This is a genomic window from Pseudoalteromonas shioyasakiensis, assembly GCF_001550135.1.
Taxonomy (GTDB): Bacteria; Pseudomonadota; Gammaproteobacteria; order Enterobacterales; family Alteromonadaceae; genus Pseudoalteromonas; species Pseudoalteromonas shioyasakiensis.
Window position 1 is genome coordinate 115,344 of sequence record NZ_LRUE01000013.1, and the last position, 57,671, is coordinate 173,014.

General features: G+C 42.0%; 49 protein-coding genes and 5 tRNA genes (2 of these 54 cut by a window edge). 36 read left to right on the plus strand and 18 right to left on the minus strand.

All coding sequences use genetic code 11. From position 1 onward, the window contains the following. Positions 1–2,402: the 5' portion of a hybrid sensor histidine kinase/response regulator gene (locus PASHI_RS05820; RefSeq protein ID WP_055020975.1), read on the minus strand. Its footprint begins 253 nt before the window's first position; only the first 2,402 of its 2,655 coding nucleotides appear in the window; the start codon lies at positions 2,400–2,402; its stop codon lies off the left edge, out of view. A 251-nt stretch (positions 2,403–2,653) separates the two neighbouring features. Between PASHI_RS05820 and prfC the strand changes: the two genes are divergently transcribed. The 4 genes from prfC to PASHI_RS05840 all read left to right on the plus strand — a co-directional run bounded on the left by prfC (position 2,654) and on the right by PASHI_RS05840 (position 7,926). Beyond that, positions 2,654–4,237 (plus strand): peptide chain release factor 3, encoded by a 1,584-nt coding sequence (gene prfC / locus PASHI_RS05825; RefSeq protein ID WP_054551232.1) that lies wholly within the window; start codon positions 2,654–2,656, stop codon positions 4,235–4,237. A gap of 61 nt (positions 4,238–4,298) precedes the next feature. Next, positions 4,299–6,041 carry an arginine--tRNA ligase gene (gene argS / locus PASHI_RS05830; RefSeq protein WP_062564888.1) on the plus strand — a complete coding sequence of 581 codons (1,743 nt, stop codon included), beginning with the start codon at positions 4,299–4,301 and terminating at the stop codon, positions 6,039–6,041. Between the two features lie 472 nt (positions 6,042–6,513). Further along, complete coding sequence (gene pdxH, locus PASHI_RS05835) at positions 6,514–7,152, plus strand: pyridoxamine 5'-phosphate oxidase (RefSeq protein WP_055020972.1); 639 nt, start codon at positions 6,514–6,516, stop codon at positions 7,150–7,152. Continuing rightward, positions 7,153–7,926: a TatD family hydrolase gene (locus PASHI_RS05840; RefSeq protein WP_062564889.1), complete on the plus strand. Its 774-nt coding sequence runs from the start codon at positions 7,153–7,155 to the stop codon at positions 7,924–7,926. Here PASHI_RS05840 and PASHI_RS05845 read toward each other — a convergent pair. After that, the gene (locus tag PASHI_RS05845) at positions 7,893–8,513 is read right to left on the minus strand and encodes an AhpA/YtjB family protein (protein WP_054560826.1); all 621 of its coding nucleotides are present in this window, start codon (positions 8,511–8,513) and stop codon (positions 7,893–7,895) included. The two genes, PASHI_RS05840 and PASHI_RS05845, sit on opposite strands and share 34 nt — an antisense overlap. 125 nt (positions 8,514–8,638) lie before the next feature. On the opposite strand from PASHI_RS05845, the gene serB reads away from it, so the two are divergent. Beyond that, a complete protein-coding gene (gene serB, locus PASHI_RS05850; protein WP_062564890.1) occupies positions 8,639–9,658 on the plus strand; it encodes a phosphoserine phosphatase SerB in 1,020 nt (339 codons plus the stop codon). On the opposite strand, the gene PASHI_RS05855 is transcribed toward serB, so the two are convergent. Beyond that, positions 9,641–12,121, minus strand: a complete 2,481-nt coding sequence (locus PASHI_RS05855; protein WP_062564891.1) for a PilZ domain-containing protein — start codon at positions 12,119–12,121, stop codon at positions 9,641–9,643. The two genes, serB and PASHI_RS05855, sit on opposite strands and share 18 nt — an antisense overlap. Positions 12,122–12,474: 353 nt before the next feature. On the opposite strand from PASHI_RS05855, the gene radA reads away from it, so the two are divergent. Together radA and PASHI_RS05865 are read left to right on the plus strand one after the other, a co-directional pair. Next, positions 12,475–13,860, plus strand: a complete 1,386-nt coding sequence (gene radA, locus PASHI_RS05860; protein WP_054560823.1) for a DNA repair protein RadA — start codon at positions 12,475–12,477, stop codon at positions 13,858–13,860. A 50-nt stretch (positions 13,861–13,910) separates the two neighbouring features. Continuing rightward, the gene (locus PASHI_RS05865; RefSeq protein ID WP_062564892.1) at positions 13,911–14,843 is read left to right on the plus strand and encodes a hypothetical protein; all 933 of its coding nucleotides are present in this window, start codon (positions 13,911–13,913) and stop codon (positions 14,841–14,843) included. Positions 14,844–14,870: 27 nt separating this feature from the next. Here PASHI_RS05865 and PASHI_RS05870 read toward each other — a convergent pair whose 3' ends face one another. Both PASHI_RS05870 and srmB read right to left on the minus strand, forming a co-directional pair. Further along, complete coding sequence (locus PASHI_RS05870) at positions 14,871–15,209, minus strand: BON domain-containing protein (RefSeq protein ID WP_062564893.1); 339 nt, start codon at positions 15,207–15,209, stop codon at positions 14,871–14,873. A 221-nt stretch (positions 15,210–15,430) separates the two neighbouring features. Beyond that, positions 15,431–16,663 carry an ATP-dependent RNA helicase SrmB gene (srmB, locus tag PASHI_RS05875; protein ID WP_062564894.1) on the minus strand — a complete coding sequence of 411 codons (1,233 nt, stop codon included), beginning with the start codon at positions 16,661–16,663 and terminating at the stop codon, positions 15,431–15,433. A 76-nt stretch (positions 16,664–16,739) separates the two neighbouring features. Here srmB and PASHI_RS05880 point away from each other — a divergent pair, with 76 nt between their 5' ends. Further along, positions 16,740–17,438, plus strand: a complete 699-nt coding sequence (locus tag PASHI_RS05880; RefSeq protein ID WP_062564895.1) for a tRNA1(Val) (adenine(37)-N6)-methyltransferase — start codon at positions 16,740–16,742, stop codon at positions 17,436–17,438. A gap of 3 nt (positions 17,439–17,441) precedes the next feature. On the opposite strand, the gene PASHI_RS05885 is transcribed toward PASHI_RS05880, so the two are convergent. Both PASHI_RS05885 and PASHI_RS05890 read right to left on the minus strand, forming a co-directional pair. Continuing rightward, positions 17,442–18,125, minus strand: a complete 684-nt coding sequence (locus tag PASHI_RS05885; protein ID WP_062564896.1) for a hypothetical protein — start codon at positions 18,123–18,125, stop codon at positions 17,442–17,444. Between the two features lie 57 nt (positions 18,126–18,182). Next, on the minus strand, positions 18,183–18,617 hold the full coding sequence (locus tag PASHI_RS05890) for a hypothetical protein (RefSeq protein WP_062564897.1): 435 nt from the start codon (positions 18,615–18,617) through the stop codon (positions 18,183–18,185). Between the two features lie 104 nt (positions 18,618–18,721). Between PASHI_RS05890 and PASHI_RS05895 the strand changes: the two genes are divergently transcribed. Continuing rightward, positions 18,722–19,150: a DUF2147 domain-containing protein gene (locus PASHI_RS05895; RefSeq protein ID WP_062564898.1), complete on the plus strand. Its 429-nt coding sequence runs from the start codon at positions 18,722–18,724 to the stop codon at positions 19,148–19,150. Between the two features lie 43 nt (positions 19,151–19,193). Here the strand turns inward: PASHI_RS05895 and fldB are convergent, their stop codons facing one another. Next, entirely contained in the window at positions 19,194–19,715 is a 522-nt protein-coding gene (gene fldB, locus PASHI_RS05900) for a flavodoxin FldB (RefSeq protein WP_054551247.1), read from the minus strand. Between the two features lie 128 nt (positions 19,716–19,843). Here fldB and xerD point away from each other — a divergent pair, with 128 nt between their 5' ends. The 22 genes from xerD (at position 19,844) to PASHI_RS06010 (ending at position 40,519) form a co-directional block, all read left to right on the plus strand. Beyond that, complete coding sequence (gene xerD, locus PASHI_RS05905) at positions 19,844–20,731, plus strand: site-specific tyrosine recombinase XerD (RefSeq protein ID WP_408002930.1); 888 nt, start codon at positions 19,844–19,846, stop codon at positions 20,729–20,731. Positions 20,732–20,790: 59 nt separating this feature from the next. After that, a complete protein-coding gene (gene dsbC, locus PASHI_RS05910) occupies positions 20,791–21,525 on the plus strand; it encodes a bifunctional protein-disulfide isomerase/oxidoreductase DsbC (RefSeq protein WP_054560813.1) in 735 nt (244 codons plus the stop codon). Between the two features lie 77 nt (positions 21,526–21,602). Further along, positions 21,603–23,324 carry a single-stranded-DNA-specific exonuclease RecJ gene (gene recJ, locus PASHI_RS05915; protein ID WP_062564899.1) on the plus strand — a complete coding sequence of 574 codons (1,722 nt, stop codon included), beginning with the start codon at positions 21,603–21,605 and terminating at the stop codon, positions 23,322–23,324. Positions 23,325–23,467: 143 nt separating this feature from the next. Continuing rightward, positions 23,468–24,566 (plus strand): peptide chain release factor 2 gene (prfB, locus tag PASHI_RS05920; protein ID WP_105181232.1). Its coding sequence is split into 2 segments (ribosomal slippage): positions 23,468–23,542 and positions 23,544–24,566, totalling 1,098 coding nucleotides; the frame shifts between segments, so codons are not numbered across the junction. A gap of 26 nt (positions 24,567–24,592) precedes the next feature. Beyond that, complete coding sequence (gene lysS, locus PASHI_RS05925) at positions 24,593–26,128, plus strand: lysine--tRNA ligase (RefSeq protein WP_054560811.1); 1,536 nt, start codon at positions 24,593–24,595, stop codon at positions 26,126–26,128. A gap of 252 nt (positions 26,129–26,380) precedes the next feature. Continuing rightward, positions 26,381–26,578 carry a hypothetical protein gene (locus PASHI_RS05930; protein WP_055020963.1) on the plus strand — a complete coding sequence of 66 codons (198 nt, stop codon included), beginning with the start codon at positions 26,381–26,383 and terminating at the stop codon, positions 26,576–26,578. Positions 26,579–26,690: 112 nt separating this feature from the next. Then, positions 26,691–26,783, plus strand: a tRNA-Ser gene (locus PASHI_RS05935). 38 nt (positions 26,784–26,821) lie between these two features. Continuing rightward, a tRNA-Arg gene (locus tag PASHI_RS05940) sits at positions 26,822–26,898 on the plus strand. Positions 26,899–27,066: 168 nt separating this feature from the next. Further along, a tRNA-Arg gene (locus PASHI_RS05945) sits at positions 27,067–27,143 on the plus strand. Positions 27,144–27,285: 142 nt separating this feature from the next. Then, positions 27,286–27,362: transfer RNA gene (locus PASHI_RS05950), tRNA-Arg, on the plus strand. Positions 27,363–27,460: 98 nt separating this feature from the next. Next, positions 27,461–27,537 (plus strand) — tRNA-Arg (locus PASHI_RS05955). 763 nt (positions 27,538–28,300) lie between these two features. Then, on the plus strand, positions 28,301–29,737 hold the full coding sequence (locus PASHI_RS05960; RefSeq protein WP_156426463.1) for an alpha/beta fold hydrolase: 1,437 nt from the start codon (positions 28,301–28,303) through the stop codon (positions 29,735–29,737). After that, positions 29,721–30,593 (plus strand): hypothetical protein, encoded by an 873-nt coding sequence (locus PASHI_RS05965; RefSeq protein ID WP_062564901.1) that lies wholly within the window; start codon positions 29,721–29,723, stop codon positions 30,591–30,593. The genes PASHI_RS05960 and PASHI_RS05965 overlap by 17 nt, the downstream gene beginning before the upstream one ends. A gap of 208 nt (positions 30,594–30,801) precedes the next feature. Then, positions 30,802–32,052, plus strand: a complete 1,251-nt coding sequence (locus tag PASHI_RS05970) for a hypothetical protein (protein WP_156426464.1) — start codon at positions 30,802–30,804, stop codon at positions 32,050–32,052. Positions 32,053–32,080: 28 nt separating this feature from the next. Beyond that, positions 32,081–33,457: an SH3 domain-containing protein gene (locus PASHI_RS05975; protein WP_062564903.1), complete on the plus strand. Its 1,377-nt coding sequence runs from the start codon at positions 32,081–32,083 to the stop codon at positions 33,455–33,457. Between the two features lie 8 nt (positions 33,458–33,465). Then, positions 33,466–34,578, plus strand: a complete 1,113-nt coding sequence (locus tag PASHI_RS05980; RefSeq protein ID WP_062564904.1) for a mandelate racemase/muconate lactonizing enzyme family protein — start codon at positions 33,466–33,468, stop codon at positions 34,576–34,578. Beyond that, positions 34,575–35,324 (plus strand): L,D-transpeptidase family protein, encoded by a 750-nt coding sequence (locus PASHI_RS05985; RefSeq protein ID WP_082710872.1) that lies wholly within the window; start codon positions 34,575–34,577, stop codon positions 35,322–35,324. Before PASHI_RS05980 ends, PASHI_RS05985 begins: the two co-directional genes overlap by 4 nt. An 80-nt stretch (positions 35,325–35,404) precedes the next feature. Further along, entirely contained in the window at positions 35,405–36,973 is a 1,569-nt protein-coding gene (locus tag PASHI_RS05990) for a sodium:solute symporter (protein ID WP_062564906.1), read from the plus strand. Beyond that, a complete protein-coding gene (locus PASHI_RS05995; RefSeq protein WP_062564907.1) occupies positions 36,974–37,885 on the plus strand; it encodes a glucosamine kinase nucleotide-binding domain-containing protein in 912 nt (303 codons plus the stop codon). It abuts the gene before it with no gap. Further along, positions 37,875–38,810 (plus strand): N-acetylmuramic acid 6-phosphate etherase, encoded by a 936-nt coding sequence (gene murQ / locus PASHI_RS06000; protein ID WP_062564908.1) that lies wholly within the window; start codon positions 37,875–37,877, stop codon positions 38,808–38,810. Before PASHI_RS05995 ends, murQ begins: the two co-directional genes overlap by 11 nt. Then, the gene (locus PASHI_RS06005) at positions 38,810–39,988 is read left to right on the plus strand and encodes an exo-beta-N-acetylmuramidase NamZ family protein (protein ID WP_062564909.1); all 1,179 of its coding nucleotides are present in this window, start codon (positions 38,810–38,812) and stop codon (positions 39,986–39,988) included. The genes murQ and PASHI_RS06005 overlap by 1 nt, the downstream gene beginning before the upstream one ends. Positions 39,989–40,090: 102 nt before the next feature. Then, positions 40,091–40,519: an energy transducer TonB gene (locus PASHI_RS06010; protein ID WP_062564910.1), complete on the plus strand. Its 429-nt coding sequence runs from the start codon at positions 40,091–40,093 to the stop codon at positions 40,517–40,519. Positions 40,520–40,583: 64 nt separating this feature from the next. On the opposite strand, the gene PASHI_RS06015 is transcribed toward PASHI_RS06010, so the two are convergent. Together PASHI_RS06015 and PASHI_RS06020 are read right to left on the minus strand one after the other, a co-directional pair. Beyond that, positions 40,584–43,604: a carboxypeptidase regulatory-like domain-containing protein gene (locus tag PASHI_RS06015; protein ID WP_062564911.1), complete on the minus strand. Its 3,021-nt coding sequence runs from the start codon at positions 43,602–43,604 to the stop codon at positions 40,584–40,586. Between the two features lie 377 nt (positions 43,605–43,981). Continuing rightward, complete coding sequence (locus PASHI_RS06020) at positions 43,982–44,827, minus strand: MurR/RpiR family transcriptional regulator (RefSeq protein WP_054560797.1); 846 nt, start codon at positions 44,825–44,827, stop codon at positions 43,982–43,984. 337 nt (positions 44,828–45,164) lie between these two features. Here PASHI_RS06020 and pbp4b point away from each other — a divergent pair, with 337 nt between their 5' ends. Further along, a complete protein-coding gene (gene pbp4b, locus PASHI_RS06025) occupies positions 45,165–47,612 on the plus strand; it encodes a penicillin binding protein PBP4B (RefSeq protein WP_082710873.1) in 2,448 nt (815 codons plus the stop codon). Between the two features lie 94 nt (positions 47,613–47,706). Next, complete coding sequence (locus PASHI_RS06030) at positions 47,707–49,083, plus strand: Na+/H+ antiporter NhaC family protein (protein ID WP_054560796.1); 1,377 nt, start codon at positions 47,707–47,709, stop codon at positions 49,081–49,083. A 315-nt stretch (positions 49,084–49,398) separates the two neighbouring features. On the opposite strand, the gene PASHI_RS06035 is transcribed toward PASHI_RS06030, so the two are convergent. From PASHI_RS06035 to PASHI_RS06055, 4 genes are all read right to left on the minus strand, one after another. Further along, positions 49,399–50,535, minus strand: a complete 1,137-nt coding sequence (locus tag PASHI_RS06035; protein WP_062564912.1) for a PQQ-dependent sugar dehydrogenase — start codon at positions 50,533–50,535, stop codon at positions 49,399–49,401. 429 nt (positions 50,536–50,964) lie between these two features. Next, positions 50,965–51,564 carry a hypothetical protein gene (locus PASHI_RS06045; protein WP_062564914.1) on the minus strand — a complete coding sequence of 200 codons (600 nt, stop codon included), beginning with the start codon at positions 51,562–51,564 and terminating at the stop codon, positions 50,965–50,967. Beyond that, positions 51,554–52,105: an RNA polymerase sigma factor gene (locus tag PASHI_RS06050; protein WP_062564915.1), complete on the minus strand. Its 552-nt coding sequence runs from the start codon at positions 52,103–52,105 to the stop codon at positions 51,554–51,556. The genes PASHI_RS06045 and PASHI_RS06050 overlap by 11 nt, the downstream gene beginning before the upstream one ends. A 6-nt stretch (positions 52,106–52,111) precedes the next feature. Beyond that, the gene (locus PASHI_RS06055) at positions 52,112–52,759 is read right to left on the minus strand and encodes an energy transducer TonB (protein WP_062564916.1); all 648 of its coding nucleotides are present in this window, start codon (positions 52,757–52,759) and stop codon (positions 52,112–52,114) included. 107 nt (positions 52,760–52,866) lie between these two features. Here PASHI_RS06055 and PASHI_RS06060 point away from each other — a divergent pair, with 107 nt between their 5' ends. Together PASHI_RS06060 and PASHI_RS06065 are read left to right on the plus strand one after the other, a co-directional pair. Next, positions 52,867–53,373, plus strand: coding sequence for a DUF3087 domain-containing protein (locus PASHI_RS06060; protein ID WP_058585678.1), 507 nt, complete (start codon positions 52,867–52,869; stop codon positions 53,371–53,373). Between the two features lie 9 nt (positions 53,374–53,382). Continuing rightward, positions 53,383–53,832, plus strand: coding sequence for a low molecular weight protein-tyrosine-phosphatase (locus tag PASHI_RS06065; protein ID WP_062564917.1), 450 nt, complete (start codon positions 53,383–53,385; stop codon positions 53,830–53,832). 36 nt (positions 53,833–53,868) lie between these two features. On the opposite strand, the gene PASHI_RS06070 is transcribed toward PASHI_RS06065, so the two are convergent. The 4 genes from PASHI_RS06070 to PASHI_RS06085 all read right to left on the minus strand — a co-directional run bounded on the left by PASHI_RS06070 (position 53,869) and on the right by PASHI_RS06085 (position 57,480). Then, a complete protein-coding gene (locus PASHI_RS06070) occupies positions 53,869–54,942 on the minus strand; it encodes an energy transducer TonB (RefSeq protein WP_062564918.1) in 1,074 nt (357 codons plus the stop codon). A 189-nt stretch (positions 54,943–55,131) separates the two neighbouring features. Continuing rightward, positions 55,132–56,064, minus strand: coding sequence for a nuclear transport factor 2 family protein (locus tag PASHI_RS06075; protein ID WP_062564919.1), 933 nt, complete (start codon positions 56,062–56,064; stop codon positions 55,132–55,134). Next, the gene (locus tag PASHI_RS06080; RefSeq protein ID WP_062564920.1) at positions 56,061–57,023 is read right to left on the minus strand and encodes a TIGR03571 family LLM class oxidoreductase; all 963 of its coding nucleotides are present in this window, start codon (positions 57,021–57,023) and stop codon (positions 56,061–56,063) included. The genes PASHI_RS06075 and PASHI_RS06080 overlap by 4 nt, the downstream gene beginning before the upstream one ends. A gap of 1 nt (position 57,024) precedes the next feature. Then, positions 57,025–57,480 carry a nuclear transport factor 2 family protein gene (locus PASHI_RS06085; protein ID WP_062564921.1) on the minus strand — a complete coding sequence of 152 codons (456 nt, stop codon included), beginning with the start codon at positions 57,478–57,480 and terminating at the stop codon, positions 57,025–57,027. Positions 57,481–57,577: 97 nt separating this feature from the next. Between PASHI_RS06085 and PASHI_RS06090 the strand changes: the two genes are divergently transcribed. Then, on the plus strand, positions 57,578–57,671 hold the start of the coding sequence (locus PASHI_RS06090) for a LysR family transcriptional regulator (protein WP_062564922.1). It continues 836 nt past the right edge of the window; the window shows 94 of its 930 coding nt (coding positions 1–94); it begins with the start codon at positions 57,578–57,580; its stop codon lies off the right edge, out of view.

A 57,671-nucleotide genomic window follows, 5' to 3' on the forward strand; every position in this document is an offset into this window, starting at 1 on the left:
AATTTTTCACTTTTTAGTAAGTTTTCCCACTTGTTTTGACTATCTTTTTCAATGTGTAAGTAGCTTACAAGCACTTGCTCTAGAGCATCTTTGTCGATTGGTTTGGCGAGTGCTTCATCACAGCCCGCTTCAATATAGGTATCAACATCAGTTTTCATTACATTGGCCGTAAGCGCAATGATAGGGCCATCATAGGCTGCGTGACGTAGCATTTGCGTTGCTTCTAAGCCGCCCATGACTGGCATCTGCATATCCATGATGATCAGCTGATAATCATTAACTAATGCCATTTCTACTGCTTCAGCACCGTTTTTCGCGATGTCAGGCTCAAGCCCCCAAGTTTGTAACAGCAGTTTGATCAGCAACTGGTTATCTGGGTTATCTTCGGCCACTAGTATATTGGCATCAAAACTGTTTGCTGCAAATGAAAGCTGAACGTCTTTACTTGGCGATAGTTGCTCATAGCTATGAATAAAGGCCTCGTACTTAAGCTGTTCGGCATTTAAGTGAGCAGCAACTTGTACGGTAAAACAACTGCCGTTTCCAGGTTCACTAATCAGTTGTACATCACCACCCAATAACTGGGCTAAGTTCTTCGATATACACAAGCCAAGACCCGTACCACCAAAGCGGCGAGTTGTCGTCGCATCGGCTTGTTCAAACGGTTTAAATACCCGTTCGACTTCGCGCTCAGACATACCGATACCGGTATCTTGAATCGCAAATTGTAAATGCTGTTTTTCGCTGTTGTAGCTAATATCAATCGAGATACTGCCTTTCTCAGTGAACTTAACCGCATTGCTGGCAATATTGATCAAGATTTGTTTTAAACGTGTGGTATCGCTATTAATAGTTTTGGGTATTGGTAGCTTGTAGTTGATATTAAACGCCAGTTGCTTCTCATTAGCTAGTGGGCGAATAATCGAATCAATATCATGAATAAGCTGCACTACATTACATGGCCCGCGCTCAACGGCGAGTTTTTCAGCTTCAATTTTTGATAAATCAAGAATGTTATTGATGAGCTCAAGCAAGTGCTTAGAGTTACGTAAAATGGTGCTTAAATGCTGCTCATCATTCACCGCATCCTTGTTGTGCAGAAGTTGCTCTGTAAAGCCCATAATTGCGGTAAGTGGAGTACGAATTTCATGACTCATATTCGCTAAAAAGCGGCTTTTCAGTTGGTTTGCTTGCTCAGCTTGCGCAATGGCCACTTCTAGCTTGCTATTCATTGCTTCGAGGGCTTTAGTACGGCTCTCTACTTTTTCTTCTAGGTGATGTTTATATTCTTCAAGCTCGTCTTGGTAATGACGAATTTGGTTCACCATGTGATTAAAGTCATTAAAAAGCACACCAACTTCATCGTTTGTATGGGCGGGCAAATAAACAGATAAATCACCATCACCAACCCGGTGACTTGCAGCCCCTAATAATTCGACTGGGGTGAGTAGTAAGTTGCGCACCACAATGTAGATCAAAATAGGCAGTGAAATCACCGAAATAATAACAATTAATGCAGTAATTAAACTGATGGCTTTACCAGACTGATATAGCAAATCTTTGGGAGTGGTAGAGATAAAATAATCACCGTCGGTCATTTGTACCGCGTAGATGATGCGCTCTTCTTTATCGATACTCGACAGCTCAATACTGGCTAGTTTGCCGTAATCGGCCAAACTCTTAATTTGTTCAAGTTCGTATTCACTTAGGTAACTGCCGCGTAGGTCATAGTCTGAGCTAAATAAAATTTGCCCTTTAGTGGTCAAAAACAAATTTAGAGTGTTATTAAATGGCGCTTCTAAAATACTGGCATTTAATATCGACGGTTCAACATGAACAACAATAAACCCAAGTTGCTGCGGCTGTTTTAAGTAGTAATCAATATTATAAATGGGGTGCACAAAGTACAGGCTAGTTGAGCCATCTTCTTTGGAGATCATAAATTGCTGTTGGCGCAAATTTGATTGCAGTACTTGATCAAAAAATGGGTAACTTTTCGGCGCAGGGGTTAATTGGCTTGAATAAAATGCATCGCTTTTACCATCTGGGGCAACATAGTTAATACTTACAATGTCAGGGTAAGCTTCTGAATAACTTGCAAATACATTCATTAACTCGCCAAGGCGTTCAATGTATTGATTTTTTGATTCAGGTTCGCGGGCTAAAAAGTCTGCCAAAACTGGGGAGGTCGAAAGCAACCGGGTAATCGAGTGAAATGAGTCAATGTAATTGAAGATTTTTTGCTGCTGTTGCTCAACAAAGCGACTGACAATCAGCTCAGCTTGTTTTTTTGTTGAATTGGTCACATTGGTTAACGTAAAGCCACCTAAAAACAACAAAGGTAAGATCACTAATGGTGTGATATACCATAATAATCGAATACTGAGCTTACTGGTTTTCATGACCTAAATTGATATCCCTCCGTGCAATTTATCAATAGTATGCGTTACAACTTGATTACACAAGCTTAGCAAAAAAGTGAACAACGAAAATCCTCAACGAAAGGTGAATAATTACTTACAATCGCTGCTTTTTTGGCTAAGACAAACAAGGTATAATGCTCGGCAATTCTATTTTATTTTTACAGTGCGCACCGAGCTTTATAATTTATAAGGCAGTTAAGTGCGCTTTGTTATGACTAAAAGCAGCTTACATGTCTAATTTAACTACCGAAATTAATAAACGACGCACCTTTGCGATCATCTCGCACCCGGATGCGGGTAAAACCACTATTACAGAAAAAGTTCTGTTATTCGGACAAGCGATTCAAAAAGCGGGTACCGTAAAGGGTCGTGGCTCAAACCAGCACGCAAAATCAGACTGGATGGAAATGGAAAAAGAACGTGGTATCTCGGTAACTACGTCTGTTATGCAATTTCCTTACAATGAGCGTCTAGTTAACTTACTTGATACTCCAGGACACGAAGACTTCTCTGAAGATACTTATCGTACACTGACAGCGGTTGACTCATGCCTAATGGTCATCGACGCAGCGAAAGGTGTTGAGGATCGTACTCGTAAATTAATGGAAGTAACACGCTTACGTACCACACCTATCGTAACTTTCATGAATAAGTGTGACCGTGATATTCGTGATCCAATGGAGTTATTAGACGAAGTTGAAACTGAGCTAAACATTGCCTGTGCGCCGGTAACTTGGCCGATTGGTTGTGGTAAAGAGTTTAAAGGTGTGTACCACATCCACCGTGAAGAAACGATTTTGTATAGCACAGGTCAAGGCCACACAATTCAAGAAGTTCGCGTTATTAAAGGTTTAGATAACCCTGAGCTTGATACGGCGATTGGTAGCGAACTTGCTGAGCAGCTTCGTGAAGAGCTAGAGCTTGTCATTGGTGCATCACACGAATTTGATTTAGATCTGTTCTTAGCTGGCGAATTATCACCAGTCTACTTTGGTACAGCACTTGGTAACTTTGGTGTGGACCATGTTCTTGATGGCTTAACTGAGTGGGCTCCTGCGCCATTACCACGTGAAACAGAAGACCGCCAAGTTGCGGCAACTGAAGATAACTTCTCTGGTTTCGTATTTAAAATCCAAGCGAACATGGACCCTAAACACCGTGACCGTATCGCCTTTATGCGTATTGTATCTGGCAAATATAGCCAAGGTATGAAGATGAACCATGTGCGTATTGGTAAGCAAGTCAGTATTTCTGATGCGGTAACCTTCATGGCCGGTGATCGTGAGCGAGCGCAAGATGCTTACGCAGGTGACATCATTGGTTTACACAACCACGGTACAATTCAAATTGGTGATACCTTCACGCAAGGTGAAAAAATGAAGTTTGGTGGTATTCCTAACTTCGCACCAGAATTATTCCGTCGTATTCGCTTAAAAGATCCATTAAAACAAAAGCAATTATTAAAAGGCTTAGTTCAGCTATCTGAAGAAGGTGCTGTGCAAGTATTTAGACCGCTTATCAATAACGACCTTATCGTAGGTGCGGTCGGTGTACTACAGTTTGATGTGGTTGTTGCGCGCTTAAAAGCAGAATACAACGTTGATGCGATTTACGAAGGTGTGAGTGTTAACACTGCACGTTGGGTAAGCTCAGACGATACCAAAAAGCTTGAAGAGTTTAAGCGTAAGTGCGAAAGCAACTTAGCGCTTGATGGCGGCGATAACCTTACTTATATCGCGCCAAGCCGTGTAAACCTAAACTTGTCGATGGAACGTTATCCAGATATCAAGTTTAACCACACGCGCGAAAACTAATACGCTAAGTCTGCTTCAAATTTAAGTGCCCGTACAGCGGGCCATAAAGGTAAAAATTACAATGAATATTCGTACTCTTTTAATCGACAAAGCAATTGCTGCTATGGTTGCAGCAGGGTTACCTGAAGACACTAACCCAGCGGTAACACAAAGCACACGCCCACAGTTTGGTGATTACCAAATCAATGGCGCGATGGGCGCGGCTAAAAAATTAAAATCAAACCCGCGTGAACTTGCACAAAAAATTATCGATAACCTAGACCTTGCTGATATCGCAGAAAAAACTGAAATCGCGGGCCCAGGTTTTATCAACATTCACTTAAAGCCTGAGTTTTTATCAGCTAGCTTAAAAGCGGCAAACGAAGACGAAAAGCTAGCAGTTGCGCCACATGCAACAGCACAAAAAGTAGTTGTTGATTACTCATCACCTAACCTTGCTAAAGAAATGCACGTAGGTCATTTACGTTCAACCATCATTGGTGATGCAGTTGTTCGTGCTCTTGAGTTCCGTGGTGATGAAGTTGTTCGTCAAAACCACATGGGTGACTGGGGTACTCAGTTTGGTATGTTAATCGCGCATTTAGAAGATCAAATCAACCAAGGTGTAGACTTAGAGTCTGTAGCGCTGGCCGATCTTGAAACCTTCTACCGTGATGCGAAAAAACGCTTTGATGATGAAGAAGGGTTTGCCGACAAAGCCCGTAATTACGTTGTTAAATTACAAGGCGGCGACGCACACTGTGAAAAACTTTGGAAGTTATTCATTGCCACTTCTGTAAAGCATTCTGAAGAAGTTTATAAGCGTCTAAACGTAACACTTACGCAAGATGACATCATGGCAGAAAGTGCTTACAACAGTGAACTTGCAAACATCATCGCACTATTAAAAGATAAAGATATTGCTGTTGAGTCTGATGGTGCGCAAGTGGTGTTCTTAGATGAACTTGCTAATAAAGACGGCGAGCCTTCAGTGTTTATCGTACAGAAATCAGGTGGTGGTTTCTTATATGCAACAACTGACTTAGCTGCTTGTGATTACCGTTCAAATAAATTGGGTGCTGATCGCATCTTAATCTTTGTAGATGCACGTCAAAGCTTACACTTCAATCAAGTTGAGCTAACAGCACGTAAAGCAGGTTTATTACGTGATGAAACAAGTTATGAATTCTGCCCATTCGGCACCATGATGGGTGAAGACGGCAAGCCATTCAAAACTCGTACTGGCGGTACCGTTAAACTTGCTGACTTACTTGAAGAGTCTATCACTCGTGCCGCAGCTAAGCTTGCTGAGCGTGAGTCAGATTTAAGCGACGAAGAGCGTAGCGAAATTGCCCGTAAAGTAGGTATTGGCGCAGTAAAATATGCGGATCTTTCTAAGCACCGTACTAGCGATTATATCTTCAACTGGGACACTATGCTGAGCTTTGAAGGTGCGACAGCGCCTTACCTACAATATGCATACACACGTGTTCGCAGTATTTTCCGTAAATCAGGTATCGATGCTGCCTCATTAACAGCAGACGTTGCAATCAACGAGCCACAAGAAAAAGCGCTGGCACTTAAACTTCTTCAGTTAGAAGAAGTACTCGATTTAATGATCAGCGAAGCGACACCGCACGTATTATGTGGATACCTATACGAACTAGCAAGCCTATACATGACGTTCTACGAAGCATGCCCAGTTCTAAAAGAAGGCGTAGAGCCAAGTGTTCGTGACAGCCGTTTAGTACTGTGTAATTTAGTTGCTAAGACACTGAAGTCAGGATTGGATCTTTTAGGTATCGAAGTCATGGAGCAAATGTAATCTGCTTCGTGTAGTTCGCTTTAGCTGCGTTAATGAGTTTATTTAGCCTAAGTCACATACAAAACACGTATGCTCCTTGGCATAAATAAACTCATTGCCTTGCTAGCACTCCTACACTTGCAGAAAGTTTAAGAACTCAAAGGGATAAGTCGGTTTTCCGCCTTGTCTTAGGCTAAACTACTTAGGTGAATTCTGCTTCGTAGGTTGGGCAGATCGTAGCGAAACCCAACATAAATCGAAGGCCCTAGACTCTAGGCGCTAGGGGAGTAGCTTGTAGAACCTAGAACCTAGAACCTAGAACCTAGAGCCTAGCTTCGTAGGTTGGGTAGAGCGCAGCGAAACCCAACAAAATTGACAGCTCAACAACCTTGATTAATCTTTAGCTGATAGCTGATAGCTGATAGCTGATAGCTGATAGCTGATAGCTGATAGCTGATAGCTGATAGCTGATAGTAGCGATAGAGGGAATTTTATGAAACTTGAAGATATTCGCCGTGAATATTTACAGGATGGTTTATCTGAAGATATGCTTGATGCGTCTCCAATCAAGCAGTTTGAAAAATGGCTTGAGCAAGCTGTTGCCACTAATTTGCCTGATCCTACGGCGATGGTCGTCGCAACGGTTGATGAACATGGTCAGCCTTCACAGCGTATTGTGCTGTTAAAGCATCTTGATGAAAATGGCTTTGTGTTTTTTACCAATACCGGCTCGCGCAAAGCGCAGGAGCTTAAAGGTAATAACAAAATTTCTCTGCACTTTCCGTGGCACCACATGGAGCGACAAGTCATAGTCTACGGCGAAGCTAAACCCTTACCAACAACTGCTGTGGCTAAGTACTTTTTATCACGTCCTAAAGAAAGTCAGTTAGCTGCATGGGCATCTCAGCAAAGTCGTCCTGTGTCATCGCGTAAGGTACTAATGGAAACATTTGCGAAAATGAAGCAAAAGTTTTCAGAGGGTGAAATTCCACTGCCTGATTTTTGGGGAGGCTACTGTGTTGAGCCTACTAAAATCGAATTTTGGCAAGGTGGGGCACACCGCTTACACGACCGCTTTATGTATCAACGCCAAGCCGACGGTAGTTGGCAGTTTGGTCGTTTAAATCCGTAAATGCGTTTTATCGATTCCCACTGCCACCTTGATTTTGGCGAATTTGATGAGACTCGCACAGAGCTCATCAAGGCATGCAAGCAAGTAGGGATCGAGCATTTTATTGTGCCGGGTGTGAGCTTGGCACAATCTACAAAACTATTCTCTTTTGCTAAATCAGAGCCAAGTATTTCAGTTGCTTTAGGCTTACATCCTTATTTTTTATCTGACCACCAAACTCATCACCTCGCTGAACTAGAGCAATTAGCGAAAACCCATACTGGGCAGTTTATTGCCATCGGTGAGTGCGGACTTGATCGCAGTATCGACAACCTCGATAAACAAACGCAGCTTTTTGAAGGGCAGATAGAGCTTGCCAACCAACTCGCTTTACCACTGATTGTACATCACAGACAAAGCCATGACTTAATTGCTCGCTCATTTAAGCGCTGCAAGCCAAAGTATGGAGGTGTTATTCATGCCTTTTCAGGTTCAGAGCAACAAGCTCATAGTTATATTAAACAAGGGTTTAAGCTTGGTGTTGGTGGCGTGATTAGTTACCCGCGCGCTGCTAAAACTCGTAAAGTTATAAGTACAATTGAACCCCAGTATTTAGTGCTTGAAACCGACTCGCCATCAATGCCGCTAGCTGGTTTTCAAGGGCAGATTAATACACCACTTAAGGTGCGCGATGTGTTTGCTCATCTATGTGAACTTAAAGGCGTTACAGGCGATACAAAGCAGCAATTGGCTGCTAAACTCTATGATTCTTGCTCTGCACTTTTTTTGATGTAACGGTTGATTTGCCAGTGTTTTAAGCCGCGGCCTAACTGCCAAGTAAAAATACAGGTGATCACTAACATTAATAACACTTGGCGACCTAAATCATGAAAACTACTGTGGCTGGTCGCAATAGAAGCCTGCGTTAAATAGGTAATCGACACAAAACCAATTGGCCTTTCATCATCACTTATCACCGGTTCTACAAATGGAGTTTTAAGTTTGCTGATACCCGGCGTTGAGTCGGGTAATAAACCAAAAGTGTGGTGACTTTGCCAATTATCGCTGGCCGCAATTTGAATACCTTGTTGATCGTAAATCGTTGCCGCTAACACATACTCATCTTCAGCAATATGATTACATAGTGCATTTAACTCTGGTTTGTTTTTTTCTTGCAGCGGGGTTTTTGCATTTAATGCCATAAACTTGGTTAAGCTTATCGCGGTGCTGTCAGCACTATCATAAAGTAATTGGTGGCTTTGAAAGCTACTATTCATGGCAACCCAACTTAACAGCACAAAACAGGCTGCAGCCAAGCTCAAGCGCACAACACGTTGGCGATAAGTGGCTGAAAAGGGAATTTTAAGTTGGTTATTTTTCATAGTCACCGTATACGTTACTGACAGCTTTTAAATTTGATGGTACAACATGATAACTTTAACAGCCCCTTGAGTGCGAGTGCCAAATGCACGACCAAGGACAGACATAAGTCTAATGTGGAGCCACTATGTCACAGCTTAGCTTAGCTGCTACACCTTCAGCAAATTTAGCAGAACAAATCAGCCTAAATTGCTGGTATAAAATTGAAAACAAACACCTTATTACAACAGACTTTACGCCAAAAGCAAATCAAGGCGTGTTCAGTGTTGCCTTTGGTAATGAGCTTAATGCTGAGCAATTACTTGCTATTAGCGATTTTTTAGCAGCGCAAGGGTTTAGCAATTTATCGCTTTGTTGTTATCAGCCAATCTCAGACATGCCAGTAGCGTGGAGCTTTCATAGCGATACAACAACAGCACTAAGCCCTTTGGTATTAGTTGAGTTTGCTAAGCAATTGGGTATTCAATTGGTGCAATTAACTAATCCACCAACAGTGAATGAACCAGGTTTATTGCTGATGGATATGGACTCAACAGCCATTACTATTGAGTGTATCGATGAAATTGCGCGTCTTGCCGATGTGTATGATGAAGTTGCTGCTGTGACCGCGCAAGCAATGGCTGGTCAGCTAGACTTTGCACAAAGCTTAAAACAGCGTGTCGCGAAGCTTGAGGGCATCGATGTAGACTTAATTGATGGCTTAAAAGCGCGTTTACCGCTAATGCCGGGCGTGAGTGAGTTATGCCAATACCTAAAAACGCATAACTGGCATTTAGCTATTGCATCAGGTGGTTTTGTGCCATTTGCTGAGCAAGTACAGTCACTGCTAGATTTAGATGAAGTGCACGCCAATACCCTTGAATTCAAAGATAATCGTTTAACAGGCAAGGTCATAGGCACGATTGTTGATGCTGAGGAAAAAGCCCGTGTACTTAAACGAATCGAACAAAAGCTTACCTTAAACAACCGCCAAACTGTTGCTATGGGTGATGGTGCGAACGATTTGAAAATGATGGCTGCGGCAGGGCTTGGTGTTGCTGTGCATGGTAAACCTAAAGTAGTTGAGCAAGCACAAACTGCAATTAATGAAGGCTCATTACTGCAAGTTGCTTACTTACTCTCTCTACCGTTAGATTACTCGCTTTAACCAAGTCGCTTTGCGTTTACTCATTTCATTGATCAGCCTTCGGTCAATATCAAAATGGGTAAGCGCTTCTTCGGTTATATCAATTAAATCACCCACACCAGCTACTGCCCATAGCGCTTCCTCTAAGTCTTTCGCTTTATGTAATGCATACTGGCTAATGTATTTGAGTTCATTCGCTAAGTAATCAATATCAGGGCGACCAGTTCGTGATACATATAAACGAAATACAAAGACTAAATCGTTTTTCAGCGCTTTTTTCACAAACAAAGTTTGTGGTTTGTAATCATCTTCACTAATACAGCGGCTGGTAATTGCATCGCTTATTTCGGCTTGGCGCGGATCAAAGCGAACAAATAGAGTAAATGGCAGAGGTGGATCTTGGCGACTACGGTCTTTGATCAACGGGGTGATTACTTCTGTAATTTGATCCGTTGATAAGAATCCGTCGATGCTGGTTGTTTCGTTCAATAACGCAAAATTTTGTAGTAGTACATGAAGAGGGCTTGGATATAAGCCTTGGCCAATAGCGCCAGCTTTAAAGTGGGCAGCTTCTTTATGTAAATAAAACGGGAATTGGCATACGCTTTTGGTCACCATATTTCTGAGTGCAGTTGATAGCCCCGGAATTTTAGGGGTTTCTTCACAAACACGTAATTTGTCTTTGTTGTTATCGATTAATACGGTGAAAAACTTAATCGCCATATGCGGTAAGTCACCAACTTTATGCACTTTTAAATTTACCGTTGTCAGTGATTTACTTATAGCCATTACTTCATAAGCCAGATTTGTTAAATCGTGCTTTTTGGTAATTTTTTGCAAATCAGGCAAGTTTAGTTTGATGATATCGCCTTTTTTGAACTCAACCGGTTGGTCGCATTCAATTTGCAAGCCCATCACAGATAAATCACGAGTATGGCCTGTAATTGATTGCTCATGATGTTCAATGCTGATAGCTGTTTTGTATAAATAGCGTTTATGAGCACGAAGGTTCACATACTCAAGCGCCACAGGCTCTAAATGAGGAGGCGCTTTATGCTTACTGTGACCAAACTGTTTAAGTTGGTTTACCGCATCTTTATTATAATCAAGCTGTTGGTATGTTTGTTGTTCAAACTTAGTACCCACCGAGGTCAAAATCAGTAGATATTTAACATCTTTAATCAACCCCTGCACCCGTGGTGTCGGTGGCTTATTTAGTTTTTCGATGTTTTTACCAGCACTGCTTGGTAGCGACAGCGGAATATACGAATCTTCCGGATGGCTTGGCATCAACTGAAGCTTAAAGCATTGCCAACTGTCTTTTTGGCTACCAAAGCCGAAAAATAAATCTCTCAGTTGTGGTTGGCTATCAAGCTCAGTTCGCGTAGCTGAGTAGTAATAAATCTTGCCAGCAACGGTATGAGTGAAGGTGTACAGGTATTCTTCTTTTACCGCATCTGGTGAACTGAGCAAGTGACCTAAACGTTGTTGATTGATAATGCTATATAAGCATGACAACTTACGCTCATCACAAAAATAGCGCTGAATAAAAATGTTATTTTCTGTGGTTAACGCAAGGCTAGGATAAAGCTTGTCGCCTTGTAAGCTCAAAAAAGTATAAAGCGAGGTAACACGTGGAATGTAGTATTGCTCGTAGCCTTTCGATACAACCGCATCTAAGGTATTGTCTAGATTCACTTTATAGCGACGTTTATTACCGTGAATAAAGCTTTCTAAGAACTCATCAAACTTATCATTATTTTCAATAAAGGTGCGCTTTAAGCGTACATGGTTGTATTCACGGGATACTTTTTCTACCGCAACCACTTCGTATTGAATTCCGTTTTTTAAGCCCAGTTCAAAATCTTGCTCTAGGCCAACCAAGCGCAGACCAATTAATTGGCCTTTTTTAACTTTATACCGTGGTGCTAACTTGATTTTTGCGCCACTTAAAGAGATATCAGAGGTAGAAGCGGCAACCTTATTGTCTTTATCTAGTTCAACGGTAATTTTAATTGAGTAGTTCATCCGCTCTTCGCGGCGACTTTCATAGGATGCAAACTTAATGACCTTAGCAGACTGCTCTGTCGTGCTACTATCGTCAGTTAAAGCTTGTTCAGCGGCCTTTTTTTGCATTACGCGGTGATTGTTTTCGGTATTCATTACCGCTTCGTAAACGGCAAGGGTGTAACCACCGTGGCGTTTTATAGCATCTTCAAACACTTCAATGGCGGTATCGTCCATAAAGTGTTGCTTACCATCATATTCGTAGGGTTTGACTTGGCCGGTTACCTGGCCACGTAAATCAATAAAGCGTGCTACAGGCTGAGATAAGCGCGACATTTCCATTTTGATCAGAAACTGCTCTGGCTTTGTTAAGCTAGCTGTTTTTGATTTAAACAGTTTGTCGAACTGGGGAGTGCCTAAATGTGCCTTTAGTTCTTCAACTAGGCTTTCATATTTAAGCAGTATGTCTTCAGCCATTTATAAAACCATCACCGTCTATCTAAAAAAGTAGGTATACTAGCTGGCTATTGAAAGCCAAAGCAGTGTAACTAGTTTTTTATTTTATTAGTTATTGTTATATGTATTCGCCAATTAAATGGCAAGCACTGTAAAGTTTTATTTGTAAGCAAAAACTGTGCCCTTAACCATTTCTTAATTAAGCACTTAGCATGATTAAGCGTTTTTCATGGGGCAAGTTACAGCATATTATCTTTTGTGACTACAAAAGTGACTCTAGATTAATTACCTGAGTCATATGTTTTACTTTAGCTATTATATGCTTGAAAATACAGAAATAGTCACAAAACAGCGACCAAAATAGGTAAGGCCGAATGGCAAAATCAGCAAAAATCGAATTTGTCTGCACTGAGTGCGGCATGAACTATCAACGCTGGCAAGGTCAGTGTAAGTGTGGAGCGTGGAATACGCTGGCAGAATTTAAGCCTTCAGCGGGGCAATCGAAGCAAGCGGCAAGCCGTGCGGCAGTGGCAGGCTATGCCGGTATCGCTAGCGGTGGCTCAAAGAAAATCAATGAAGTTGCGACCACTGAGGCCGAAAAACGCCTCACAGAAATAGGTGAGCTAGACAGAGTATTAAGTGGTGGCGTAACCACAGGCTCTGTTAACATTATTTCTGGCGACCCAGGTGCCGGTAAAACCACCTTGCTGTCAGATTTAGTCGCACGTATGTCAAAGCTAATGCCTTCTTTATACTGCACAGCCGAAGAATCTCTATCGCAGTTTAAAAACCGTGTGAATCGCTTACGATTAGATTACAACGAAGATGAGCTTTACTTGCTGTCTGAAACCAGTGTTGAAGCCATCATTGAAGAGCTTGATAAAAACAAAATTAAGTTCGCGGTGATTGACTCAATTCAGGCCGTGGTAACAGAAACGGCAAATGGTAGCCCTGGCTCACCCTCACAGGTAAAAAGTGCAGCTCAGGCACTAACACAATACTGTAAGCAAAATGATGTCACTATGTTCATCATTGCCCATGTAAACAAAAATAACGAAATTGCTGGGCCGCAAACACTTGTACACATAGTCGATGCTTTATTACATATCGATACTAACGATGGCCAAGTCAGAACACTGCGTGCTAATAAAAACCGTTTTGGCGATATCGATACCGTGGGTATTTTCAGAATGTGCGAGCGCGGAATGTTGAGCGTTGATAACCCAAGCGAAATCTTTTTATCTGGTTCTAGTACCGAGTCTCCGGGCTCTGCTATCACTTGTATCCGTAAAGGTAACCGTAACTTACTACTCGAAATACAATGTTTAACCACAGAAACCGAAGCCGAATTCCCGCAGCGGGTGTGTGTTGGCTTGAATATGAATCGTATCAAGATGCTAACAGGTATTTTACGTAAGCACACAAAAACAAAAATCTTCCACGATACTTTTTTCAACATTGTTGGTGGTTTAAAAATCGATGAGTCAGAGACTTGTATCGATTTAGCATTGGTAGCAGCACTTTTAAGCAGCTTGAACGAATTTGTTGTACCGCGTACCACCTGTATTATGGGTGAGCTAAGTTTAAATGGTGATGTAAGACCAATCGACAGCGGCGTACCTCGAGTTAAAGAAGCTGCGCAACACGGTTTTACTGAGATCTTTATTCCATATCGTAATTACCATAAATCAATGGAAGGCCTTGGTGCTAAGATCACCCCAGTAAAAACCGTGCATGAGCTATTGTCGTTAATAAACTAAATACAATTTGATACACTGATAAAAAATTTACACCAATTAAAGGAAATAAAATGAAGAAGTTAATTATTGCAGCGGTTGTTGCTGCGGCTGTCGGTGGCGTAGCTTACGCTAATTACGCAGCTACACAGGAAGTGAAAAAGGTGGTTGATAAGCAAATTAGTGCATTATCAATCCAAAGCGGTGTAGAAATTAAATACAGCGATATCTCAGCCAGTATTTTTGATAGCAGCATGCAGTTATCAGAGATCACGGTTTCAAATAGTTTAAGCAATGAGCCTGTCGCAACAATCGATAGCATTGATGTGTCGGGTTACGAAGTAGATGCAGTGCCGCCCCATACTGGTTTTGTTATGAAGAACTTTCGTTTTAGCGATGAATTTTTAGCGCAGCTGCCAGAAAACTCTAATAACAAGCTAGCATCAACAAGCTATAACGTTGACTCATCGCTTGATTATAATAAAGATTCAGGCGACAGCGACTTTGCTCTTAAAGTCACTGCAAATGAGGTGGCTGACGTTAACTTTAATCTTGGTTTAGCTAAAACCACAGCGCTGATGGAAGCATCACTTGCTGTGAGCCAGATGCAAAATGAAGCAGCTGATGGTCAGCTTACTTTAGAACAGCAGTTACAACAGCAATCGAAGATGATGGCAGCCCTCACTCAGTTAGAGCCACGTAGCATCAATATGTCGATTGCTGATGAAGGTGAGCTTAAAGCGGTGGTTGATAGCTTCTTAACTGCGCAAGGTATGACGCATGAGCAATTTAAGCAAGTCGTTGCGATGCAATTACAGCAAGTGCCAGTGAGCGAAGAACTTGCAACAGCGATTAGCAACTTTGTGAATGGTTTATCGTCTTTCTCAGTATCAGCTAAATTACCTGAAGGTAAAACTATGATGGAGATTAATCAGCAAATTCAAATGCTGATGGGTCAACCTGAAGAGCTTGCGAAATTCATCAACCTACAAGCAAGTGGCGAATAATCTCAAGCCTCTTCTGTAAACCTAACCTTAAAGTGACGAGTGATTTAACTTACTCACTTTAAGGTTGTTTTTTATCTGCATCACACCTTGGCTGTGTTCTAAAAATTTCTGTGCTAAAGCGCGTTGAAAGCCCGTTTCTGCAATACCTTTTAGTTCAACAGTTTCACCTTCAACAATCACTTGTAAGTTTTCAATGTGAAAGTTAGGGTTACGAGTTAACTTCTGCAATGCCATTTGCTGTAAGCGCGGTTGCGCAGATGTGCTTGTTGTTAGCACACTAGTATTGGCGCTCACAGTCGTTGCGCAAGCAAGTAAAAACATACAACTCAATAAAGTAAGTACTACGGTTAATTTGAAGCGGCTCATACAATTCCCTCGTTAATCTAGTCTGCTGTGAACTATTGCTGAACCTGTTACAATTATTATTCCAATATTTAAGCTGTTGAATTTTATTGTTTTATTTTTATTGGTGTGATGTATGGGCAATAAAGTGTGAACTAATTACACAGTTAATAAGTAAAAAGGGTATGGCACAAAAATGCCGAGACAAGCTCGGCATTTTCACAGTAATGATGTTAAAGTTAAAACTACTTTTTCTTCTTCGTTTTAGCTTTGGCTTTTTTCTTTGCCTTCATTTTTACTGGATCTTTTTTCTTTTTAGATGGGATCTTCGCTTCTTTGTGCTGTGGCTCAAGACCTTTAATTACTCGGCGTTTCAATTTTTGCTCAATGTAGCGCTCAACCTTACCAACAATTGCCACGTCATGAGCTTCAATAAATGAAATCGCAATGCCTTTTTTACCTGCACGACCTGTACGTCCAATACGGTGTACGTATACGTCTGCGGTACGTGGCATATCAAAGTTGATAACATGGCTGATATCAGCAACATCAATACCACGAGCAGCAACATCCGTTGCAACTAAGATATTGTTGCGACCAGAGTGAAAGTTCTCCATCGCTTTCATGCGCTTGTCTTGTGGCATTTCACCGCGTAACCAAGCTACACGAAGGCCTTCGTTGTTTAACTCACCAACTAATGTTTCTAGGCGCTCACGGGTTTTAACAAACACAATTGCTTTATGAATGTCGTCACCATTTAACGTTTCAACCAACATTTTTAGCTTGTGGTCGTAGTCATCAGCAAGGTGAACCCATTGATGGATTTTGCCTTTCTCTTTGCGTGAAGATTCGGCTTCAAGCAGTGCAGGGTCGTTTAAGATACGTTCTGCAAATAACTCAACGCTGTCACCTTCAAGGGTCGCTGAGAATAAGAAACATTGACGGCGGTTACGTGCTTCATCACAAATACGTAGCATTTCTTTACGAAAGCCCATGTCTAGCATGCGGTCAGCTTCATCAAGAATAAGCATTTCAACGTTTTCAGCATGGAAGTTCTCTGTTTCAAGGTACTCCATTAAACGCCCAGGTGTGGCAATGAGAATGTCGTTATTGCTTTCGAAAATTTCTTTGTGTGTCCCGTAGTTTATACCACCTGTTACAACCCCAATTTTAAGATGAGTTTGTGCTGCGAGTAATTCACATTGCTCATGAATTTGATAAGCAAGCTCACGGGTTGGTGTCATGATCAATACGCGCGCAAAGCCAGGATCGCGACGTGGGAAATCAAGCAAGTATTGAATTGCAGGGATCAAAAACGCGGCTGTTTTACCCGTACCAGTAGGGGCAGATGCCAAAATATCACGACCTTGAAGTGCTTCAGGGATCGCTTGTTGTTGAATACTGGTAGGCGTATCAAAACCCATTTTATTAATGGCATTTAACAGCTTGTTATCGATATCAAATTCAGAAAATTGCATAGAGTGACATAAATAGAGGACAATTGAGCCTAATTATACGCGTTAACGCGGCTGTGGTGAATGAAAAGGTGAAAAAATGTCAGGCTTTGTGTTTAAACAATTTACGGTAACGCAAACACGCACGGCGATGAAAGTGTCGACCGATGGTATTTTGTTAGGTGCATGGGCTGATATAAATAAAGCTAAACGCATTTTAGATATAGGGACAGGCACAGGGCTGTTGGCGCTTATGGCAAAACAAAGAGTGTCTGATGCAAGTGTGAGTGCCATTGAAATAGACACGGGTGCCTGCAGTGATGCCCGAGATAACTTTGCGGCTAGCCCTTGGCCAGAAATAAACCTTTTCGAAGGAGCTGTACAGTCGTTTAGCGCAGCAGAGCCTTTTGATGCGATCATCACCAACCCACCTTATTTTAATGCGAGCCTAAAAGGTGATAATCATGCTCGAAATACTGCCCGCCATACTGACGGCCTTAGCTTCAGCGAATTGATAGAAGCGTGTACTAGGATTAGCCACGGCAAAACGCTTTTGAATGTGATTTTGCCTTGCGTAGAGGCAAAACAATTCATTGCGGTAGCTGAGCAGGCAGGCTGGTACTTAAATCGCCATTGCTTGGTACGTACAACCGAGAAAAAACAACCAAGTCGTAGCCTGTTGTTACTCAGCCAAAACAACGGCGAATGTGATACATCATCGTTAACCATACATGCAGCTGATGGCAGCTATAGCCAAGATTATAAAGAGCTCTGTAAAGCTTTTTACCTAAAGATGTAATGGTTATTCAGCAATGCTCGCTTCAAGGCCATCTTCACTTAAAAGTAAAGTGTATGACTGCCCATATGATGCGTTGCAGATTGCGACAGGTTCATAAACTCGCTTATCTTCATCATTGAGCTTTGATACTTTTAAATCATCAGCGCAGTCATCAATGTGGTACCAGTAACTTAATTGATTTTGATATAAATTGACGATTTGCTTTTCGACTTTTAAGCGAAGGTTTTCAGTTGCGAGAATACGTATAGCAAAAAAGTCATCTTTATCATCATTGGCTTTTTTGACGAGTGTTAAACGAAGCTTTTCTTCATTTTGCCAAGCCACAAAATGATAAGGTTGATTTTGCTCTACCTGATACATCTGTGTGGCTGAGTTAGTTATGTCGCTGTGATCGACTACATAAAATGAAATACGACTACGTTCATTGTGAGCATGTGTTACATCAACGGGAAGTGATTGCGATGCAAGCGTATCAATATAGTATTGAGAGTCTTTAACTTCTTGAGCATCACCAAACAGGTCAGTGTTTGCCATGTAATAGTCCACTTCTAAATCAGTGGTATTTACGAGTGTGTAATTGTTCTCATACATTTCATCGCCAAAGTTATGAGTTTCTTCAACTTCTAATTCATCACAACCAGTTAGCAAAATACTTGCGGCAATCATTATAGGTAGCGCACTTTTCATTGTTATTCCTTTTACAAATGAAGGAGCTGATTAGCATACTTATAAGTTATTGTACCTTTATTGGTTGTTAAATTGTACCGGTGGCTGTAATTGCATTACTTCATCAAGCTGAATTTGTTGCACATATTCAAGCTCTAATAGGGCGTCTAACACGGCTTTACTGTGCGACTTTTCTATTTCGGCACTGCAAAAGTCAATAATGCTAAAGCGGCGCTTGATCAGCAGACCGTTGATGTCAGGTAAAGGATGTGTGGTTTCAATTAGCACGCGGGTCGTAGGGCAAGGGTCGGCATAGCCTGAACGTAATAACTTTTTTAAATTAAACAAGTTATCATCAAGCCGACCCAGTTCAATGGCGGCTTTAGCGCTATCAGGAATAAATAATGGCTCAGCAAAGCGATTTATTTTTATTTCGCCCGCGGCGTTAATTGTAGCTACCTGATTACTGTCGTAACTGACAATATCACCGGTAATTAATGTGAATTGACTCATTGTGTTCCCTCGCAATGTTGTGTCGATTTCGGAGCTTAGCAAAATGGTGTGTTTGCTTAAGCCCTGATATAGTGCCAAAGTCTTAAGTTTTATACGAGTTTTTTATGTTCCGTTTATCAATTGTTTTATCTGCCTTATTATTTTCTCAGTTGAGTTTTGCTACATTGACGCCTGTGGGTCTTTGGAAAACTATTGACGAAGAAACGAATGAAGCGAAATCTTTAGTACGTATTAGTGAGCAAGATGGTGTGTTGGTTGGTAGTGTTGAAAAAATCCTTAACCCAGCCAAGCAAGACGCAATCTGCGAAGAGTGTAAAGGTGATAAGAAAAATCAGCCAATTTTAGGGTTACAAATTATAGAAGGTGCTAAAGATGCCGGTGATGGTAGCTGGCAAGAGGGGGAAATTCTAGACCCAAACAATGGTAAAACCTATACCCTTAAACTAACACCACAAGAACAAGGTAAGGTACTTGAAGTACGCGGTTATATTGCATTTTTCTATCGTAATCAATACTGGCAACGCGTTGAATAATCATTAAAAAAGCCAAGCAATGCTTGGCTTTTTTATCCATGACTTACAAGCTTTCGCTGTACTCAGTCATGACTTGTTCAACCCAGCTTGCGATACGCTCATCGCTGAGCTCGTATTGACTGTCCTCATCAAGGGCTAAGCCAACAAATTGTTTGCCATCTTCAGTGAGTGCTTTTGAAGCCTCAAATTCATAACTTGCATCGTTAGGCCATTTGCCTAACAAGGTAATGCTTTGATCACAAATTTCATCGTGTAACATGCCAAGTGCGTCTTGGAACCACTGACCATAACCTTGTTGATCGCCCATACCAAACAGAGCCACGGTTTTGCCGTTTAGGTTAACATCTTTAATGTCGTCCCAGATTGATTCCCAATCTTCTTGCAACTCACCAAAATCCCAAGTTGAAATGCCGAAGATCACGAAATCAAATTGCTCTGCATTTTTTAATGGCTCATCTTTGATATTGTGAAGGCTCACTATATCGTGACCAATAATATCGCGAATTTTCTCTGCCGCTATTTCTGTGTAGCAGGTTGTAGAACCATAAAATAAACCAATCTGCATCGTATTTATCACTATGTATTTGCCTGATATGATAGGCGTAAGTTTACCGTAAGGTATAATCAATTGATACCTTGATAAGGATGAGAGTACGCGTGGCTGATAATAATTCACAAGCCCAAAAAGGTGTAATAACAGCAAATAACGCCGAACATTTAGAGTTATTTTTAGATACGCTGTATCTTGAGCAAGGGGTCAGCGAAAATACACTCGCTGCTTATCGCAGTGACCTTGAAAAGTTTTGCCAATTTTTAAAAGATAAAGACCTACTAGCTGTTCGCTCTGATGATATTGAAGCGTATTTAGCATACCGTGTTGATTTAGGGCTGAAGTCGCGCAGCACAGCGCGAAGCATCAGTGCGCTTAAGCGTTTTTATCAGTATTTTGTACGCGAAAAAGCCATTGCCGATTCGCCGATGGTCAATATTGCTCAACCAAAAGCTGGGCAGTCATTACCAAAAACGCTGTCAGAAGCCGAAGTCGAAGCTCTGCTTGCAGCCCCAGACATAGAAGATCCTATGGGACTTCGCGATAAAGCCATGCTTGAGCTGTTATATGCTACTGGGCTTCGTGTTACTGAGCTGGTGGGACTCAGAATGGAGCAAATTAATCTGCGCCAAGCGGTGGTCTTTGTAAAAGGTAAGGGTAATAAAGAGCGTTTAGTTCCCCTAGGCGAAGAAGCAATGTACTGGCTTGAGCAGTTTTTAAAAGTGGGTCGTTCGCAAATGATTAAACATGCCACTGACTTTGTGTTCCCATCAAAGCGCGGGATTGGCATGACACGACAAACTTTTTGGCATCGCATCAAACACTATGCTATTTTGGCATCAGTTGAATCGCCGTTATCACCGCATACGCTCAGACACGCGTTTGCAACGCATTTGCTTAATCATGGGGCGGACCTTAGAGTCGTGCAAATGATGTTAGGTCACAGTGACTTATCAACAACACAAATTTATACCCATGTAGCGAATGAAAGATTGAAGTCGGTACACGAGCAACATCATCCACGTGCTTAGTGCAAGATTTTTAAAGATGTACCGGTCTATATAAAAAATGATCAGGATATAGGATATTTATGAAAAAGTTAGTTTTAGCCACAGCACTACTAGGCACAAGCTTAAATGTGTTTGCCAATGGCGTATCAACAACAGATGCTGCTGATGCCCCTATTATTGCTAAGTTTGCTGAATTAGGCGTAACCGTTAAGCAAATCAACCCAAGCCCAGTGGCAGGCCTTAAAGAACTAATTACTGATAAAGGCGTGCTGTACGCAAGCCCTGACGGTCAATTTCTAATGCAAGGAACACTGATTGACCTTAATAACCGAGTTAATCTAACAGAGCATGCACTGAGCGATGTACGTAAAGAAGGCATTGCTGAGTACGAAGACTCAATGATCGTTTACAAAGCGAAAAACGAAAAGCATTCAATCACAGTCTTTACCGATATTACCTGTGGTTACTGCCGTAAGTTACACCGTGAACTTGATGATTTCTTAGATGCGGGTATCACGGTTAAATACCTAGCTTTCCCACGTGGGGGCTTACGTGGTAAAGGTTACCAAGATCTAATGAATGTATGGTGTGCTAAAGACCCTGCTGAAGCGTTAACAGAAGCAAAAGCGGGTGCAGAAGTCGCAGACGTGCCAGGTTGTAACGCGCCAATTGCTGAGCATTACCAACTAGGTCAAAGCTTTGGTATGTCGGGTACTCCAGCAATTATTTTAGAAGATGGCACCATGATCCCAGGTTATCAATCAGCTGCGCAAATTAGCCAAGCGCTTGATGCCTTACCAAAAACATCTTCATAACTGATTTTTTAAACGAAAAGGCCTATTTTTCGTAGGCCTTTTTTATTTGTATTAAGCAAAGAAGTACCATTTCCGACATGGAAAAAATAATTCAAGCTCGTCCTCATGTTGATGATTCGCATTTACCACACCATTTACACCCTGTAATTAAGCAAATATATGCGACTCGACAGGTGCAAAGTGCCACCGAACTCGATAATAGCGCTGCGACATTACATGACTTTAAGTTGTTTAAAGATATCGACAAAGCTGTGGTGCTATTGCAACAAGCCCTCGCGGCTCAAAGTCGCGTGTTAATCGTCGGTGACTTTGATGCCGATGGCGCAACCAGCACAGCAACCTTAATGCAAGGTCTTGCTATGTTTGGCTTAAAGAACCTTGATTACTTGGTACCTGACAGATTCAGCCTAGGTTATGGCTTAAGTCCTGCGCTTGCTGAGCAAATAGTGACTATGCAACCCGAGCTGGTGATCACTGTTGATAACGGTATTTCATGTATAGATGGCATTGCAATTGTTAAGCAAGCGGGTATTAAAGTGCTGGTAACTGACCACCATTTACAAGGTGAAGCCCTGCCAGATGCTGATGCCATCGTGAACCCAAATCGTCATGACTGTCAGTTTCCATCGAAATCAATAGCAGGCGTTGGGGTCGCTTTTTATCTGCTTATTGCTTTACGTAGCCACTTACGTGAACAAGGATATTTTCAGCATCAGCCAATGCCAAATTTGGCTGAGTTACTTGATATTGTAGCCCTTGGTACCGTTGCCGATGTGGTCGCTCTTGATGCCAATAACCGTACCTTAGTTCATCAAGGTTTAGCACGTATTCGCAGTGGTAAAACACGCCCAGGTATCAGTGCCTTAATCGAAGTGGCAAATCGTAATGCTGCCCGTTTAAGTGCCAGTGACTTTGGCTTTTCATTAGCGCCACGCTTAAATGCTGCAGGGCGTCTTGATGATATGAGTTTAGGTATAGCCTGTTTGTTATCAAACGATATAAACCAAGCACGCCGAATTGCCGGTGAGCTCGACAGCCTCAATCACGAGCGCCGTGAAATAGAGCAGGGCATGCAAACGGAGGCACAAGCTGTGCTTGACCGTTTAGCATTTAAAACTGAGTCAGTGCCTGATGCCATTTGTTTATATCAAGCTGATTGGCATCAAGGTGTGATTGGTATTTTGGCTGGCCGCTTAAAAGAAAAGTATCACCGCCCGACGATTATTTTTGCAGCGGGCGATAACGGCGAAATAAAAGGCTCTTGCCGCTCCATTGAAGGGCTGCATATGCGTGACTTACTTGAGCGAGTAAATACGCTCTATCCGCATTTAATCAGTAAATTTGGTGGTCATGCTATGGCGGCCGGGCTGAGTATCAATGAGCAATGTTTTACTGAATTTAAAACCGTGTTTGAGCAAATGGTAACAGACACACTCACTGAAGAGCATAAGCAAAGTATTTTACTTACTGATGGTGAATTACCTAATGAGTGCTTTTCGATGGAGTTTGCCAACTTACTAAAAAATGCCGGCCCCTGGGGGCAGCAATTTCCAGAACCAGTGTTTGAGCATGTATTCGAAGTGATACAGCAGCGCATTGTCGGTGAAAAACACTTAAAACTAGTTTTAAAACATCAGTCTGGACGATTAGTTGACGGCATTGCATTTGGTGTTGATGTGCGTGCATGGCCAGATACCGAAGTGCGTTATGTGAAAGCTGCTTATCAACTCGATATAAATGAATTCCGTGGTAAATTCTCGTTACAGTTGATTATTCGAGAGCTACAAAAAGCGACATAAAAATATCGTTATAATCGACATAAAAGGCTAATAAAACGCTCGGTTTTTTGTTAAAATCGGGCGTTTTTAATATTTGTAGATAATTTACCGTATTTATTGTCGATAACGGTGCGCGGTAAATCAGCCATTTTGGAGTAATGTACATGTTTGAAGTGAATCCTGTGATTAATCAAATCAAGGAAATTCGCGAACGTACTGAACTGCTTCGGGGGTACCTTTGACTACCCTCTTAAGAAAGAGCGGTTAGAAGAAGTTAACGCAGAACTTGAAGATTCAGCAGTGTGGAATGAGCCAGAGCGAGCTCAAGCACTTGGCCGTGAAAAGTCGGCACTCGAAGCTATCGTTGAGACCATTGATAATCTAGTGTCAGGTACCGAAGATGTTGAAGGTTTAGTCGAGCTTGCTGTTGAAGCAGAAGATGAAGAAACCTTCGCAGAAGCCGAAGCTGAATTAGGCGATTTAAACGCACAGCTTGAAAAGCTAGAGTTCCGTCGTATGTTCTCAGGCGACCATGACCAAAACGATGCTTACCTTGATTTACAATCAGGTTCTGGCGGTACCGAAGCCCAAGACTGGTGCAACATGCTACTACGTATGTATTTACGTTGGGGTGAAGCAAAAGGCTTTAAAGTTGAACTGGTTGAAGCAACTGATGGTGATGTGGCTGGTATCAAAGGCGCAACAGTGCGCTTTGTTGGCGAATATGCATACGGTTGGTTACGTACAGAAACAGGTGTTCACCGTTTAGTGCGTAAGAGCCCGTTCGACTCAAGTGGTCGTCGTCATACCTCGTTTGCATCGGCATTCGTTTACCCAGAAATCGACGATAATATCGAAATTGATATTAATCCGGCAGACTTACGTATTGACGTTTACCGCGCATCAGGCGCCGGTGGTCAGCACGTAAATACAACAGAATCTGCGGTTCGTATTACTCACATACCAACTAACACTGTTGTACAGTGCCAAAATGAGCGTTCACAGCACAAGAATAAAGACCAAGCAATGAAGCAGTTAAAAGCGAAATTGTTTGAGCTTGAAATTCAAAAGCAAAATGCTGAGAAACAAAGCCAAGAAGATGCTAAATCTGATATTGGCTGGGGTAGTCAAATTCGTTCATACGTACTTGATGACTCGCGCATTAAAGATTTACGTACAGGCGTTGAAAACCGTAATACACAAGCGGTTCTTGACGGCGACTTAGATAAATTTATTGAAGCCAGCCTTAAATCTGGCCTATAACCACCAAGCTAAAAAAGAGCTAAAAAATGACTGATCAAATCCAAGACGAAAATAAGTTAATCGCTGAGCGTCGTGGCAAATTAGACGCAATCCGCGAAAATTGCCCAGCCAACGGTCATCCAAACCAATTCCGTCGTGAACATTACACGGCTGATTTGCAAGCTGAGTTTGGTGATAAATCGAAAGAAGAATTAGTTGCTGAGCAACACGTTGTATCAGTTGCAGGTCGTATTCTTGCAAAACGTGGTCCTTTCCTTGCGTTACAAGACATGAAAGGCCAAATTCAAGCGTACGCATCAAAAGACGTACAAAAAGAATTAAAAGCAAAATATGGTCAACTTGATATCGGTGACATCATCGGTGTTAAAGGCGCACTAAATAAATCAGGTAAAGGTGACCTATACGTAGAAATGACAGAGTACGAGTTACTGACAAAGTCATTACGTCCGTTACCAGAAAAATTCCATGGTTTATCTGACCAAGAAACTAAATACCGTCAACGTTATGTTGACTTAATTACTAATGAAGCGACGCGTGAAACCTTCCGTATTCGCTCAAAAGTTGTTGAAGGTATCCGTCGTTTCTTAGCTGATCGTGACTTCATGGAAGTTGAAACGCCGATGTTACAAGTGATCCCGGGTGGTGCGTCTGCACGTCCATTCGTAACACACCACAATGCACTTGATATCGACATGTACTTACGTATTGCCCCTGAACTTTACTTAAAACGTTTAGTTGTGGGTGGCTTTGAGCGTGTATTCGAAATCAACCGTAACTTCCGTAACGAAGGTTTATCAACGCGTCATAACCCAGAATTCACAATGATCGAATTCTACCAAGCATACGCTGACTACATTGACCTGATGAACATCACTGAAGACATGTTACGTACTGTTGCGACAGACGTACTTGGTTCACCAATTGTTGTAAACACAACGAAAGATGAAAACGGTGAAGTGGTTGATTCAGTAGAGTACGACTTTGGACAACCGTTTACTCGTTTAACAATGAGCGAGGCTATCCTTAAGTACAATCCAGACTTTGATGCTGCGGTATTTAATGACCCTGAAAACCATTTTGAAGAACTTAAAGCGTACGCGAAGCAAGTACACGTTAAGATCCCAGAAAACTGTGTATGGGGCCCGGGTAAATTCCTATGTGAAATCTTCGAAGAGACAGCTGAGCATAAGCTAATTCAACCGACTTTCATTACCGCTTACCCGTGGGAAGTATCTCCACTTGCACGTCGTAACGATGAAAACCCATTTGTAACTGACCGCTTCGAATTCTTCGTTGGCGGCCGTGAATTAGCAAATGGCTTCTCTGAGCTTAACGATGCACAAGACCAAGCAGAGCGCTTTACTCGTCAGGTTGAAGAGAAAGACGCTGGTGATGATGAAGCGATGCACTACGATGATGACTATATCCGTGCATTAGAATACGGCTTACCACCAACAGCGGGTGAGGGTATTGGTATCGATCGTCTAGTGATGTTATTTACTGACTCACCAACAATTAAAGACGTGATCCTATTCCCACACATGCGTCCTCAAGCTGATTAATCAGCTAAAAGTCTTGAAAACGCCGCTTTTTAGCGGCGTTTTTGTTATCAGAAATTTCTGATTTTTATTGCTCTCAATTTTAATACTCAATTGTAATTAGCTGATCTAAAAAGAAATGCTGAATTAGTCTTCCAACAAAGTTACTAAGTTGTAAAATTTTTCTACAAATACAAAGGCCAATAGTATTATTTTTAGCCAAGATATGACATCATTGCGCAATTCTCGTTCAATGTATAAATGGACTTAATAATAATGACTAAAAAGCCTTCGCCGTTGCCTACAGATACGAACAAAAGCGAGCATCAACGTGAAGATTTTTATCGTGCTTGCATAGCCGAATTCCAACAATTGGGTTATCAAGATCAATACCTCGCAGAGTTAACTGATGAACTAATCCCATTGACGGGTCTTGAGCCGTTGAGTGATAAAGAAAAAACGGCGAAAGGATAAACAAAAACAAGCTGTTTAGGCTCGTTATGGACAATCTATAACCATCTATGCGATTTTCCTTGAAAAGTGTTTGACATATTTCCTGAAATCTTTATTATACGCCCCACAAGACGGAGAGGTGGCCGAGTGGCCGAAGGCGCTCCCCTGCTAAGGGAGTATAGGGTTTGTAGCTCTATCGAGGGTTCGAATCCCTCCTTCTCCACCATTTTTCCTAAAATGGCATGTCTTGAAAGTAATATGTGTGGACGCGTAGCTCAGCTGGATAGAGTACCTGGCTACGAACCAGGCGGTCGGAGGTTCGAATCCTCCCGCGTCCGCCACTTTTTACTTTAACTCTGCATCGAGTATAAGATGTTAGTAAATTTGGTCGGAGGTTCACTCTTTCAAGAGACGTCCCGCAACCGCCACTTTTTACTTTGACTCTGCATCGAGTATAAACTTGAGTCTCTTGCTAAGAGAATAAATTAGCAATATTCAAATGTGCGTGTGGACGCGTAGCTCAGCTGGATAGAGTACCTGGCTACGAACCAGGCGGTCGGAGGTTCGAATCCTCCCGCGTCCGCCATATTTGAAACTCATATCGAGTATAAAGATACAAATTTGGTCGGAGGTTCACTCTTTCAAGAGACGTCCCGCAACCACCATATTTGAAAACTCACATCGAGTATAAAGATAAAATCATTGCAAGATTATAAAATGCAACTTGCGGACGCGTAGCTCAGCTGGATAGAGTACCTGGCTACGAACCAGGCGGTCGGAGGTTCGAATCCTCCCGCGTCCGCCACTTTCTCTTAGAAAGTGACATAAGCCGACAAGCTGTCGGTTTTTTTGTGTCTTTAAGATACAGTCAATGCAAGACTTAAACATGCATCATCACACTGCGGACGCGTAGCTCAGCTGGATAGAGTACCTGGCTACGAACCAGGCGGTCGGAGGTTCGAATCCTCCCGCGTCCGCCACTTTTCTCTTAAGTAGAGTTAAAGTGACATAAACCGACGAAAGTCGGTTTTTTTGTGCCTGCAATTCGCGTAGGAGCGACTTCAGTCGCGAACATCACGCTCCCACACCCCAAATTAAACCCCAACTCAAAATGCAAAAATGCACCCCGTAGGCGTGAAACTTGTTTCGCGCGCATCACGATGCTGTCGCCATAAATGACGACCTACAGGTAGGAGCGACTTCAGTCGCGAACACCTCACTTCCACTCCACAAATAAAACCCCCAACTCAAAATACAAAAAATGCACCCCGTAGGCGTGAAACTTGTTTCGCGCGTATCATGATGCTGTAGCCATAAATGACAACCTACAGGTAGGAGCGACTTCAGTCGCGAACACCTCACTTCCACTCCACAAATTAAATCCCAACTCAAAATACAAAAAACGCACCCCGTAGGAGTGAAACTTGTTTCGCGCGTATCACGATGATGTCGCCATAAATGACGACCTACAGGGTAGGAGCGACTTTAGTCGCGAACACCTCACTTCCACTCCACAAATAAAACCCCCAACTCAAAATACAAAAAATGCACCCCGTAGGCGTGAAACTTGTTTCGCGCGTATCAAGATGTAGTCGCCATGAATGATGATCTACACCTCTCACATCTTGCTATCTATCCCAGAATAACCATTTCTCTATATTAGGTTCATGCTCATGCATTATTTACATTTAACAGACAAAGGGTACAATCTCGCTAATATAATAATAATTAAACCAATATCCCTTGCGTCTATTTCATTTATTCTTTTTTTATTGCATTTTGCTTGGTTCGTTTGCTGCGCAAAGCGAGCCAGTTGCATCACAATCAACACCATTAAACCAACAACAAATCCAAGCACTCAAATTTGAATCTCCAATTAAAGCAGATTGGTTGTTTAGTACTTACCAAGAGTCCGTATTTAATTCATCAATTTTGGTCTTAGAGGCCGGTGATAAAAAGTCGCCGCCTTTGCTGCTTGTGCATGGTTTAGGCGTATTAGGTATGCAAGATTGGTTTGGGGTTATGCCTGAACTCACTAAGCATTATCATGTTATTGCGATTGATTTACCTGGTTTTGCTCACTCAGAAAGCCCCGAAGGGCGTTACTCTCCTCGCAATTATGCTGCTGTACTGGCGGAAGTGGTCGATCACTATATTGCTGAACCAACCACGGTTGTGGGTCACTCGATGGGGGGCGCGGTCAGCCTGTATTTTGCTGGCAAATACCCGGAGAAACTCAATAAACTGGTGCTAGTCGACGCAGCGGGTATCTTACATAAAGTGGCATTTATAAAGCCTATCTCCAACGTACCTAAGCCTAATACTAAGCTACCTAAATTTCTCTCAACTAAGTTAGCTCAGCTCAATGATTTTACAACCGGACTCATTGAAGAAGGGACGATTGATTCATACCTGACAGAGTTATTGCAGCGTAGTGATGGTGCGTGGAAGCTAGTAATGGGTGAAACACCAAATATGAATGCAGCGCTGAGTTTAGTTGAAGAAGACTTTAGCGAGATTGTCAGCAATCTGAAAATAGAAACACATATTATTTGGGGTGAAGAAGATGCCGTCGCTCCATTACGAACTGCAAAAGTATTGAACAGCCAGCTAATCAATAGTGATTTAGCTACTTTGCCTGATGTGGGTCATGTGCCAATGAAGCAACAGCCCAGCCAGTTTTTAGCTTTATTAAATAGTGCATTAACTGGGGAAGTTAAAAAGCCAGCCAGTGCAGAAGTTTCTGATAAACAAATCGAGACATTTCATTGTGAAGATCAGCACAGCCGCAAGTTTTCAGGCCATTACCGTCATATGATCATTGAAGACTGTAATAATGTGTTACTTAAAAATGTGGTTGCTGAATCTATCCGTATTAAAGATTCTTTAGTGAGATTAGAAAATGTAAGCTTATCAGGGGCTAAACTCGCTTTGAATATTAAGCGTTCTGTGGTTGAACTAACCAATGTCACTATTACGGCACAACAAGGTGTAAAACTGAATGAAAGCCGATTTGATGGTGCTGGTGTGCAAATCAATGCATCTGAGCATGCAATAAGCGTTGTCGATGACAGTAATATTATATTCTCGTTAAGTAGAATCCATAGCCCGATATACCAAGGTTTGGCACATGATGCCATAGAAGTAGAAAAAGGAATTATTGATGACCGCTTTAAATAGCATCCCTTTTGTTAAATTAGCAGCGTGCTCGCTGTTTTGTGTCGCTTTACTAAGTGGTTGCAAATCAACAAAGACTGAGCAACAACAATATGCTGATCTACAAGATAGTTTTAGTTATGAAACGTACAGGGGAGTGTCGAATACCAGTGTCGATACCATTGCTTATGGTTATAACAAACTGCAAAAAGAACAGTTAGAGCAAATAGGTGCAATTGAGCCAACACTGACTCATGCCATGATGAGCTACATTTTGAGCCTTGGTGTAAGTAAAGATTTTGCAATTGCAGAAAGCGACTTAGCGCTTGCTAAAGCGACTGATATGCGGGGTAAATATTTAGCATACAGTGCTCAGTCTTTAGCTTTTTATAACAAAGGCTGGCGTAAAATGGCTAAACAAAAAGCTGACTTCATTCGCACCGATCCTTTGTTTGCGACAGTGAGCCAGAGCTATCCAAAAGAGCAGCTTATTTCTTATCTTATTATTGGCAGTGTTGCAGTACGCGATGGTGACCTAGCGACAGCACAAAACATGTTTTATGTGATTGGTGAGCAGATTGAAAAACCCTGGTTACCAAGCTTAGCAAAAGCGTTAACGATAACCCTAAATGGCTCAACAATAGACTCATTAATCATGCTAAAAGATATCAGCACAGATCCCTCTTTAAACGGCTATGAACGTGAGAAAATAGCCGAGCTGATGGATGTTGCGCAAAGCAAATTAAGCGATAAAAAGAAGCGTCAAAAAATCACCTATATTGCTGACGATTTCTTTCTCGACCGCATTAAGGATAAAAGCTCAACGCTATATCGTGATTTGATCACTGACTTACAAAAATACACTGAGCAAGTTCTGTAATCTCTTTATAAGTTGAGTGTAGTTTCACACTCAACTTCACCTAAATCCTCACTGTTTCAAATCCTTTACGCATTAAAACCGAGTTAATTTGCTTCACGGTCAATTTGTGTTAGATTTAATAAAATATTCCAAAAATAATAACAAGTGGGAATTTTATTTTATGTATGCGAAAGGTGCATATCAAAAACGGCTGGCTATAAGTTGCGGCTTGATGCTTTTGACTGGTTGTGAAGCGAACACAGAAAAAGCCCCATTAACCGACCAACAATACTTTGAGCAAGTAATGTTAGCACCCGCTATTTTGCCAAAAGACTTATCTAATAGCGGCTGTTTATCACTCGAAAATGAAAGCAACCTGCAAGGTTATAAATCAGCGGCTGAGGTTAATTACCAGCAGGCGGGTTGGCAAAACAGAGTTGCGGCCGATTGGCAGTATTTTTTAGCCCCAGAGCAACCGGGCAAGCTACTCCTAATCGATTATCAAGTTCAATCTGGGCAATTAGCTTACCGGTATTTAAGTGACGGCAGCCACAATGAGTTGTATGAACCTTGGAGTTCATCAAAAATTCAAGCGTTTAGCGGTGCGCTGTCAAAAGTAAGGCAATCCCACCCAGAGCTTGGTGCAGCTTCTTTTGCCGGTGATATGGCACTGGCTGATTTGATCAGCAGTATTAATAGTTACGAAGCATTTGGCAAAGCCGATGGTAATTCAAATGCGATAGCCAGCTATTTTGTCAATGTGGCAGGGCGCGAATATTTACGTGGGCTTTTTAATGATGGCTGGCTAAAACTAGAGGATGAGCGTTTGTTATTTAACGGCGCATATGGCTCAGAGCAGTTTATTCCATCAGACGAATACTGGCATAACCCTGCCAATAATGAGCTTGATGCAAAGATACCTCGATACAAAGCAAGCAGTGATGATCCTGGCTATTTAGGGTATCGTTGTGAGAGTTGTGGTTTAACGGGCAACAAAGCAATGACCACACTTGCTCAAGCGGAATGGTTAAAACGTCTGGTTAGTCATCAGCGTGAACCAAGTACGCAAATGCCTTATTTACAAGCAAGTGATGTTGATGTGCTACTTAACGGCACAGGTCATACAGATGAACATGCTCCTGTAGGCGGTATGATTGTGGGTATCAGTCATATCGTTACAAATGCATTGGCAAATGTTATTGCGCCAAATGATAGTCGCTCTGCAAAAGAAGTGCTCGATAGCGCAACGAATGGGCAATGGCGTGTTTGGCAAAAAATTGGCTGGGGGCCAAGTGAAACGCGCTCCACCACAGAAACCGTAATGTTGGCACATGTGTGTTTAGGCAATTACCAAGGTGGTCGTGAGTTTACGTTTAGTGTACAGCAGTCAACTTCGGGGGCCGACGAAGCCAATTTGCCAATAGTCGGTAAGCAAATGCAGCAAAAGTTGCAGCATGCTTTTACAAAATTATTAGATTAACGCGTTCAATAAGAATTAAGGTACAGCTATGCGTCGTTCAATTATCGCTTTATCAATTACTTTAGGTGTTGCTTTTAGTGCACCTATGCATGCTGAGGGTTGGCAATCAGATGTTATCGGGGTCACGCACTCACAGCTTTCGCCCAGCTACTGGCTAGCACAAGGTGCATCGGCAAAAGTGATCATGACAGAGGCGCAAATTGCAGCCTTCAACGAGAAATTAATTAAAGAAAATAAATACATTGTTGATCCTCTTTCATTTCAAAAATCGCTCACTAAAGACGAGTTAACAAGCGCCATTCATTCGGCAAGTTCAATTCCAAAAAGCCCGCGCTTTTTTACCGACGGCCGCCAACTCACTGCGAAAGACTTTGCCAAATATCAGGAAAACTTAAACCTTAATAAGGTCGCAGATAACAATGAGGTACGTTTTGCTGTAGTCGTTAAGCGCACTGCATTACGTACTTTTCCAACTTGGGATCGGGTTTTAAATAGCGGCCTTGATCAAGACTTAGATCGCTTTCAAGAAAGCGGGATGTTTCCGGGCGAAGCGGTTGCTGTATTACATCAAAGCGCAGATAAAAAATGGTTGTTAGTACGTGCTTACAACTACCTAGCGTGGACGCCTGCCGAAGATCTTGCCTTTGCTGATGCAGATAAAATAAAAGCCTATCGTGAACAAGATGACTTCTTGGTTGTAACCGGTGCAAAAGTAAATACTGCTTATGTGCCAAATGATGAAGGCCTCTCAGAAGTTCAGCTCGATATGGGAGTGCGCTTACCATTAGTTGATAGTGAGCAAGTACCGTATTTGCTAAATGGTCAAAATAGCTATGCTAGCCATGTTGTACAGTTACCAACCCGCGATGAGCAAGGCCAACTTGTTATTAAACCTGCGATGATCAGTAAAACTGCCGATGTAAATTTAGGCTACCTAGACTACAACGAACAGAATCTAATTAAACAGGGCTTTAAGTTTTTAGGTGAGCGTTATGGTTGGGGTCATGATTATAATGGCCGTGACTGCACTGGGTTTGTTGGTGAAATTTATAAGAGCTTTGGCCTACTAATGCCGCGTAATTCAGGGCAGCAAGGCAGTAGTGAATACGGGCAAAATAATCGCTTTGATAAAAATACAGCGGCGGATGCTAAGTTGCCAAAGGTTAAAAACATGGCGATTGGCGATCTAATTTATATTCCGGGTCATGTAATGATGTACCTAGGGGAGCATCACGGTGAGCCTTATGTTATTCATGACGTTAAAGGCTTAGGTTATAACAAAGGCGATGGTAGTTTTTATAGTAGTGCCTTGAATGGGGTGTCGGTCACGCCATTATTGCCACTTAGATTATCTCAAGAAACCAGCTACTTAGATCGTATTTATAACATTAAGCGTATTCGCTAGAGGCCAATATGAAAATTAAAGCTGTTCGCTTTGCAAAGCTCAAAGTGCCATTAGTTACCCCATTTAAAACAGCACTGAGGGAAGTGAGTTTTATTGAGGATTTAGTGGTTTTAATTGATACCGAATGTGGCCAAATTGGCTATGGCTCTGCGGCCTCAACTCCGGTTATTACAGGCGATACCCATCAAGGAATGATAGCGGTCATTCAGCAGTTTATTGCCCCTAAATTAGTGGGGCAAGAAATCGAAAACATTAACCAGCTTACCCACATTATTCAATCAACGGTGGTTGGTAACAGTAGTGCAAAAGCAGCGTTAGAGTTGGCGGTTTATGACTTGTGGGGCAAGCTCTATCAAGCGCCTTTATATAAGTTACTTGGCGGTGGAAAGTCAGCGCTGAAAACCGATATCACCATTAGTGTCGGTAACATAGATAAAATGCTCAGTGATTGTCAGCGAGCGGTTGAGCAAGGTTTTGATGTATTAAAAATAAAAATCGGTAATAACCTTGATCAAGATATTGAACGAGTAAAAGCAATCCATGCAGGGTTTGCCGCTAAGGCGCAGCTGCGTTTAGATGTAAACCAAGGCTGGAATGCCAAGCAAACTGTGTTTGCACTACAGCAACTTGAGCAAGCAGGCGTGGTATTAGAGTTGGTTGAGCAGCCAGTAAAAAGCAGTGATATTCAAGGGCTCAAATATATTACTGAGCGAGTGAATACCCCGATTATGGCCGATGAAAGCGCCTTTTCACCGAAGCAAGTGATCCAACTTTTAGAGCTTGGCGCAGTTGATATTATCAATATTAAATTAATGAAAACGGGCGGCTTAAGCCGAGCAATTGAGATTGCTAATATCACAGCCCAATACCAAGCAGAGTGTATGATAGGTTGTATGCTAGAGGGCAGTATTGCCGTAGCTGGTGCTGCACATTTAGCCTCTGCCAAAGCACAGCAAATCAGTAAAATCGATTTAGATGGCCCAGCCCTTGGTCAGTATGACCCAGTGCAAGGGGGCGTTGAATTTAGCGGTCCACAAATACGCTTATCGGATGCCCCTGGTCTTGGCATTGAATCAATAACGGGGCTTGAACTTATTACAAACGGAGTATGGCCAGCATGAAAAAACTAGTCAGTCTTATTGCAGTTATGAGTTTATCGGCTTGTGCCAGCAAAGAGTTACCTAAACCTGTTATTGATAACAGTCATAAACAACTTGTGGTGGTGGTCGCTAATGATAGTGATGCCATTGATGCCACTCTTTATCGCTTTGAAAAAACCGCTGGCAGCTGGCAACAACAAGGCCAGCAACACGCGGTGGTACTAGGTCGTACTGGCCTTGCGTGGGGAGTGGGGCTGCATCCTGCACAGCCAGGTCAGCAAAAACAAGAAGGCGATGGTAAAGCGCCAGCAGGTATTTTTGAACTTGGTACTGCTTTTGGTTATTTAGATTCATTGCAAACGAACCTCAGTTATCAAGCAATGACAGCAAATGATTATTGTATCGATGTGAAAGGCTCACCGTTTTACAACCAATTGGTTGATAAAACACAAGTTGGTGAAGACGCCGTAAAAGACTCTTCAGAGTGGATGCGTCGTGATATATACAGCCAAGATAATCTTTATAAAAAAGGCATTGTTGTTAAGCATAACCCAAGCAATATCAATGGTGCGGGTAGTTGTATCTTTATGCATTTATGGCGGGCACCAAGTAAGCCAACAGCAGGTTGTACAGCAATGACAGAAAGCGATATGGATGCTCTACTTGCTTGGTTAGATGAGCGTAAAAAACCGTTATTAGTCAGCTTAACCAAAGCGCAATATCAACAAAAGCAAAGTCAGTGGCAATTACCTAACTTAGCTAAATAAAAATAATAAAATAAAAGTATTTTAATTTTGTCATAATGATGGAATAATATATTCCATCAAGGTTTGGGTTAGGATAATAAATGAGTGCAAATTACGCTTTTCTCGATTGGCTAGTATTCGCAAGTTACGGTGCAATTTTATTGCTAAGTGGCTGGTGGTTTAATCGCAAACGCGCTAACTCAAGCCAAGATTTTTTTCTAGGCGGAAATAGCATGCCAACTTGGATGGTGGCTATTTCTGTTTTAGCGACTTCGCAATCTGCGGCAACGTTTATTGGTGGGCCTGATCAAGGCTATCAAGGTGATTTTTCATATATTGCGACCAATATCGGCGCGTTTATTGCGGCATTTATTGTATCGGCGTTTTTAATTCCAAAGTTTTACCAGCAAAAAGTGTATACCGTTTACGAACTGCTTGAAAAACGTATCGGACCAAAAGCTAAGCGCCGTAGTGGCTTGATGTATTTATTTGGCCGTGTATTTGCCAGTGGCGCCCGTTTGTATATGGCAGCGATTGCTGTGGCGATGATTCTATATGGCAATATCGATGCCGACAGTGTGGTTATCGCAACTTTAGTACTGGCGCTTGCAGGTCTGCTTTATACCTTTTTGGGTGGCATTCGCAGCGTTATTTATTCTGATGTACTGCAAAGTATCGTTTATGTCAGTGCGGCTATTGCGGTTATCTGGTGCTTGCTGAGTGTTATTCCGGCTGATTTCTCAACCATAATTGCGACTTTGAGTGAGCCAAGTCCTGGTGCAGACTCAAAACTCGCGCTGTTTAAATTTGATTTAGATTTTGGCCCGTCAGGGGTATTTAACATGGCCTCTGTGTTAACGGGGTTTGTGCTGTTAAATATCGCCGCATTTGGTTTAGACCAAGATATGACGCAGCGCTTATTAACCTGTAAAAGTCCAAAAGAAGGCAGTAAAGCGTTATTACTATCGGTGGTGATGGTGATCCCGGTTATGGCTATTTTTATCTTTATTGGTTTGCTGCTTTATATTGTTTATCAGCAACCTGCATTAATGAATAACGAAGCTGGGCAAACGGTTGTACAAGAATTTAACGGCGAAAAAATCACTATCTTTATGTACTACGTATTAAACGAAGTACCAGCCGGGGTTAAAGGTTTAGTTAGCGTGGGTATTATTGCAGCTGCTATTTCTACTTTGAACTCAGGGCTTAGTTCGATGTCTTCAGTCATTGTACAAGATATCTATCGCCCGTATTTAGAAAAACATAACAAGCAAGTAAGCGATCATCACTTTGTAAAAGCGGGTCGTGTGGGTATGGCACTAGTGAGCCTTGCCTTAGCGCTGATGGCTATTCTTTGTTATTTCTGGCAGCAATACAGTGATATGCCATTATTAAAATTTGCGTTAAGTGTAATGGTATTTTCGTACAGCGGTTTGTTAGGTGTGTATTTTACTACCTTGTTCACCAAACGAGGCAGTGAAGGCTCAGTGTTAGCAGCGCTAATAGCGGGCTTTATGGTGACCTTATTAATGCAGCCGTACATGATTGACTGGTTACTACCCGAATCAATGCGCTTTTACTTAGGATTTACTTGGCAGCTATGCATAGGTACATTGCTCGCAACATTGGTGTGTTGCCTTGGTAAAGCGGCAGACGAGAAGAGTGCGTAAATGGCTGTACGCTATGTTTTAGCCATCGATGGTGGCGGCACCAAAGTGTTAGCAGAGCTAAAAGAGCAGGCAAGTGGCGCGACTTTTCGTGCCCAAGCGGGTTCGGCATCAATTTCGAATGATCTTGATTTAGCGTTAGAAAACATTGTTAAAGTGACCCGCGATGTATGCCAGCAAAGTGGCGCTGAGCCTAGTGAAATCGTCACCGTTATGGGGGTTGCTGGTGGCTCATCGCAGAGCCTTGCAGAGCAATTAACAGTGATGCTCAAGCTGGTGTATGAAATAGAATTTGCCAGTTTGCAAATTACCAGTGATGCAATTACGTCATTATATGGTGCTAATCTTGGTGAACCATGTGTGGTTATTGCACTTGGCACCGGTGCTGTTGGCGCACGATTAAACGCCCAAAAGCAAACTAAGTTGGTGAGTGGCTGGGGCTTTACCATTGATGATTTTGGCGGTGGTGCCCGCATCGGCCTGATGGCTGTGCAGCAACTATTAAACGATATAGATATTTATGATTTACCAAAAAGCCGATTAACGATTCGTTTGAGTGAGCAGCTAGGATGCACTCGTCAAACAATTAGTAGTTGGCTTAAACAAGCAAAACCCGCGGATTATGCAGCATTTAGCCCGTTGGTGTTTAGCTTACAAAGCGACTGTGAGGCGGCAAAAGCGGTTTTAACAGAGCACACCCAGTCGGTGGTTCGGTTAATAAATAAAAGCCGAGGTAACTCGCCGTTACCGGTGATTTTAATTGGTGGTTTGGCGAAAGTCAGCCAACCGTTATTGCCACTTGCCTTACAAAACGAATTATCTCCTTGTAAGGGAGATTCATTAACTGGTGCCGCCATTTTAGCGGCAAAGCATTACCATGACATTATTGAAAAAGGACAACCCAATGAGCCCTGAGCACGTCTTTAAGCAACAACGTGAGTTACTCGAAGAGTTAAACGGTATTGTCTCTGAAGGACAAAACCCAGACACTTTGGATATCGATCTGCTCAGCTCCACTGAGATCCTCACTAAAATCAATAATGAAGATCACAAAGTAGCGGGTGCCGTGAAACTTGTGATCCCACAAATTAGTGAAGCTGTCGATCATGTCGTTGAAGCATTTCAACAAGGTGGCAGGTTAATTTACATTGGTGCTGGTACCAGTGGTCGTTTGGGTATTTTGGATGCGGTTGAATGTGCGCCTACCTATAGCGTAAGCGATCAGCAAGTGCTCGGTATTATTGCTGGTGGTGACACCGCGGTTAAAAAAGCCGTAGAAGGCGCTGAAGATAGTACCACGTTTGCTATTATAGACTTAAAAAATGCCAATTTAACCAGTAAAGATGTCGTGGTTGGTATTGCCGCCAGTGGTCGTACACCGTATGTTTGCTCGGCAATAGAATACGCTAAATCACTTGGTTGTGTCACTGTAGGTGTCACTTGTAACCCTGATTCAGCGGTGATGCGTTTACCACAAATCGGCATTTGCCCTGTGGTGGGTGCTGAAGCTGTGACTGGCTCTACACGTATGAAATCGGGTACTGCACAAAAACTCGTACTGAATATGCTAAGCACAGCTAGCATGATCCGCACAGGTAAGGTGTATAAAAACCTGATGGTTGATGTGAATGCTAGTAATGAAAAGCTGCACGCTCGTGCTATTCGTATTGTGATGCAAGCAACAGATTGTACACAGCAGCAAGCAGTGGATGCATTAAAGCAAGCAGAGCAAAGCGCAAAACTGGCTATTTTAATTGTGTTAACCGGAAAACCAGCTCCTGAAGCAAAACAGTTATTGTCTAAAGCGGGTGGCTTTTTACGTAAGGCGGTTGAGGAATAATGCGTTTTTTAACTGTTTTATTTGTTAGTTGTTTTGCGCTTTTAGGTTGCCAAGAAGCGCCTGAAAATGTGCCTAAAAATGCACAGCCTTTACAGGTGGGCGCAGCCAATTTTCAAGCTTATGTACCTGCATTAACAGGGAAACGTGTTGGCTTGGTCGTTAATCAAACATCAGTGGTGAATGGTCAACATTTGGTTGATGCATTACTTGATAAAGGCGTTGTGGTTAGCAAAATATTTGCTCCAGAGCATGGCTTTCGCGGCGACCATGACGCTGGTGCTCACGTTAAAAGCACAGTAGATGCTAAAACCGGCATTGATGTTGTGTCGATTTATGGCAGTAATAAAAAGCCAAGCCCTGAGATGCTTGCTGATTTAGACGTCATTATTTTTGATATTCAAGATGTTGGTGTTCGTTTTTACACTTATATCAGCTCAATGCACTACGTGATGGAAGCTGCCGCTGAAAATGGTAAAGAGGTTGTGGTACTCGATAGACCAAACCCGAATATAGCTTATATGGATGGGCCTATCCTTGACCCAAAATTTCGCTCATTTGTTGGTATGCACGAAATACCTGTTTTACACGGTTTGACAGTGGCTGAGCTTGCTCAGATGATCAAAGGTGAAGGTTGGATAAATGACGCTGATAAGCTTAAGCTGAGTGTCGTGCCTGTTGCGAATTATGACCGCACTATGGCTTATGAGCTACCAATAAAGCCAAGTCCTAACTTACCAAATGCCCAATCAATTGCGCTTTATCCATCTTTGTGTTTCTTTGAAGCTACGCCTGTGACTATTGGCCGCGGTACTGATTTTCCGTTTCAAGTTGTCGGTTACTCGCCAGTTAAACTGGGCGAATTTAGTTTTACGCCTAGGGCGATTAAAGGCGCTTCAATGCACCCTAAATTCAAAGGGGTCGAAGTATTTGGTCAAGACTTACGAGATGCTGATATTCATGGCCTAGATTTAAGCTTGTTTATTTCGGTTTATCAAAAGCTAAGTGCGAATGAGCAAACGTTTTTTGAACGCGCTGATTTTATGGATAAACTTGCAGGGACTGATAAATTGCGTTTAGCCATTGAAGCAGGCCAAACTGAGCAGCAAATAAAGCAAAGCTGGCAAGCCGACTTAAGTGCTTTTAAACGCAAGCGCTCCCCGTATTTGCTGTATCAATAATAACTAGTTAACTTGTTGAATAAGAACGAGGCACTTGCCTCGTTTTTTTATGCCTATAAAAAGCTATGTTATATTCATGAACTTGATTTGTAAGGATATAGCATGAAAGTTCATTTAATTGCCGTATTTGCATTACTCGCTGGCTGTTCACAACTCCCAAACACTACAACAACTAACTCAACCGATGTACTCGATCTTCGTGATGATAAAAACGCAGCAGAGCAGCTGTGGACACTTAAACATGCAACAAAGCCCAGTTACCCTAAAGCAGCTTTAATATCTAAGCAGACGGGCTGTGCGCGCTTTATTATTACTATTGATAAACAAGGTAATACCACCGATATCCGTTTTGTAGAGAGCTTCCCAGAAGGACTATTTATCGATGTGTCGCGAGAGTCGCTTAAAACTTGGCACTGGCAGGCAAGGGAAAGTAACAGCAAATCGAGAGCGATTATTCGAACTGTGCAACTCGACTACTTTATGAAAGAAGCGAGTAATATGGATGCCGCAAAAGCATTTTGTACAATTTAAGCTTTTACTGTTTTTAAGGCATAAAAAAGGGCCGCAATAGCGGCCCCCAACAGGATTGATAAACTTAGAACTTGAAGTTAAACGACAGCTGCACTCGACGTGGGCTGTAGTAGTTGCGATACTCACCAAAGGTTTCTGACGAGACATAAGGGTTATTGTTATAACCTGTTTGACGGTCAAATACGTTGAAGATATCAGCGCGGAATTGTAGTTCCATGTCACCTGAGAATTTAAAGTCTTGGGTGTAGTTTAAGTCAAGTTGCCAGTGGCTTGGGCTACGACGGCTACCCGCAGGCTCGCTGTAACGTGTGGTACCACTTGAGTAACCGTAGATTGAACCATCCCATGCTTCCCAAGGTTTACCCGACTGGAATACAAAGTATGCACCGATGTTCGCATCCCATGGCACAGTGTAGTAACCATACACTTTTACTTTATGTGGCTTATCACCTGATAATGTACCGTATTTGTAATCCCAAGGGTAACGACCACGGCCATCGCCATAGTTTGATGAACCAATGAAGGTATTAGCATCTGTTGTTGCGGTAGTGTTATCTTGGTCGAAGTTACCGTAGTAATGGCTCCAAACATAAGAGGCATTGATGTAGCTGTTTTCACCTAGGTATTCAGCTTCGATGCTAGCTTCCCAGTACTTGGTTTCTCCGCCATCTACTTCGGCAATAACATAAGAAGAACCACCAATTTCATCACGGATTTCATCTAGGTTATCTACATATAAACCTTTATCTGCAATATGCTGTGGTACGCCATCAGCATCAACGCCAGAGTAGTCAGTTAAACGCGCATTGTTTGGCATATCTTCCCAGAAATGCGATGCCTTACGGTGACGAACATGAGCACGTAATACTAAATCAGAACCCACATATTTAGTGGTACCAAGTGTAAATTCTTTGATTTGACGAGGTGTTAAATCATCAGCAAATACTTTACCTGATGAGCCTTGACGTGGCTCTGCGTAAATTACGTTACCCGCTTCATCAAATTCAACTTCGATTTCGGCACGGGTATTACGGTCCCAAGATGCAGCACGCGCTAATGAGCTTGCTTCAGGGTTATACATTGAGAAGTTTGCAAATACTGAGTCTTGATCTGCATAATTCCAATTCACACCTAAACGCGGTTGGATCATATCTGACCAATCTGTTTGGTACATTTTGTATTTTTCGCCTGGTGCTAACTCATAACCAGAAAGCGTGCCAGATGCCGATTTAAGACCTTGGCCATACCAAGTATCGCGGCTTACGAGTACACCCACATTGTAAGTCCAATCACCTACTTCAATGGTATCGTTGATTTCGAAATTCAGTGTTTCCATTTCTGAGTTGATAGCAGAAACGGCGTCTTCACCAGCAACCAAGCTCATTTGTTGTACGCGAGCACGGTAAATAACCGGGGCAGAGCTGCCTTCTTCTAAGCTTTCATCGAGGCCGCCAACATAAGAGATTCTACCCCAACCGTTTGAAAGGCGAGACAGTACTTCTTTACTTTCTTTCCATTCACCACCTACATGTAACGTATGGTAAGTATCGCCCCAGCTAAATTCATGCTCTAGGTTTAATTCAAAGCTATCACGGTAAAAGTCGATATTATCGTATTGGTAATACGCACCAACACCGCCGCCGCCAAGCATTTCGCCGTTTTCAGTATAACCGTATTGTGCAATTAAAGGTGCGGCGCCTGCATTAAACGCAGCTATTTGCTCTGCTGTGTAGTTATCATCAGCATCTAATAAGCTTGGTACACTGAAGTAACCCATTTCAGTTAGGTTACTTAAGTCAAGTTGACCCGTTAACGATGGCACTACAGATAGTTCTGTATCAGGTGTGGTACCAGACTCTATTTCTAATTTACTGTACTGGAATGAAAGGGTTGTTGCATCACCTAAAAGCCATGAACCATCTAAGGTAAAGATATCTTGGTCAGCTACATCACCTGCAGATACACTGTCAGTTTCGTAAGCGCCAACTGAGCGACCTTCAATGGTCTTTTCTGAGGTACGCTGTGAAATATTAAGTAAAATATCGTCAGTAGGCGCCCAAGTTAACTTACCAAAGTATTCATCACGCACACTCTTATAGTCTTTTACTTCACCATAAGCAGTATCTTTATTAGTACGAGTTTCCTCAGGACGATAATAAGAAGTGTAGAAGTATAAAGAGTCCTCAATAAGCGGGCCGCCTAAACTTGCTGTTAACCAGCTTTTATCTAGCTCATAGCTTTCTTGGCCTGTTGGTGTTGCCACTAAACTCTTAGGTTGAACTTTGTATTCAACATTACCATGGAACTCGTCAGTACCAGATTTTGATACGGTATTGATTGAGAAACCGCCTGAGCGATTAAAACCAACGGCTTTTGCACCACCACGATCCATAGTTACGTAAGCAACGTCATGGGTTGATGGCTCTGATGCTAGGTTACCAAACATAGGTAAAGATACATCAACACCGTCAAAGCCGTACGAGTTATCAACACCTGAACCACCCGCAGACGGACCAAGAGTTGAGTTTTCAGATAGCTCAACACCTGGTACAAGTTTTAATAGGTCACGGTAATCTTGACCAACTGGTACGCTATTGATTGCTTCTTCACCAAGTGAGTTAGTCAGTGCAGACTTACCTTGGCGGAATAATTTACTGCCGGTAACCGTGATGACTTCAACGTTTTCGTTAGCACCACCCATAGTGACGTTTAGGCTCGAAGTTTGTTCAAGTAAAACGTCGACAGTCATAGTTTGAGTTACACCGTTTTTATCGGTGAAAGTCAGTTCATAAGTACCCGGTTTTAACTGCGGTAAGTCATAGCTGCCGTCTTCTCGCGTAACAACAGTACGTGGTTTTGGCATCACATTACTTTTTGCTGTTACTGTGATCCCCGCCAGTGACTGCTGTGCTTCTGGTGATGATACTTTACCTTTGATCCCCCCGGTTAGATTTGCAAAGGCTGGCGCGCTGGCGAGTGCTGCGGCCATAACAACACCTGTAAAGGCTGTTTTCTTTGCGCGAAGTGCATTGCTAGTCGCTTTCGCTATATAGCTCATTGCGAGTGTGGATGCATGTTGTTTCATTGTTTCCCGTCCTTATATTTATATGCTTTGCTGGACTACTTACCCAATTGAGACTTATGAACTTTAAAATTATGTTGCCCACATATTAAACAGGTGTTATTTAAGTTGGTCAAGAATATTTTTTCATTTAAAGGTTGGTTTTTAGGAATAAAATATATAACCGATTTTAGGTAAAGATCAGTAATGACTTGCTTTAACGGGGTGCTAATTTATTCTTAGTACAATTTTGTAAGAAATTATGATTTTAAAGTCAGTCGCTTATCGCAATTGTTTGGTAGTTTAGAGGAGAAAGAGGATTGGTAAACTGCACCCTAAATTAGGCATAAAAAAAGCAGCCTGAGCTGCTTTAAAGTGTTTATATAACCTTATTGAAGAAATTAGTTATTCTTAAATTCGCCAACAACTTCATTAGAATGTTCTAGTAACTTACGACCTTGGCGGCTTGACTGTGTTAGAGCAATAAACAAAATATCAATGACAAAATCTTGTGCCGTACGCGCTAAAATTGACGATAAACGTACAGACTCGCCTTCAGCAACCGAATAAAGTTTTACATCAGCTGAGTCAGCAACAAGGCTACTACCAAATTTAGTCACTGAGATCACCGAGCTTGAGTTTTTCTTAGCTTGTTTAACAACTTCGGCAATTTCGCGAGTCATACCTGACTCACTTATCGCGATAACCAAATCACCTTTTGAAAACGTCGCAACATACGCAAGTTGTGCATGGCCATCTGGCTCTGCAATAGCTGGCATACCGAGTTTTTGTAATTTATAAGAAAAATCTTTTGCGACCAGTGCTGAGCCACCTAAACCACAAATTAAAATGCGCTTTGCAGATTTTAATAGCTCTACCGCCTTTTCGACAGCTGGTGCTTCGTTGAGGTTTTTGGTTTCGGTTAACACCGCCAATTTACTGCTTAATAGTTTTTCGGCGATTTGCTCTAGCGAGTCATTCAGAGTGATCTTGCCATGTAGCTTAGGTTCGCTGCTTTCATCGTTAAGTGCATCAATTACCGCAAGTTTAAAAGCAGGGAAGCCTTTATAACCTAACTTTTGCGAAAACTTCACCACACTTGATTGGCTTACACCAACCACTTTTGCTAGTTCAACCGATGATAAATTACGAATGGCATTCGCTGAATTTAACGTAAAGTCAGCAAGCTTAGCTTCGCTGCTCGATAGAGATTGGCGTAAGGCTTTAATTTTTACAAAAGTAGACATAGGGCTCACTTTGTTTGCTTAACTTAGTCAAAGCGCAAAGCGATGGTTCTATTATAAACACAGGGCTTGGGCGCATTGTTTGCTTAACACGACGACTTATTTTTGTTTTAGCAGACCTAAGTTTGGAATATTTTTCTTAATTTAGATGGAATAATATAGTTTTATTCCATAATAGATACAACTCTAATTATTGAGATAGCTCTATTTTTAGTAACTTAGCGATAATGTATGCTTTTTATTCTTTAATTGTGAAATAAAATATTTTACATGTTAAGTGGGTGTTGCTACTGTATTGCTGAGAATCGTCAACGCTTAAATCATCAGGTATGAATCTGTTATGAGTTTTACCCCTTTGAAAACATTACTTAAACAGCTGTGTTATCTAAGTAGTGCGGCATTATTAGTAAGCTGTGCCAGTAATCCATATACCTATACACAATCAGCTAACTACAGCCATCGTGTTAAATTCTTAGTGATGCATTACACCGCCATTGATTACGAAAAATCATTGCGTGCGCTCGTGGATGAAGGGGGCTTAAGTTCACATTATTTATTACCTGAATCAGGCGACCCGAGTTACCCAAAAGATGAATTAGAAATTATTCAGCTGGTTGATGAAAGAGATAGGGCATGGCACGCCGGACGCAGTTTTTGGCAAGGCCGCGAAGATTTAAATGATCATTCTATTGGTATTGAAATTGTTAATGTACCAACCTGTCATATTCCTGAGCAAACTAAGCTTGCGATGGAAAATGACGCCAGTAAGTTATGTATTTTTCCAGACTATGATGCCAAGCAAATAGAGCTACTAATAAAGTTAAGCAAAGATATTCTTGCTCGTAACCCTGATATTGGCCCAACTCAAGTGATTGGCCATTCTGATATTGCCCCAAGCCGTAAGAACGACCCAGGCCCGCGTTTTCCTTGGTATCAACTGTATAAAGCGGGTATCGGTGCATGGTACGACAGCGACACCGTTGATAAATATTGGCAGTTATTTAGCGCATCAAAACCTTCAGTTGAATTAATGCAAAAAGCACTACGCAGTTACGGCTATGAGGTGATTGCAACGGGTCAGCTTGATTCGCAAACGCTAGATGCCCTAAGTGCTTTTCAAATGCACTTTTTACCTTGGCATGTAAGCGGTAATAGTGATGCCAGAAGTGCCGCTGTGCTATTTGCATTATTAGATAAATACTTTCCTAAAAAGTTAGAGCGATTATTTAAAGAGTATCAGCAGCAACAGCAAGCGGTTGAGCCTGCGCCAAAAACACTGGCCAATGCACAAGTTATAGCGCGTATACCAGCGCTTGATCCAAGCAGTCGCGCGCTTGTTAACGACCGAGGCACATTTACAGCCTATAAAGGTCGCGGTGAAATTATCATTGAAAACCAAGATGCAACCAGTGCTGATATTTTCGTAAATGGTGAAAAAATTAATATTGCTTCGCCATTAACAGCCGAAAAAATATATCAATACAGTTTGGCTAAACGCACCCGCGATGGCATAAACACGTATAAAGTAGAAAATGTATTGCCTGAAGGGGCAAGTTTAACCTTACGTTTCCCTTATCCAACGCTTGATAAAAACAGCGCTCAAAAGCGTTTTAGTGCCGTTGATGAATTAATTAATCAAGAGATTAAAGAGGGCTTTCCGGGTGCGGTACTCGCCGTTGTTAAAGATGGCAAGTTGATTAAACTAAGCCATTATGGGGCAGCTAAAAAGTACCATGCTGATGGCAGTGAGCTTACAAGCCCACAAGCTATGCAAAACGATACCTTGTTTGATATAGCTTCAAACTCAAAAATGTTTGCCACTAATTTTGCGCTGATGAAGCTTGCCAGCGAAGGGAAACTCGACGTAGAAAAGCCACTGTTTTATTACCTACCAGAATTTAGGGGCAGCGGCCGTGAACAGCGTTTAGTAAAAGATTTACTCACCCACAGTGCGGGTTATCCTGCGGTGGTTGATTTTCATCGTAAAGACAATAAATTTGGTGAGCGCTTTTTTTCTCAAAACAGCCTGCGTACTAAAAACCTACTGTTAACAGGTGTCCCTTTCGTGGCTGGTCGTAACGTAAAACACCTATACTCTGATATCGATTATATGTTGCTTGGTGTACTGGTTGAACGCATCAGTGGTATGGCGCTCGATACCTATGTAGAAAGCCAAATTTATCAGCCACTTGGTTTAACACATACGGTTTATAATCCATTGCAGAAAGGTTTTTTAGCATCGCAAATTGCTGCCACTGAGATTAACGGCAACACCCGAGGTGGTCGCATCGAGTTTGAAAATATTCGAACTGATGTACTGCAAGGTGAAGTACATGATGAAAAAGCATTTTATGCTTTAGGTGGTGTAGCGGGGCATGCAGGACTTTTTAGTACTGCCGGTGATTTGTCTGTGCTTATGCAAGTACTACTCAATGGTGGCGGCTACAATAATAAGCAAATTTTTACGCCACAAGTACTTGAGCAATTCACAAACTCCCAAGCAAGTGATGAGACTTATGGTTTAGGATGGCGTAGAGCGGGGCATCAAGCGCGTAAATGGCATTTTGGCCCTTATGCTAGCCCGCGGGCTTTTGGCCATACCGGCTGGACAGGCACCGTGACAGTTATTGATCCTGAGTATGACCTTGCTATTGTGCTATTAACCAATGCCCGTCATTCACCGATTGAAGGTTCGCAAGAAAATTACCAGTTTGTCGGCAAGCGTTTCGAAACAGGTAAGTATGGCTCTATTATCTCACTGATTTATGAGAGTATATTAAATCACTAGTCGAATTAAGTTGAGTTTGGTGGCAAAGCCATTAAGCTTAGCGAGTTTTCGCATAATAAAAATAAAATGTTGTTCTTAATTTAAAAGGGTTTTTATGTCTTGGTATTCAATTTTACCACCCTTGATTGCTATCTTAATTGTGTTTTGGCGCAAAGAAGTGATCATGGCGTTATTGGTCGCGGTTGCGTCGTCTGAGTTTTTGCTTGCTCTGAATGGTGAAGGTAATACCTTGTTTTTCACCTTTATCAACACTATTGAGCGAGTCATTGAGGTTGCCAGCTCCCCTGGTAATAGCCGCATACTTATTTTTAGTATCTTAATCGGTGCTTTACTTGCCTATATTCGTGAATCTGGCGGTGTAGCCGCCACGGTTAATTTGCTGATGAACAAAGGGGTGGCTAAAAGTAAGCGCCAAGTGGGCTACTTAACCATGTTCTCAGGTATTGCGGTATTCATTGAATCGAACTTAAGCGTATTAACCTCGGGAATTTTATCGCGTGGTTTATTCGATAAATTTAAAATGAGCCGAGCACGCCTTGCTTACATTATCGATAGTACCAGCGCACCTGTGTGTATTTTAATCTTGCTAAATGGATGGGGCGCATACGTACTGGGCCTTCTTGGCAACTACGAAATGGAAGAGTCTGCGGTTTCGGTATTGTGGGGCAGTATTGGCTATAACTTTTACGCCATTATCACTTTACTTATCGTGTTCTACACCATTACCTTTGACAAGGTACATGGCCCACTAAAGCAAGCAGAAGAAAACCTAGAGCAACAAGAAACCGAACTAACAGAAGAAGTGAAAGGTTCAAAAGCACGTTACATGCTTGTGCCTCTAATTACCTTAATTGGTAGTATGGTTGGTTTTATGTTCTGGACTGGCGATGGCGATATTGCCAGCGGTAGTGGTTCTAAATCAGTGCTGTATGCAACTATTTTAGCCTGTGTTGTGGCTTACTTCTTAATGATTAGCTCGCGTGAATTTACACACCATAAGCTGGTTGATATTGGCTTTAAAGGTATGGGTGAGTTACTGCCATTAGTGTCTATTGTATTGCTATCACTCACGTTAGGCGCGAGCTTGAAAGACCTAGGTACCGGTGTGTTTGTAGCAGGCCTAGTAGGTGATTTCTTACCAATTTATTTAGTTGTGCCAGTGCTATTTATTACAGGTGCGGTTATTTCATTTACTACAGGTACTTCATGGGGCACTTTCGCAATACTTATTCCAATTGGTGTACCGCTCATTCAAGCTTTAGGTTTACCACCTTCATTGGTTATTGCTGCTATTTTAGGTGGTGGCGTGTTTGGCGATCACTGCTCGCCAATCTCAGATACCAGCGCGGTATCGGCTATTGCATCAGGGTGTGATCTATTAACTCACGTAAAAACCCAAATGCCATACGCTTTATTCGGCGGCGCATTAACCTTCATTGCTTACCTAGTGACGAGTATTATTGTTTTATAAGTAATAGCTTTAAGCCTTAAGTTATAAGTAAAAAAACCACAGAGAAGTCTGTGGTTTTTTATTGCTTGTAACGTAAGTCGTCATTTATGGCGACACATGTCGAATCACTTATAAAGTGACGGGCTAAAGCCCGACCTACAAGAGTATGGATTGAGGCCATCGCGCGAAATAAATTTCACGCCTACTGTATTCCTTTACTCTTTGCCCTTGTAACTCGCTAACTAGCTAACTCGCTAACTCGCTAACTCGCTAACTAGCTAACTCGCTAACTCGCTAACTCGCTAACTCGTTGGGTTTCGCTCCGCTCTACCCAACCTACGATTTCGGTACAACCTTATAAACACCGACACCATCAACGCCTAGATATAAATCACCATTAGGGTGAGTGGCAAGGCTGCGAACGCGACCTACACCTTCAAATACCTTGCTGTGGCCTGTTACTTTGTCACCATCAAGTTTCACCAAAACAAGGTGGCCAAACTTCATCGAACCTACGGCAATTTGGCCTTGCCACTGTGGGTATTTATCGCTGGTGATAAATTCCATTCCAGAAGGGGCAATTGAAGGCACCCAATACCAATCAGGTTGTTCCATTCCCTCGCGACTAGTTTCGTCGGTAATTTTTGTACCAATGTAGTTGATCCCATAAGTGATCTCAGGCCAACCATAGTTTGCACCTGCTTTAACTATGTTGATTTCATCGCCGCCACGAGGGCCATGTTCATGGCTCCAAATAACCCCCGTTTCAGGGTGCATTGCCATACCTTGCGGGTTACGGTGTCCATACGAATAAATGCTTTTGTGAGTTGTTTTATGGTCATAAAACGGGTTTGATTTAGGGATAGAGCCATCGCTATTGATACGGTGAATTTTGCCAGCATCATAGTCTAAGCTTTGTGGGTGAACGTCTCTTTTGCCACGGTCGCCAATAGAGAAGTACAAGTAACCTTCTTTGTCGAACTCAATACGCGAACCATAGTGTTTTGTTGTTTCAATATTTGGCTCGCCATCAAACAATAATTGCTGATCGACAAGAGCCATATCTTTAAAGCGGGCACGCATAATTGAGGTATTGTAACCCTCACCATCGCCCTCATAGCCCGAGTACGAAAAGTAAATCCAACCATTGTCGGCAAAGTTCGGATCAAGTTCTATATCTAATAAGCCTCCTTGACCTTCATCATGTACTTTAGGTGTGCCTTTAACTGCTTGCTCAACGAGTTTGCCATCACGAATCAATCTAAGCTCGCCACGTCGATCAGTAACGAGTAAGTCACGCTCGTTAAGCCAAGCCATACCCCAAGGAATTTGAATCCCTTCGCTTACTAATTCTAGTTTGTAGTTATTCGCACTGGCATCCAGTGGAATTTTTTGCTCTGGCTGAGCACAAGCTTGCAAGCTCGATAAGCTAATTGAGGCAATGATTAAACTGTTAAACAAAGACCTTTTCATGGTAACTCCATAATATTTAAACACGATGTTACTAGCCTAGCTGGTTCAGCATTAAATTGTTATTAACATTAGAGCAATGTGAGATTATTGGTAGGAAAAGCGAGGTAAAGGGCGGAGTATTAGCCGTCAGCCGTCAGCCGTCAGCCGTCAGCCGTCAGCCGTCAGCCGTCTGATCTGACATCTGATATCTAACTACGCGGGGTAAACCCGCTGCTACTTAAAAGCTTGTAACTTTACTCCTGTAGCCCGCTAACTTGTTTTAAATCTGATAGCTGACGGCTGAAAGCTGATGGCTCGTTGAACCATCGCGCGAAATAAATTTCACGCCTACGCGGGGTAAACCCGCTGCTACCTAAAAACTTGCGACTTTCCCCTTGTAACTCGCTAACTTGTTGGGTTTCGCTACGCTCTACCCAACCTACGAGCTCGCTAACTCGTACACTTTTCCGTTTCATGGGTTAGCTGTTTGAGTGCGATGATTTGCCCTTGTTTGTTTTGGTCTAGGGCGAGTAGGTCTCCTTGGTGAATATGAGTATCTAGGGTGCCGTGTTTTTGTAGTTCTTCAAGGAGTGATTGTTTAATTTGTACTATGACATTTTGCTCGCAGTCAGCGATATACCAGTCGTTATCAACACTGACTAGACGGCCGGTGAAGCTGGTGCGGGCTTGGTGATTGGCTAATGCTTGTTGGTAGTTAGCATCTAGGTTTTGTTTTTGTTGTTTAAGATTACTCACATAGCTGCCTTTGGCGTCGAGTTCGTGTACTTCAAGCCATTGATAGTCCGATAAATCCACGGCATAAACATGGGTTAACTCGCGGTTGTTGTATTGCAGCATGACAAAACCAAGAATCGCTAAAGCAGCAAATACTCCGGTCATTTGCAGGCCTAAAAAGCGCTGTGGTCTTGGCATTGCCGACTGTGGCTTTTGCATGTGTACAAGCTCGTCGCTGCTTAAGCTGTGCTCTGCCTTACGTTTTTGAAAATGTACTTTTAAATCAGCATCGAGTTGCTCGTCGTTACGCTTCATGATGGCCTCCTAGTTGTTGTTTCAGGTTTTGACGGGCATATCGCAGCCGAGTTTTAATGGTCTCTGGGTTACTTTGTGTGATAGCAACAATGTCTTCGAGACTAAAGCCTTCTTGTTGTAAGGTCAGCGCTTCACGTTGTACAAAACTAAGTGCCATAAGTGCTTTATCAAAGGCTTCATAGTCGTAGTGATAACTTGCATCCTGAGGTTCGGTAAATAGTTGGTTGTCTTCTAATTCAACGAACTTTTGCTGCTTACGAAATTCATCAATTAATAAATTACGTGCTAATCGAAAAAGCCACGCTTTAGGGTTGTTCTGATCATTGTAAAAGTCGCGTTTATCAATGACTTTTAACCAGGTTTGCTGGCATATATCAAGGGCAAGATCTTTATCACTTTGTGTAACTAGGTAGTGATAAAGATCGTTCCCGTATTGAGCAACGAGTTGGTTAAGGTAACGGTTGTCGCCCGTTTTGGCATACTGCGCCAAACAATCTGTGCTTGGCTTGTCAAATAACCATGTCTTGATGCTCATTAGCATAGGCAGTTATCCATCTATTTTAAAATCAAGTTGAACGCTTTGGTTTGTTTGTAATTGTGCCACACCTTCAACAACTTTAGGGCGATATTTCCAACGTTTAATGGCGCGAATTGCTTCACGGTCAAATACCCGTTTAGGCTCGGCATCAATAATAACAGGGTCAATCACTTCGCCAGTCGGTGAAATGCTAAAGCTAATTTGTACCCAACCTTCAATGCCATCACGAGCTGCTACCGGAGGGTATTTAGGGTTTATACGCACAATTGGTGTCGCATCTCCTGTTGGTTGGTTAATGCTTTTGCTAAGCGTGTCGCCAATGTTATCGAATGTCATTGTTGGTGTTAAATCAGCTACTACAACGGTATCTGTCGTATCAATCGTTGGGCGTGGCGGTACTTTTGGTGGCATTTTAGCAACTGGCGGTGGCGGCAGTGTTTGCTTTACTTGTACTTTTGAGTCTTCCGGTACTTCATAAATTTCAACTGTGATATCTGGGCCTGTTTTAACATCGGCTCTTTGCTCAGCAGAAATTAAGTACTGCATAAATGCAAATGCTGCAAAGGTCATGACACCGCCACCAATAATTGCTGCGGTTGTCTTTAAAGCAGCATTGCTGTTATTCAAGCTTGCTGAGTTTAGTGGTAAAGTATGCATAGCCGTTCCTCTTTGGATAATTGCTTTCATAGCTAAAACGGCTGGCAAATAAAAAAGGGGTGAAATTTTTTTTCACTTTTTATTTTTCACAAGTTTTTTAGGTTGTTATGAAACTTATTCAAATAGATAAAGCCCGTTACCGTAAACATTTAAACCAAGTAATTATTGCTTGTGTAATTGCTTTAGCCGTTGGCAGTTTAGCCATTTCACAAACGTTAATAGCGTTATTTCCTGACCCCAGCGGTAGCCATTTTCATTGGAACCTATTAGGTGTTGTTGTGTGTAGTTTGCTGGTGGGCTTTGTGCTTAATAAATACCGCAATCATGATTACATGACTGAAATAGTCTATGTGTGGGAGCTTAAAAAAGCGCTGAATAAAATCACCCGTAAAATGCCAAAGTTAAAAGCAGCAGGGCGTGAGGGCAATGCAGATGCTTTATTAGCAATTCATTACAGCTATGCGGGGTCACGTTTGTTATGGCAGCTTGATGACAACACTATTACCATGGATGAGTTGGCAATTAAGCAGGCAGAGCTTGATAGTGTTGCAGATAAATACAACCTCTCGCTTGATGCAGAACGTTATGATGAGTCAATCTTAAAGCAATTTTAAGGACGAATAATGAAAAAGGTTTTGATTGTTTGCTTAGGCAATATTTGTCGTTCACCTACTGCTGAAGCGGTACTTCGTAGTCGTGCAAAGGCGTTGGGTGTCAATGTCAAAGTTGATTCTGCTGGCACCATTGGTTACCACCAAGGTAATCCACCAGATTCACGTTCAAAAGCAGCAGCCGAAAAGCGCGGTTATAGTTTTAAAGGCATCTATTCGCGACCAGTGACTCAAGCTGATTTTCATGAGTTTGACTTAATTCTCGCAGCCGACAAGCAAAATCTTGCTGATTTACAAGCCCAGTGCCCAGAGCGCTTACAATATAAGTTGTCGCTATTTTTAAGCCATGGTGATGCAGGGGAGAGTGAGATCCCAGATCCCTATTATGGTGGCGATCAAGGTTTCGAAAAGGTACTCGATTTAATTGAGGACGCAGCCGATAACTTGCTTAAAAAGTTATAAAAAGCTATGAAAAGGGTCGCATTGCGACCCTGTTATTTATCTTTTTATTTTAAAGTCTAATTGCACCCGAGAAGTTGCAGCAATGGCTTGACCATTTTCAAACTTAGGCGCATAACGCCATTTTTTCATTGCTTTTACTGCTTCTCTTTCAAATGCAGTACCACCTTCAGAGTCAACCACAGTTATGTTGTCTACAAAGCCTGACGGGGTTACTTCAAATTCCATCACGACAATGCCGTCTTCCATACGTTGTGCTTTTGACATTGGATATTTCGGCGGCACACGGTACAACGGCTCTTGTTCTTGGCTTTCTTTCCAAGGCACCATTTTCGCAATCGCTAAGCAATGTTTGGTTGCTTCGTCGCTTTTACCTGTTTTTTCGTATAAGTGAACTAGCTTTGAATGGGCGTTTAATTCGGTTTGATGATCAAAGTCTAGCTCTTGATCAAATACGCTAACTACGTGATTTAATCGCTCAATGGCGGTGCTGTATTTACGTTGGTTTTCTGCAAATGCGGCAACTAAAAAGTCTGCGCTAATACGATCGACAGCGTTATTTGGTAAGTTTTCTTGGTAGTACTTATCAGCTTCTTCAAGATATTCCTTTGCTGTGTAATAGCGCTCGCCACTGCCTTTATAAGCAAGGATACGAGCAGCGGTCATTTTTGCATCAGCAACAAGCTTGTCTGAGTTTTGTTTTTCAGCAATAGCAATGACATCATCAAGATACGTATCGGCGCGCTTAGCTGAGGAAGTTGATTCTGCCATGCCGATTAATGAATCATATACTTGTACACTTAGCTTGCCGTGGTTTTTTTCGAGTATTTCGTAGGCTGTGCGATATAACTCAAAGCGTCGCTCTTGTTCGCTTTTATCTAGGCTGTTTGCATAGTTAATAGCAAGATTGGCGGTGTTGTCGGCGCTTTCACCATAAATTTCTTTGCCAAGCTCAAACGCTTTTTTGGCAAGCTCGCTACTGTCTTGCTTATTTTCTACAGCAGCGACATAAGCGCGGTAGGTGTCGTTAAATTCTTGGGTGGTCGTTTCATTGGCAATGCCTTGCTGACTAAATAGTAATGCAACACATAAGGCAAGTGAGCTCTTTTTCATAATATTCCTTATTATTTTGCCCAGATAAGAGGGGATTAATACTTGTTGATGATAATCATTATCATCATGAGGTACAAGGTATCTAGTAATTTTTAATGTATCATTGTTTTTAATTTAAGCAAAAACAGTGATTAAGCTTAACCGGTCGCAGGTATTTATGAAAAAGCGCTCACATTGAGCGCTTTATTGTTAGATTATAAACTCGGGCAAATTCTGTTCATCAAACCAACCCGATATGTAATGCGACTCGTAAAGTCGCCAACAGTTATCTGACTCTAATCTTGCTGCTAACTGATAGTGAGCTGCATAAATTTTTTGATTGTTATCATTCACGGGTTTTTCGGGAATGATGCGGGCAATGATAAATCGAGCTGCTTTTTTATCTTGGCTAATCTCCATTTTGACCAACTCTGCAAAGTGCTGCCAAAATGGCGCAAGCAGTCTAAAGTTTTTTAAACTCCCTATAACACTTTCTCTACCAGATAAATCACCTAAAGGAGGAAAGCTTCCATGTATATCTTGGCTGTAGCAATCAATAAGTAAATTAATATCACAATTATCAACAGCAAATGCATACTTGTTATAGAGATCAATGAGAGCTTGCTTTGGCTCAGAGGCTTTAAACTTACGAATTAATGCCCATGGAGAGTGTAATTCACTCACAATTGTTGGTTCGCCATCAACTAGCTGCCAGCCCTGAACTCCAGGAAGCATGTTCCAGTTAGGAAGCAAGGATTGTTGTCCTTTATTCCAGTTAACCTGAAATTTAATGTGGTTAATAAGCCATTGCAGGTTTTCATGAACGAAATGAAAAATAAACGTACAACCACATAAAAAGCGTTTTTGCCCATGACTTACATCTACATAAGCGTAGCTGCTTGCTGCGGCAAAATCCTTTTTGTGTGCAGTAAACGTATTTGTAAATTCAGCACTCGTTGCATAGTTTTTGAAATCTTCACTTAAGGTTGTTGATACATGCTTTTGCCTATTTACAGAACCATGATGCTGGCTTTTGAAAATAATATCAGAGCTAAACAGCTTTGCTAACGAGTGCTTATCCGAGCGTAACCAGCTATCTTTAAACTGAGTTATTAAGTTTTCGAGCTGTTCTTGAGTACTCATACAGCAGGCTCTCTTTGCTCTTTTTCAAGAGCAGGAATAACAAAGTTACCCAATTCATCAATTACATCTTGGGCAGCCCTTCGAGAAGGTTTTAAGTTTAGCGCAATGTGTTTTACGCCAAGCTCTCTGTGTTTTAACAGTCGCTCAATAAGGGCATTTCGACCAATTCGTACAACGTTATAAAAACGCTGGTACGGGGCGTCTGGGTTTTTATCTAAATCAAAAAATGTCGCATAGCCGTAATGTGGGCTTGTGTTGCTATTGCTTGCAATTGATAGGTTGTTAATGATTTCACTGATGGCTTGTTCATTATCAACAGCCCAAATCCAAGCATTAACATTATTAGCCAACCACTCAAATGATTGCCTAGAACGACCAACGGCCATAACGGGTATTTGCTGGTTTACTGGTTTTGGATAAAGGTCAAGTGAACCATCAAGCTCGCCGTAATGTTGGCTAAGGTGTTTAGGAAAACTTTGTTGGTGTAATGTTTTGATAATTTCAACTGACTCTCTGTAGCGCTCAGCACGCGCGTTAAAATCGACACCAAAAGCCGGGTATTCAACTGGCCTATCTCCGGTTGAAACTCCTAACACAAAACGACCATTACTTAGATGATCAACTGAGGCTGCTTGTTTGGCAACCATGATAGGATCGCGTAATGGTAAAACTGCCCCTGCGGTGCCTAAAGTAATTGTATTTGTATGTGCAGCAATGAAACCTGCGTAAGTGAATGGATCAAGCATCTGCGCAGCATCACCAAAATTAGGATCATAAAAAGGCACATCCCTAAACCAAATACTGGCAATACCTGCTTGTTCAGCCTGCTTAGCCGTTGCTATATCAGCATTAAGGGTAGGGAAAGGGCTGCTAGGGTAAGCTTCAAGGGGAGTGAGCAACCCCAGCGTTAATTTGTTGTCGGCAAATACATTTGTAAAGCTAGTTGGTAGATTATTCATGTTACTGCTCTCCCGAATTCGCCGGCCAGACAACATCAAGTTTAGAGTGGCTAATGCGCCATTGACCGTCGATTTTTTCATAGCGATCTAAGTATCGGCCCACTAATAAAAGCGGAGATTCGCTTTGCTCCCTACTTGTAACAAAGTCAATTAGGTAGCACTCACCCTGTGCTGTCGTTTTATCTGTTAGCACTATTTGATGGTTCATCACTGCATGAACAAAAGGGAAGTGCTTTCTATTGTGGGTATCGAATTCATCATAAGCATTTTTTAATCCTTGCTTTATCTGTTCAATTCCATTCATTTCTCCCACTGTTACTTCGACTCGTGCGTCGCTAGTAAATACTTCTTCCATTTTATGAATTTGACCAGAGTCTAAAAGCTGACTGTAGTTTAAGCGAAGAGTTCGGATCTCTTCTTTTTCGAGTAAATCGAGAAGTTTGCGTTCGCTCATCATGTTTCTCTATTGCTGAATAAGTGAACACTATTTTATTGTCTTCTTTTTAAATGATAACCTAGCTAATATTCCATTTATTCTGTCCTGAGATTCCATAATGAAACCAGAAGATAGCCCTTTCTTTGGTATTCGAGAGTTTGTTGAAACACTACGCATGGGTACATTCACAGCAGCTGGTAATCGGTTAGGTT

Coding starts and splice junctions, on each gene's coding strand:
- prfC (WP_054551232.1), top strand. CDS start 2,654: ATGTCTAATTTAACTACCGAAATTAATAAACGACGCACCTTTGCGATC.
- argS (WP_062564888.1), top strand. CDS start 4,299: ATGAATATTCGTACTCTTTTAATCGACAAAGCAATTGCTGCTATGGTT.
- pdxH (WP_055020972.1), top strand. CDS start 6,514: ATGAAACTTGAAGATATTCGCCGTGAATATTTACAGGATGGTTTATCT.
- PASHI_RS05840 (WP_062564889.1), top strand. CDS start 7,153: ATGCGTTTTATCGATTCCCACTGCCACCTTGATTTTGGCGAATTTGAT.
- PASHI_RS05845 (WP_054560826.1), bottom strand. CDS start 8,513: ATGAAAAATAACCAACTTAAAATTCCCTTTTCAGCCACTTATCGCCAA.
- serB (WP_062564890.1), top strand. CDS start 8,639: ATGTCACAGCTTAGCTTAGCTGCTACACCTTCAGCAAATTTAGCAGAA.
- PASHI_RS05855 (WP_062564891.1), bottom strand. CDS start 12,121: ATGGCTGAAGACATACTGCTTAAATATGAAAGCCTAGTTGAAGAACTA.
- radA (WP_054560823.1), top strand. CDS start 12,475: ATGGCAAAATCAGCAAAAATCGAATTTGTCTGCACTGAGTGCGGCATG.
- PASHI_RS05865 (WP_062564892.1), top strand. CDS start 13,911: ATGAAGAAGTTAATTATTGCAGCGGTTGTTGCTGCGGCTGTCGGTGGC.
- PASHI_RS05870 (WP_062564893.1), bottom strand. CDS start 15,209: ATGAGCCGCTTCAAATTAACCGTAGTACTTACTTTATTGAGTTGTATG.
- srmB (WP_062564894.1), bottom strand. CDS start 16,663: ATGCAATTTTCTGAATTTGATATCGATAACAAGCTGTTAAATGCCATT.
- PASHI_RS05880 (WP_062564895.1), top strand. CDS start 16,740: ATGTCAGGCTTTGTGTTTAAACAATTTACGGTAACGCAAACACGCACG.
- PASHI_RS05885 (WP_062564896.1), bottom strand. CDS start 18,125: ATGAAAAGTGCGCTACCTATAATGATTGCCGCAAGTATTTTGCTAACT.
- PASHI_RS05890 (WP_062564897.1), bottom strand. CDS start 18,617: ATGAGTCAATTCACATTAATTACCGGTGATATTGTCAGTTACGACAGT.
- PASHI_RS05895 (WP_062564898.1), top strand. CDS start 18,722: ATGTTCCGTTTATCAATTGTTTTATCTGCCTTATTATTTTCTCAGTTG.
- fldB (WP_054551247.1), bottom strand. CDS start 19,715: ATGCAGATTGGTTTATTTTATGGTTCTACAACCTGCTACACAGAAATA.
- dsbC (WP_054560813.1), top strand. CDS start 20,791: ATGAAAAAGTTAGTTTTAGCCACAGCACTACTAGGCACAAGCTTAAAT.
- recJ (WP_062564899.1), top strand. CDS start 21,603: ATGGAAAAAATAATTCAAGCTCGTCCTCATGTTGATGATTCGCATTTA.
- lysS (WP_054560811.1), top strand. CDS start 24,593: ATGACTGATCAAATCCAAGACGAAAATAAGTTAATCGCTGAGCGTCGT.
- PASHI_RS05930 (WP_055020963.1), top strand. CDS start 26,381: ATGACTAAAAAGCCTTCGCCGTTGCCTACAGATACGAACAAAAGCGAG.
- PASHI_RS05965 (WP_062564901.1), top strand. CDS start 29,721: ATGACCGCTTTAAATAGCATCCCTTTTGTTAAATTAGCAGCGTGCTCG.
- PASHI_RS05975 (WP_062564903.1), top strand. CDS start 32,081: ATGCGTCGTTCAATTATCGCTTTATCAATTACTTTAGGTGTTGCTTTT.
- PASHI_RS05980 (WP_062564904.1), top strand. CDS start 33,466: ATGAAAATTAAAGCTGTTCGCTTTGCAAAGCTCAAAGTGCCATTAGTT.
- PASHI_RS05985 (WP_082710872.1), top strand. CDS start 34,575: ATGAAAAAACTAGTCAGTCTTATTGCAGTTATGAGTTTATCGGCTTGT.
- PASHI_RS05990 (WP_062564906.1), top strand. CDS start 35,405: ATGAGTGCAAATTACGCTTTTCTCGATTGGCTAGTATTCGCAAGTTAC.
- PASHI_RS05995 (WP_062564907.1), top strand. CDS start 36,974: ATGGCTGTACGCTATGTTTTAGCCATCGATGGTGGCGGCACCAAAGTG.
- murQ (WP_062564908.1), top strand. CDS start 37,875: ATGAGCCCTGAGCACGTCTTTAAGCAACAACGTGAGTTACTCGAAGAG.
- PASHI_RS06005 (WP_062564909.1), top strand. CDS start 38,810: ATGCGTTTTTTAACTGTTTTATTTGTTAGTTGTTTTGCGCTTTTAGGT.
- PASHI_RS06010 (WP_062564910.1), top strand. CDS start 40,091: ATGAAAGTTCATTTAATTGCCGTATTTGCATTACTCGCTGGCTGTTCA.
- PASHI_RS06015 (WP_062564911.1), bottom strand. CDS start 43,604: ATGAAACAACATGCATCCACACTCGCAATGAGCTATATAGCGAAAGCG.
- PASHI_RS06020 (WP_054560797.1), bottom strand. CDS start 44,827: ATGTCTACTTTTGTAAAAATTAAAGCCTTACGCCAATCTCTATCGAGC.
- pbp4b (WP_082710873.1), top strand. CDS start 45,165: ATGAGTTTTACCCCTTTGAAAACATTACTTAAACAGCTGTGTTATCTA.
- PASHI_RS06030 (WP_054560796.1), top strand. CDS start 47,707: ATGTCTTGGTATTCAATTTTACCACCCTTGATTGCTATCTTAATTGTG.
- PASHI_RS06035 (WP_062564912.1), bottom strand. CDS start 50,535: ATGAAAAGGTCTTTGTTTAACAGTTTAATCATTGCCTCAATTAGCTTA.
- PASHI_RS06045 (WP_062564914.1), bottom strand. CDS start 51,564: ATGAAGCGTAACGACGAGCAACTCGATGCTGATTTAAAAGTACATTTT.
- PASHI_RS06050 (WP_062564915.1), bottom strand. CDS start 52,105: ATGCTAATGAGCATCAAGACATGGTTATTTGACAAGCCAAGCACAGAT.
- PASHI_RS06055 (WP_062564916.1), bottom strand. CDS start 52,759: ATGCATACTTTACCACTAAACTCAGCAAGCTTGAATAACAGCAATGCT.
- PASHI_RS06060 (WP_058585678.1), top strand. CDS start 52,867: ATGAAACTTATTCAAATAGATAAAGCCCGTTACCGTAAACATTTAAAC.
- PASHI_RS06065 (WP_062564917.1), top strand. CDS start 53,383: ATGAAAAAGGTTTTGATTGTTTGCTTAGGCAATATTTGTCGTTCACCT.
- PASHI_RS06070 (WP_062564918.1), bottom strand. CDS start 54,942: ATGAAAAAGAGCTCACTTGCCTTATGTGTTGCATTACTATTTAGTCAG.
- PASHI_RS06075 (WP_062564919.1), bottom strand. CDS start 56,064: ATGAGTACTCAAGAACAGCTCGAAAACTTAATAACTCAGTTTAAAGAT.
- PASHI_RS06080 (WP_062564920.1), bottom strand. CDS start 57,023: ATGAATAATCTACCAACTAGCTTTACAAATGTATTTGCCGACAACAAA.
- PASHI_RS06085 (WP_062564921.1), bottom strand. CDS start 57,480: ATGATGAGCGAACGCAAACTTCTCGATTTACTCGAAAAAGAAGAGATC.